This is a genomic window from Vibrio sp. SCSIO 43155 (genome assembly GCF_023716605.1).
GTDB classification, from domain to species: Bacteria; Pseudomonadota; Gammaproteobacteria; order Enterobacterales; family Vibrionaceae; genus Vibrio; species Vibrio harveyi.
Genome location: NZ_CP071852.1, coordinates 920,049 through 977,719 on the forward strand (window position 1 = coordinate 920,049; position 57,671 = coordinate 977,719).

Here is a 57,671-nt window from a genome sequence, read left to right on the forward strand (position 1 = left end):
TTTGAAAGGGCTTTGTTCATGGCATCTTCTGCACCTAGTCCCTCTGGGTGTGGTGCAGAGATATGGTGTGCGTCAGAGCTGTCTCCTGCGCCTAACAACGCCACTTTGGCGGGCGTGTGGCTCAATAGCATGATGGACGCGGCTTCTCCGATATTAATACCCGAACGATCTGCATCGAATGGTAAGCAGTGTTTGTCTGACAGGGCTTCTAGACCACTAAAGCCATTTAAGGTCAGGCGACATATGGTGTCGACACCACCAACAATCACGGCATCGACTAGCCCCGATTTTAAAAGACGTTGAGCGGTGATAAATACGCGTCCACTGGAAGAGCAAGCTGTCGATACGGCGTAATGAGGACCTGCCAGTCCAAAATACGCGGCGACAAAGTCACTGCAATGACCAAGCTCTTGCTTACGGTAATGGTAATCGTCTGGGAACGCACCATCTGAGAGCTTTTCTGCAAAGGCAATTTCACCATCTGCAATGCCGGAGGTGCTGGTCCCGATCACCACGGCAATGCGGTCTGAGCCATATTGGCTAATGGCTTCGCGGACTTTGGGTTCGATCTGCAAAATGGCAGAGAGTGCGAGTCGGTTGTTTCTAGAGTCAAACGAATGCAACGCCTGCGGAAGCGTTGGTAATGGTTCTAAGACGCGTCCAATAACGGTTTCTCGATCGTTATTCAGAATGGTTTTATCCATGACCATGTTCGATGGCTTAGAACCCGATAGACATTGATGAATGCTTGCATCATCGTTACCCATCGCGGAATGAAAGCCGCAGGCCTGAATATACAAAGGTTGAGGAGAGCGAGTAGACATAGTGTTGTATTAGGATCGTTCTTAATTTAATTGATACTGCAGTGTTTGAATAGAAATCGAAAACGGATGCTGAAGGTGATTAAAGCTAATCTTACCTTTCAGTTTGTCGTGATTCTCATAGCGGATGTCTATGATCTTTTCACCGTCGCTATTAAACACGGCTCTAGAATATTCATCATCAATCATTCGCCACCTTACCTTATTTAGCGGCGCTTCCCAAGCAGAACTCGGCCACAGCGTGATCATTAGGTTGAATAGTACTTGCTCCGGTTCTGGCAACGTGCCATCGAGACCGGTTAAAATTTCTGCATTTATCTGCTCACCATTGTAGTTGAGGGATAAAATTCGGGTACCCCAAGAGGAAAAGCCGGCTAGTGTTACATCGTTGCTGTTCACTTGTAATTGCACTGGCAGTTGTTCTTGTTTCTCTTTTCCTTCTGCGGTCCAAGTCGCAGTAATCAACTGGCTTGCTGTGAGGTGATAACCGAGATCGTTCGGGGCAGGGAGCGCGACAGAGACGCCTTTTTCTATTTCGACGCTAGGCGTTGATTGTTTGGGTACTAAGCTGCAAGCACTGAGCAAAGTTACAAAAATCATTGTGATGAAAATACGCACGGCCGTGGAAGTGCTCATTGTGATTTTTCCTTAGTCATAATAGCAATCGGCGAGAGTAGCCAAGCGATGAAAATGCCACTTAAAACGGTCACACCAAAGCTATGAATCGCATGGGTTTGACTGAGAGAGAGTAACCCAAAAGACAATACCGTTGTGATGGCAGAGAGCGTAATCGCGAGAAGAGTGCTCAAACTGCGTGCTTTCTCAGCAAAAAATAGGGTGTAGTCGATACCTATTCCCAAGATCAGGATCAAGCCTAACAAGTTAAATAAGTTGAGTGTCGAGCCAGCAGCAACCGCGGCAGCGAGACCTCCAATACAAGCAATTGCTGAAGGGAGTAAAATACGCCAACCGTGGTGAAAGCCGTAGCGTTTGACTAGAACGGCAAAAATAATCGCGGCAGCAGCAAATAACAGCTCCATGATTTTAATGCGGTACTCGCCAAATAATGTCGAGATCTCTTCGGCTTTGTTTAAGTAACTGATATCTGGTTGAGACTGCGCAAATGCTATTACAATTTCTGGGTCGTTCAACTTGTTTAACGTGATGACCGCTGCCGATTGGCCTTCGATTTCTCCCAAGTAGAGGAAGCGAATTGGTTCGGACACCGGATTGTTTAGATAGTCTGGCAAACTGACTGGCACAAGGGTGTTTGTCAGTTTTGGCTTGTGTGCCAGTTGTAAGCCTGATGCTAAAGCAGAAGCTTGCGTTTGGTACAGATTCGCTATCAGAGCAAAATCACTTTGTTGGCGTTCGGTTGAGCCCAGATACTTACTCAAACTTTGATAGCCTTCAATGATGTTGGTTTGTTGCCATTGCTGTAGCGTAGGGTCAAGTTGCTCTAGTCGTTGAAGTAGAGATTGATCCGTGTCGGCGGTGACCACAAGCATTTGCTGAGAAGCCTGCATTCCACTGACTTTTGTAATCAAAGCTTCTTGCTGCTTTAGCGTTTCTGGCATGGCTTGCAATTGGCGAATGTCATCGTCGTACTTCAACTGAGTGAGAAAATAGCCACTGATGATAAGACAGATAAGCGGCAGCCCAACTTTCACACTAAGACGCTGCCACGCAGATAACCATGCAGACAACAACCGATGACCCGGTACTGTCATCGCATTGCGAGAAGGTTTCACTGCGAGAATCGGGTACCAAGCTACTACAGTTGCGTAAGCGGCAATCAGTCCGATAGAGGAGAAGAGAGCAAGTTGCTGCAAGCCAGGGAAGGGCGCAATCAACATGCCTAAATAGCCAATCAAACTGGTGATAAGACCTAAAGTGATGGCAGCAAAAATATGTTTGAGACCTTTTCGGCTGTCCCACTGGCTGCCTTCAGATAAACGTTCAGTCAGATAATGGAAAGCGTAGTCTATTGAAACACCAATTAAGCTTGCACCGAAGACCAAACTGAATAGATGGACTTTGCCAAATACCCAAGTGGTGACGCTAAGAGCAATCAGCAAGCCAACCGAAATGGATAACAGCGCTAAAGAGAGTGGCATTAAACTGCGGAACACAACCAAGAACAACACGACGATGCCCAATAAAGAGAACACGCCAATAGTGCTGATTTCTGATTTCGCACTCTGAGTGCCAAAGTCTGCGTAAAACAGTACGCCGGTATGCGCGGTTTTAGCACCAAACTGTGCGGCGATGGATTGCTCTAGCTGTTCGATTTTTGGGACGACACTTTGAGTCGAGAGAGCGTATGGAGAACCACTGAGTGTCGCAGTGATTAAGAGGTATTGTTGACCATCTTTTTCGACAGACAAGTAGCCATTATCGAGTCTAAACGCTGATGTTTGCTGCGTGACTTGGCTTAAGTAATCACGAAACAGTAAGAACGGATCGTTTTGTAGCTCTTGACCTGTTACGCCCGAAAACGGGTTGTAAAGGGATTGAACCACATATTGCACTTGAGCTTGTGGGTCTTGGCTTAGTCGCTCTCGTTGTGCTTGAGTCAGTTGCTGGAAACGATGATTGAAGTAGTAGCTTGCCCAAGCTTGTTGAGCGTCAGGTGATATTTTCCCGACGACGTTGGTAAACTGTTGGGTTTCTCTTAACCCTTTTTCAAATGCGCCAGCGGCTTTTAGCAATTGTGTTTTGTCGGCAGCGGTCAGTACAAAGATGACTTGATCACTCATACTGGTGGAGACTGCTTCAAACGCTTGCTCTGCGATTGGATTTTGCTGATTTTCAGGCAGCAGTTTTAGGATGTTGGTTTCAATCGGCGAGTGTTCGCTCCCCACCCATTGTTTTAATAGCAGAGCGCTTGCGATCACAACTAAGCTTAACCAAAGCCAAGCCAATGCGTATGAACCTAGACGGAATTTAGAAATCAAATTGAGCCTTTTCTGCATCCGTTAATTCCTTTGGCAAAGACGCTTGTTGAGTAAACTCAATCTCTGTTTTGTCTCCGCGCAGTTCTTCTAGCATTAATTGGTCAATATGAGTGTTACCAGAGAGCGTGATGGCTTTAAACACCGCGTTAAGTGGCGCTCGTTTTGGAGTGAGAACCAATTGCCATTGACCACTATCTTGAGCAGAAAAGTCCAGTGTAAACTGTTCTTTCAATGCAGCGGTATCACCATGGAAAACTGATAGAAATACATGGCTAAAATAGAATGCCATTGGGTTTTCTTGTGCGGTGATGGTTTTTGGCGCTTGGTTAGCAAAGGTCTGGCGTAACTTGTCTTGAGTTAAAACCAAGTTTACGGCAAATGGGATCTGCTGTTGCCAAAGTAAACCGTGCGATTTGCTGAGAGTAAAAATGCCTGTTGAAGTAAGCGGTTGATTAAACATCTCTAGGTGACGGCTTTGTTTAAAATCGCCGCGGACTACTTCGTTTTGTGACAACTGTGCCTGCAACGAGTCGAGATCCACCACTTTTGCCCAGCTCGGAGTCGAGAATGATACGAGCAGAGCCATAGACACAAATAAAGAGAACAAGGATTTGCGCATTAAGATAAGCTCCCACACTTATGCCACTGCTCTACTTTATCTAGAAAAGCGGCAGGAGAAACAAAGCACATTTCTTGTTTTTCGATAGAAACTGCCACTTGTGTGGTATGAGCTTTACACATGCGCTGATCGGTTTTGGCATCATAAATCACGTAGTCTACGCGCAAGCGGTTTTCCCACTCAGTGAGCGTCGCGGTAATGCGAATTTCATGGTTGAATGGGATTGCCTTTACATACTTCACGCGGGTGTCGATGATTGGCCACATGTAGCCCGACGCTTGCATATCACGGTAGCTGTACTCAATCTTCTCCATTAGCACTCGGCGTGCTTCTTCGAAGTAACGAAAGAAGTTACCGTGATAGATGACGCCCATCGGATCAGCATCCTGAAATGAGGTGACCATTGTCACCTCAGTTTCTAGCGGGTAAAGGACTTGTTCTTGCATTACGCCTCCGCGTACAACAACCAGTGACGTTGTTGGATTTTAGCTATGAAGTTACGTAGATCGTGCTCTAGTGGACGGTCTTCGACAACAAACTCGAACTCTTCCAGTACCGCATCGCGAATCATCTTCAAGTTACTGCTCATGTGGTGTTCGTCTAGCTCATTATGGCGGCGACGAATCTCTACCGCTTGAACACTCGCCAGCAAAGATGCCGCTGCGACTTGTTCTGTCAGCTCAAGAACGCGCATACAGTCGCGAGCTGCAATCGTACCCATGCTCACTTTGTCTTGGTTGTGACACTCTGTTGAGCGTGAGAACACGCTTGCAGGCATGGTGTGTTTTAGCGCTTCTGCTGTCCAAGCTGAAATACCAATTTGCACCGCTTTAAAGCCATGGTTGATTGGCTTACGTTCGCCTTCCGCACCCGTCAGGTTGAATGGCAGACCATTGTTGAACTTGTAGTCCATTAACTGAGCCATCTGACGATCCAGTAGATCCGCTAGGTTCGCGATGTTTGTTTTCAGTGTGTCCATCGCCATTGCAATATGACCGCCGTAGAAGTGTCCACCATGCAGTACGCGTTCGTTGTCGCCATCGATGATTGGGTTGTCGTTTGCGCTGTTAAGCTCGTTCTCGATCAATTGACGCAACCAAGGAAGAGAATCTTGAACCATGCCGATCACGTGTGGAGCACAACGCAGAGAGTAACGATCCTGCAGGCGGTCACTGTTGCGTGGTGGGCGTTCCGCTTTAAGGTCGTTACGTAGCCATGCCGCAACTTGTTGTTGACCCGGATGAGGTTTCACTGCGAAGAGGGCTTCATCAAAGTGGAAATCATTGCCCTGCATACCTACCGATACCATCGCCGTGATCTTAGTGCACAACTGAGCAAGGTATTCTGCGCGTTTGTAAGCAATACACGCCAGAGCAGTCATCACGGATGTGCCATTCATCAGCGCCAAACCTTCTTTTGGTTTGAGCGTAATTGGAGTAATGCCAAGTTCAGTAAATACATCAAGAGTTGGGCGTACTTCACCTTTGTAAAGCACATCGCGCTCACCAATAAGCGCCGCAGCAAGGTAAGACAGTGGTGTTAAGTCGCCACTAGCGCCAACTGAGCCTTCCTGTGGGATGCGTGGTGCAATGTCGTGGTTGATCAGGTTGACGATTTGGTTCAATAGATCATGCGAAACACCAGAAACCCCTTGTGATAGAGAACATAGGCGAGTTGCCAGCACGGCTCTTGCTTGCTCATGAGACAAGATCTCGCCTAAACCACAACCATGAAAGCGAGTGAGGTGAAGGGGTAATTCATCGACCAATGCTGGTGGGATTGCAACAGTGCAAGAGTCGCCATACCCAGTGGTTACGCCGTAAATTACGCCTTCTTCTTTAAGTAATTTTTCTAGGAATGCCACGCCGCGATCAATCTTCGATGTGAATTCCGGTGACGCATTCATGTTTGCTTTTGCACCGTGTGCAATCGCGACGACATCTTCAATCGAAAGGCGTTCTGCACCAAAGGTGATGCTTTGATTATTGTTCATTGTCATGTTGCTGATTACTTAAAGTCCAGAAATTAAAAAAGTTGTACCACTGCAATGGAGCTTGCAGTGTGTGATGTTCTAATCGTTGCGCATATTGCTGCACCACGTTGTCCAGCGCTTCTTGGCGACTCTTACGTGGTAAGACGATTTGATCACTAAAATGTTCAAAATATACGTTAAAGTGCGGCGTTTCGGCGTTATCGTCTCGTAGACCAAACAGCAGATAAACTGGAGCTTTCAACACTGAAGCCAACATAAATGGTCCCTGTGGGAAGGGAGCTGGCTTGCCTAAAAAGTCCGCCCAAACGACGCGGCTTTCAACGCTGGTGGAAGTGCGATCGCCAACAATCACCACCCATTCGCCTTGCTCTATTTTTTGTTGAAGCAAAATGGCGGTATCGGGTCCCATCGAACTCACTTGGATAAGGTTAAGCTCGGAGCTTGGGTTGACGGCCTTCATCACGGCATTAAATTGCTCGGCGTGCTCGGTGAACACCAATGCATTGATTTTCACGTGTGAATGTCGGCGACCAAGCGCTCTACACAATTCGATGTTACCAAGGTGGGAACCAAGAATGACCACGCCTTGTTGTTTTTCAGCCATCTCTTCGAAGTGGTGTTGACCATGAATGGTAAGATTGTCCACACTGAAATCACCTTGCCAAGCTGCCAACTTATCAAGCATGGTTCGCCCAAATGACAGCAGGTGCTGATAGCTGTCCAAAGGTTGAGGTAGGGTGATGTTCTGTTGTTTCGCGTGTTGTTGCAATTGATCTAAGTAGATCTCAGAAGCTTGTCGAGCAGACTTACCTGTTAGGTGGTAGTAACGCATTACGAGCTTCAAAATGAGGTCAAAAACTTTGCGCCCAAATACTCGATAAACGGCTAATAGGGTTTTGATCCCCAACACGGTGCCTTGTTCTTTTCGCTTTGACCAATGAGCGTCGCGAGATGTTGCTTGCTTGGATTCGTTTGCACGCTTGTGCTTACGAGCCAGCAATGAAGGGATGCGAGGCAACATGCCAAAGAACAAACGTGTGTGCATCCAACTGATTTTTACGTTGTCCCAAAGTGCATCAAAATGAGAAATGCCACCTTCAGGGTAAATCACGCGTGTTGGTACGAAATCAATATCGGTGCCTTCCCAATACATACGAACTAAGATCTCAATGTCGAAGTCCATGCGCTTACCAATGTCGTACTTGTGGAGCACGTCCACAGTTTGGGTAAGAGGGTAAGCTCGAAAGCCACACATGCTGTCTTTGATAGAAAGCGATAGCGTCTCAATCCACACCCAAACATGGGTCGCGTATCGTCCGTAGAGACGTGATTTAGGTACGCTTTCGTCGTAAACCGGTTGTCCAGAAATTAGTCTGTTTGGGTTAGCCTGCGAAGCCTGCAATAACGTTGGCACAGCCTCAAGGTCGTGTTGCCCATCGGCATCTATCTGAATTGCATGAGAGAACCCTTGTAGCAGCGCTTGCTTAATACCAGCCATTACTGCGCCACCTTTACCTTGGTTTTCTGAAAGGCGAATCAAGGTGATTTTCTCTTCATTTGCTAAAGCATCTAGAGCACGTTTTGTCTCTTCATTACTGCCGTCATCAACGACTAAAACTGGCAGGGAAAAAACAGACAACGACTCAACTACAGCCGCAATCGTGCTGCCATGGTTGTAGCATGGAATAAGAAAACAAGGGTGGTATTGGTTCTCGTTGCTTGCGCTTGTCACGTTAATTCCCTAGCTTCATTTTGCCTGAAGAGTGAACCACGGTTTGCTCGCCCGAGATCGACGTATACTTAAATGCCAGTTTTTCACGCTCTGCATCCCAGGAAAGCGTGAGGCTAACGCACATGTCCGGTAGGATAGGTTCTTGGAATTTGATGACTTCCATGCCTTTGAACAGTGTTGGTGTGTTCAAGTATTCGACCGCATAAAACAGCGCCCAATCGATTTGTGTTACGCCTGGCAACAATGGGAAATGGGTAAAGTGACCTTGGAAATCCAAGATGTCGGCATCGACACGCATTTTAATCGTCGCGATGTGATTGTCGATATCAACCTGTTTGAGCGTTGGTTTTCTTTTGTCCATGATGAGTTCTTTTATTCTTGGAACAGTTTTTCTATTTCAGCGATCTGGCGCTTGCCTTGGCTATTGAGCGGAATCTCGTCTAAAACGCGGAATTTTCTTGGAATAGCAATCGGCTCTAACCAGTTACGCAAGGCTTTTCTTAGCGCTAACCAGAACTTACCTTTCCCGAGTTCTTGCAGTGTTTGATCGCCTTCGTTGGTCAAGACTATCACTGCAAATAGAGACAGCCGCCCGGCATCTTCCATTGGGATGACGGCGCTTTCTTTTACCCACGGCAATTGCTCTAAACGCTTCTCGACTTCAACCAACGAAACGCGCTTTTCTTCAACTTTTACTATTCTGTCGGTGCGACCGCGTAGTTCGAAGGAAATACTATCATGGAAATAGCATTCATCTGCAGTTTGATACCACGCGTTTTCATCAATGTGGGGGGAGCGAAGCTTTAAACAGTTTTCATGATTTAGAGCGGCTTCTACACCGGGGAATAGAGTCCAAGGTTGGGTAGCAGATAATTGCTGTCGATAAGCGATACCACCCGTTTCGGTACTGCCGAAGACCTCTAATGGGTAATCACCAAACAATTGCTGGCTGTGATTGGCAGCATCATTAGCTAAAGGACCTCCAGAAGAAAAAACGCAGCGTAACGCCGATGGTTGATGCTCTTCTGTCAGGCGTTTAAGTAATGCAGGGCTACTGATCAATGTTGTCTCAGTAGAGGCAAAATGCACAATCTGCTCTGGAAATTCTAAGTTATGAGCGGCAAAAGGGCGCCCAGAGCACAATGGCCAGAGAACGCGAAATAGCAATCCGTAGATATGTTGGTGAGATACTGTGCTCTCGATATGAGAACCTTCCAGTTTGTCTCCCCATAAGCCGTCAAGAATGGCGACTTCCACATCCAGTTGTTTGAGTGTTTTTCTGATCGCTTTTGGTTTACCGCTTGAACCTGAGGTAAACAGCGTGACGTTGATATTCGCAAGTGGCAAGGCTTGCCATTCACAAATGAGAGAATCGAAACTTGTATTCACGTGCAAAGCTGAGAGCCCTGTCGGAATCATCACTTCAGTGTCGTGCAATACAAGATCGAAGTGCTCGTCGAGCTCTTTTAAAGCTTCAGGTTGGTAATTGCCGGGAAGGACGATGGATTTTCCAGCATGGCAACAAGCAAAGAAACTGAGCGCAAAAAGGTAGCTGTTGCCAAAACAGAGCGCGATTCGTTGGGCATCAAGCGCTTCTAACGTTGCTCGCAAACTGGCGACGTTATGCTGAAAAGACTCCCACGTCATGGTTTGGTTTCTGTCATACGCAATCGTGGATTGTGCCTCTCTATTGGCTGTCATTAAGGTCGCAATAGAGGAGAAGTTTAACGAACTTGTGTTCATACGATTTAATGTTCCTTTCGTACAAATTGACGCACTATCCATTCACCAGCGAACAAGCTACCAGCGAGTAAATAACTGATTAAGCCGTTGTACAGCGTCCAGATTTCGATAGGTTGAAAACAGGTATACAGTGCTACCGATGCATTCAAGATAAAGAATCCACACCACACGATCGTAACTTTTCGTGTGTAGATCACGCCACTTTGAGGAAGTTCAGGCTCTTGAAGGCGGGCCAGTCTCTCGATGATGGTTTGCGGTTGCTTCAAGCTCAGTGAGAACACGCCAAGCATGCAAAGGTTGACGACAACAGGGTAGAACTTTAGCCACCCGTGCTGCTTAAAAACAACACCTAAGGTGACTAAGACAATACCCACAACGCCCGTGGTGATCGCAAGGAACTTAAACTCTTTGAGTGGTGTTTTGTTTGCAGCGAGTAACCGCAAAAGCAACGCTGCAACCAATAAGCCACCAACCAGATTTAAACCAAATCGGTCGATACCGAAGTAAACCGCGAAGGGGTAGGCAAATAATACAATTGCAGACAAAACCGTCAGCAATTGGCGCATTAACTTTCCTTGAGAAGTTCAGTTACTGCATTAACCACGTCATCGACAGTACGAACTGTGCTGAATTCTGCTGGTTTGATCTTTTTGCCAGTGACATTTTGTAGGTGTACAACAAGGTCTACGGCATCAATGCTGTCTAGGTCTAGATCGGTGTAAAGATGGGCTTCTGGCTGAATGTCTTCAGCTTCAATTTCGAATAGCTCCACAAGCGCATCTTTAACTTGTTCAAATACTTGATCTTTATTTACGTCTGTCATGAATATACCTAAAAACTATTCATTATCTTGAGAAGAGGTTTGAGAAGAAATGTACTTCGCAAGGTTAGCTACAGAAGCGAAGTGCTCACGAGTGTTCGAATCGTCTGCATCAATGACAATGTTGTATTGCTTTTTAATTGCTAATCCAAGTTCAAGAGCATCGATAGAATCCAAGCCAAGACCATCACCAAAAAGTGGCGCTTCTGTTTCAATATCGTCGACGGTTAAATCTTCTAGGTTTAGAGCGTCAATAATAAGTTGCTTGATATCGTTGTGTAATTGTTCCACTGGGACCTGCTTATAATTACGAATTTTCTGGAAATATAGTTTCAGCCAAATGCTGTTGTAAGCGACGAGCCGCTATCGTTGGGGACGTAGTTTGCTTTATAAAAGGCTCAATCTCAACTTTATCCTTAACTTCAACCTTGAAAAATGGTTTTGTCTTTGGAACTTGATACCATTTTTTCTCTTTTGTTAGGAAGCTTGGCGTGACCGTAATATGTACGACACGCAAATCTCGCTCGGTTCTAACCGCTATTTGCGCAGCGCCTCTTTGTAATTTCGATTTTACACCTGGAGTGGTTCTTGTGCCTTCAGGAAAAATAAGCAAAACGTTACCATCGTCAAATCTTTCTTCACACATTGCTAATAAATCATCAGGTGCTTCGTTGGGTATATAACCTGCAGCCTTAACAATGTGCTTCATAAATGGGTTTGCCCAAATTGCGGATTTAACTAAACAGTCGCAGCGCTTTAATTGGGATGCGATCAAAACGTAATCAATTAAACTTGGGTGGTTCGCAACTATGAGACAGTTTTTATCTTGTTGAAGAATGTCGGCACCAATGATTTGGTAATCAATTGCGCCGCAAAGCTTCATCAAATTACAAAAAGTGTTGAAAGAATATTGAATCGCCCCTTGAACTTTATATTCTCTCTGTTTTATATCCGATGTAGTCAGGTGAATAAGTGGAATGACGATAAAGCTGAGTGCCAAGCCACCTAAACCAAAAACCGAGAAACAAAATCCTGTCGCGAATACTCGCCAATATTGATTCAACATTCTCATTGACGACGCCATTCCCATGATTGTTGAGGCGAATGAATCGTCCAATTGTTTGCTGATGATAAAAAGTGCTGAATAAAGCTAAGCCCTTGCGGAAAGGCATCTTCGTCTGTTTTCTCGGTTGTTGCTTGTACACTAAAAGTATCGCCATGAGAAAGCACCAGACCTAAACCATATCCATGGTAAGCGTGCGTTTCAAACTCAGAATATGACTCTGGGAGTGGCTCATCAAAATCGACAACCAGAACTTTCTTGTCAGGGTTGTCATACAGGAATAGCCACGCTTCGATTAACGCGCTTTGGAAGGTATTTTCAGCAGCTGCGATAGAGGTGAGAGGGATCGGCTGTTTAGTTGCGATGGTCGCAAGCCCCGCTGCGGTATTATGCACAGACTGAGAGAATGCCATTGGCGAAGCTTCTTCACCCTTGAGGATGTCTTCTACCAACGCCACACTGCGATGAAGTTCACCATGACGGCTAGAGAAAACAAGGTAGTCAACATCGTGCTGCTTGAGCAACTCAATCGCCGTTTGAACCGCTAACTTACTCAGTTGGCTCATACGTCTGCGCATCATAGGTGGGATATCAGATACGTTCAGTTTGCCTTCTTCTGGCCACTGACCGGTAGAGGTCCATTGTTTCCACTCATCGACTTGACTAAGCCCTTGAGAGTTAGCTGACCAAGCGTCGATATTAAACGAAATTTTGATCTTGGAGTTTGGCATATTTGATTAAATTGCTTTATTTTACCGCTCGATACAATTTAAGCTTCAGCAGAAACCATAATAAAGGAAATTATCATGTCACGTTTAAAGCTGTTTATATCAGTGCTATTAACTTTGCTTCTTGTCGGTTGTGGTCGAGTGCAACCTGTATTGAATGTGGAGGATACTCCAGTTGCTTATGATCTTCAAAATAAACAAGTAAAAGCGGCGATTGTTCAATCAGCAACTAATCGCGGTTGGACGATTGAAGAAACAAGCCCAGGTGTATTAATTGCAAAAATCAACGTTCGTAGTCACTTTGCGGAAGTAAAAATTCCATATAGCAACAAATATTATTCAATTATTTATCTCAACTCAGTAAATCTAAAAGCAAGTGATGGCAAAATCCATCGTAATTACAACCGTTGGGTGAACAACTTAAATGTTGATATTCAACGCGCGCTTGCACTTTTAGGCGCAGAGTCCCAGTAATAATTATATTAATTGAAGTTAGGTTTTTTCGTGTTAAATCAAAATATTGATCCTTTCAACGCTTTTGAAGCTAAAACAGAAGCTCAAAAATTATCTTTTGCCCCTATTGTTTTCCACACTGCGAGAACATTAAGAGAACTTGGTATCTTAGCCGCGCTCGACAGTGCAGGCTCAAAGGGTATGAACGCTGTAGAAATTGCAGAAAAAACGGGTGTGTCTGAATACGGCGTGAAAGTATTGTTGGATATGGCCATTAGTGCGCACATTGTTTTGTGGGAAAAACCTAACTATTCCTTGGCTAACCTAGGCTTTTACTTACTTTATGATGGCATGACGCAAGCAAACATGGATTTCACTGCCGATGTTTGTTACGCCGCTATGATGCACCTAACGGATGCGATCAAAGAAGGCAAGCCGTCAGGTCTTAAAGAACTTGGTGATTGGGAAACCATTTACCAAGGGTTATCAACATTGCCAGAACAAGCGAAACAAAGCTGGTTCAACTTTGACCACTTTTACTCTGATCGCTCTTTCCCACTATTACTTAAAGAAGTATTTGCTAATAAACCAAGTCACATTGTGGACATTGGTGGCAATACTGGTAAGTGGGCAATGCAGTGCTGTAACCACGATCAAGATGTGAACATTACAATTGTTGATCTTCCTCAGCAGCTAGAAGTTGCGATGGCAAATACCAAGGAAAATCAACTGAGTGAGCGCATCACTCCATTCCCAGCCAACATGCTGGATAAAGCTCAAGTGTTACCTGAGCACGCTGATATCTGGTGGATGAGTCAATTCCTTGATTGCTTCTCACCAATCGAAATTCTCAATATTCTTAAGAAAGTGAAAGCGCAGCTTCGAGAAGGCGATACGGTGTATATCTTAGAACTGTTCTGGGATGCACAAAAATACGCGGGTGCTTCTTATAGCTTGAACGCGACCTCGCTTTACTTTACCTGTTTAGCAAACGGCAACAGTCGTTTCTACCGCAGCGATGATTTTCTGGAAATTGTTGAAGCGGCAGGCTTAGTCGTGACAGAAAGAACCGACAACATTGGTCTCGGTCATACGTTATTAAAACTACAAGCAAACTAGAAAGCAGAATGATAAAAGAACAAAAGCAAGTCGTCGTCGTTGGTGCAGGGCCGTCAGGTTCTACCGTTTCCGCATTGCTCAATATGCGCGGAATTAATGTCGTTGTGATTGAGAAAGCGTTGTTCCCACGTTTTTCGATCGGTGAAAGCCTTCTTCCTGCCTGCATGGAAGTGGTAGAGCAAGCCGGTATGTTGGAAGCGGTGAACCAATATGGATTCCAGTACAAAGATGGTGCTGCGTTTCGTCGCAATGGCGTTTATACCCAATTTGATTTCACCGACAAATTCACTGCAGGACCGGGTACCACTTACCAAGTTCAACGCGGTAACTTCGATAAAGTACTGGCAGACAGTGCAGTGGAGCAAGGTGTTGAAATTCGTTACCAACACGAACTGACAAGCATCGACTTTGAAGGTGCCAAGTCGATTCTTAATGTGCTTGACGCTGACAAACAAGCTTACCAAATTGAAGCCGATTACGTGCTAGACGCTAGTGGTTTTGGTCGCGTTCTTCCTCGTTTGCTCGCGCTAGAAGAGCCTTCATGCCTGCCACCAAGAAAAGCAATTTTTACGCACATTGAAGACAACATTACTGCAGAAGGGATTGAATACGATCGCAACAAGATCCTGATCTCTGTGCATCCTGAAAATCATGATGTGTGGTATTGGTTGATCCCGTTCTCAAATGGTACTTGCTCATTTGGTGTGGTTGGCGAACCGACGTTCTTTGAAAACTATCCCGAGGATAAGATTGCCGCTCTTAAGCAGTTAGCAAGTGAAGAACCAGGGCTTGCGCAGCTCCTTAACCAAGCTCAGTACCCAAATCCTGCTGGTGAACTGGGTGGCTATTCAGCGAACGTAAAACACTTAGCGACACCACACTACGCGTTGCTTGGTAATGCTGGTGAGTTTCTTGATCCTGTCTTCTCTTCAGGCGTGACTATTGCCATGAAGTCAGCACAATTTGCAGCAGACTGCATTGAACGCCAGCTAAATGGTGAAACGGTCGATTGGCAATCTGATTATGCTGATCGCCTAATGGTGGGCGTCAATACTTTCCGTACTTACGTGGAAGGTTGGTATAACGGCATGTTGCAAGATGTTATCTTCTACCAAAACCCCAATCCACGTATCAAACAGATGATCAGTGCGATTCTTGCGGGTTACGCATGGGATGAAGCCAACCCATACGTAAAACAGAGTGAGCAGCGCTTAGCGACCCTAGCTGAGCTAGTGAGAGATGAGGGGATGTAATCCTCCCACTCTTTTTAATACCGAAGCCCCGCAAAAAATCGCGGGGCTTTTTCGTCGGTTGAACCTAAATTTTTAAACACTCATGATGGTGTCTGTCTTCGTTTAACCTTATGATTTAATGAGTTTAATAACAGCAGCCCAACCATGTCTTCGACTTTTCATTTTTATAATCAGAATGCTGGCTCATTAGCAGAGCAATATGATTCAACAACTTTTGAGCAAGTGCATACAAGTTGGCAGGCTTTTTGGCCTCTTGTTGGTGATCGTGTGTTGGATGTTGGCGCAGGCTCCGGAAGAGATGCTAAATGGATGGCCAAAAAAGGCTGCGAGGTTATTGCGCTGGAACCTGCAACGTCGCTGTTAAAACTAGGAAAAGCTGAAACTGATGATTCTGTCGTTTGGTTGGAAGATTCTTTGCCAGCGCTTGAGAAAACCACCAACTTGGGGCTTCGCTTTGATCTTGTGTTAGTGAGCGCGGTTTGGATGCATCTTGCTACTTCTCATCGTGAACGTGCTTTCCGTAAGCTCTCTAATCTGCTTGCGCCCAATGGTCGATTGGTCATAAGCCTTCGCCATGGAGAGTTCACTGATGGGCGCAAAGCTTATCCTGTTTCTGTTCAAGAGTTAGAGCAGTTGGCAAAGAACAATGCGCTTATCGTTAGACAAGTTTCTGACAGTAAAGATCAGCTCAAGAGGGATGATGTTTATTGGCAAACCGTTGTGATTTTAAAGTGAAAGAAGAACAAGCCGTGTCACTTCAATATTATGTAGATAAATTCCGTAGCCTGAATATGAATAGCTCTAATGGGAAAAAGAGCCCTCATAAAGTGTGCATGTTGCTCACGGTTATGGAGCTCATTCAGGCGGGACATATCTCTTCCAACAAAATAGAGTTTAATTAGGTCCTCAAAGAGCGTTTCACTTATCACTTAGCAAACTTTGCTACTGGGAATGATAGGGATACACCGGAAAATCCTTACTTTTTTCTGAGAAGTGAGGGATTTTGGCACTTGTCTTACAATGATGGTTTTCAAGCGGAATCTACCAAACGATACTCGTCAAAAGCGATTGCTTATGCTTATCTTGATGATGAGCTTTATGATTATATGAGTAGCTATATCGTTTCAAATGAATTGAAAGATGCTCTTGTTTCAAACCTTTCAGATTTAGCGTCTTTGTTTTATCGCTGGTTGATTGACCTAGGTAAGTCAGAGAAAACAGCGAAAAACTATTTGGGCGCAGTTCGTGGTTCAATATCGAACTGGCTTATGGATGCTGGACAGATTCAAGAACCAATTACAGATGTGAAATCATACGGTGAATTTAAGAACTATAAGCTCAAAGCCCAAAGTTTACCTGAGTTTAAAATTCGAGATATCAAGGGGAAAGGGATGTACAGTGCTGCGCTTTCTCACTACGAAAACTTTTTTGTCGACTTATCTCAGATAGATGTTAATGCAGATATTCGACAAGTAATGAACGATAAGCAGCTCAGCTCGACGGAAAAGACTATTTTAGTTAATACAAGAATGGGGCAGGGGCACTTCAGGTCAAAATTAATTGATATGTGGGGTGGTTGTGCCGTTACGGGTTTTAAGAACACGCAGTTGCTATTGGCATCTCATATTAAGCCTTGGCGTGAATCGGATAACGAAGAGCGATTAGATAGATTTAACGGGCTGTTGTTAATTCCAAATATCGATAAGGCATTCGATCTTGGATTCATATCATTCAATGATAGTGGGAAGGTTTTGATTTCAAGTTATCTAGAGAAACCCGAGGTTCTTGGATTACAAGAAGACATGTCCTTTCAGGTGCATCATAGACATAAGCGTTACTTAGGTCACCATAGAGGGGTAATATTTAAGGGTTTATAAATTGAACACGAATGAAGATGAAATCAGCATTTATGTCCTTTCTTCGTTCGCTCTCAGAAAGCCAAAAGGATCCATCTCACACTTTTGCTTGTTATTACTGATAACGATGTTAAATAAGTGAGAAATGGATTACAGTTTGGAGCATGTTTTCCAAATGTGGTTTTATCGTGAAAACGGTTTCTAAGTTATTGTATAAGTTGACAAAAATTAAGCAGCTTAAACACAAGAAAGATAAGGTTTTTCCCCTTTCTGATGCGTACACTCAAAAGAATCAGAAAATTCTAAAAATCCTCTCTCCATCTTCATTTTTCTACAAGAAAGGTCATGTTTCTGTGCCCTTTTCGACGCCTTCTGTAGATGTTCTTGCTTGGGGGAGTCGCGTATCTCCTGAGTTTAAAAGTAAAGTGAATGATATTTCCCGAGATCTCAACATCGATCCAAATCATCTGATGGCTTGCATGGCTTTTGAAACAGCAGAGACATTCAGCCCCAGCATTAAAAACGGCTCGGGGAGTGGGGCGACGGGTTTGATTCAATTTATGCCATCAACCGCGGAAGCACTTGGTACGAGCACAAAGAAGCTTGCTCAAATGAGTGCGTTAGAGCAACTCGATTATGTGAAAGCGTATTTTATGCCTTACCGAAACCGCCTGTCTTCTCTTGAGGATGTGTATATGGCGATCCTGTATCCTGCGGCTATTGGTAAACCCGCTGCTCATGTATTATTCAAACAAGGATCAATTGCTTATCGCCAGAATGCAGGGATCGACCGCAATAACGCTGGGAAAATCACACTAGGCGATGTGTCATATAAAGTGAGACGTAAGCTAGAAAAGGGACTGCATCCTAAGTTCTTAGGCTAGCTCATTCTCTTAAATCTGGAGCAACTAGAAAGTTGCTCCGCCGTCCACTCTTAAATCGTGCATGGTAATGTGACCCGCTTTCTCACTCAGTAAAAATTCAATCGCATTGGTTATGTCTTTGGTTTCTGCAATCTTGTTCAAAGGAATACCAATCCGGTGTGACGCTAAGTTACCCTGAATCGTTTCTCGTTCTCCATAGGACTCATTCCACATTTGTTCTTGCATCGGTGTTCTGGTTGAGCCTGGGCTAACAATGTTACAGCGAATGCCGTATGCCGCGAGTTCTAACCCCAAACATTGCATCCACATATGAAGTCCCGCTTTAGACGAACAATACGCCGACATGTTGACTCTTGGGGTGTCTGCTGCGTTCGAACCTACCGCAACAATCGCGCCTTTTTTGTTATTTTGAACCAGCAATTTCGCCAGTTGTTGTGTCAGTAGCATGGTCCCCTTTAGGTTCACGTCTAACGTTTTAATGAGCGCTTCAGGAGGGAGTTCCAGAACAGAACCAAGATGTAGCGCACCGGCGCATGTAATCACGTAGTCAGGAATGAGCTTGTCTTGAGCAAGATAATGACACGCATACTGAACGGCTGTGGTGTTGGCTAAGTCAAAGGGAAGTAGCAACGTTCGAGCTTGCTGTTTTTTTGGCAAAGATTGTTTGAATTCCTCTAGCAGAGCTTGCGTCATATCGCAGGCAATCACAGTAGCCCCTTGTTCCAATAAGCTTTTGGCACAGGCAAGTCCAATACCTTGCCCTGCACCAGTCACTAGGCACAGTTTACTTTTGAATTCTGTGTTGTTTTCACTCATAACCCTCTCCCTTCGTGCTGCAAATATCACATCCAAACTAGATAGATGATAATGATTTTTGTTATCGTTGTCATAATATTAACAAGGAGGTAATGAAATTGACGAACAAACTAGGTTGGAAAATCAAACCTTGGTTGCTCACGTTAGGGCTTGTCGGGTTGGCTGGATGTGAGTATTTACCACACTACGCAGAGGTAGATCTGTCCGAGCAAAAAATCGAACAAGTGGTCGAGCAAGCTAAATCAGCAGACGCTGCGATTCTTAATGCGTTTAAGCAACACAACTTTGTGGGTATTGGCGATTATCATTGGAATGATGCTTTCTTGCGCTATGCAACAGAGCTGGTTTCGACTCCTGCATTTTCAGATCAAGTCACGCATATTGTGGTGGAGTTTGGCAATGCAAAGTACCAACCTGTACTGGATAACTACTTAGCTGGTGGGGACGTGAGTGATGAACAGCTTCGCTCAATTTTGCGAGGTTCGATCTACTTTATGGCTTGGATGCCAGATGCTTATGCCGATTTCTTCAAAGCGATAAAAGTGCGAAATCAAACGCTACCTAAAGGGAAAAAAATCCATGTGCATTTAGCCGAAGCACCGTTTGATTGGAGCACTGTGAGTAATGAAAAGGTATGGCAGCAAGCTGCTAAAAACAAGACGGATCATTTTTATCAAGTTGCTGCTGAGCGTATACAAAACAATCAGAAAGCACTGTTGATTTTTGGGGCTTTCCATTTGGTGAATGCGCCGCGGGATTACGTTGCAAAAACACAAGCCAGTGCTTGGCCATTGGCGACACGATTAGAGCAAGCGTTTCCCAATAGTACCTACTTGATTTGGCCAATGACGGAACCAGAAGTGGTAAAGACGTTTCATGACGTAAAAGCTCCGGCGCTTCTTGAGGTCGCAAAAAGTCCGATTGCTGATCTGAGGTTTATCGATTTATTACCAAAAGCCCGTTATAAGCTTGCTGCGATGGACGACATGGACGCCCAAGTCGGTGGTTTGTTTGATGCTTTTCTTTATCTGGGTGATAACCAACGAACAACGGTATTCCCTCGTGATGTGATGGAAGATCGGGAGTGGGTAAATGAGATGCAAAGACGCGTCGATATTATCGGTGGGAAGACGCAAGACCGCTTCAATGAGATTCGCTCATTAAGTGATAAGAAATACGGCTTTGTTGATAACAACTGATGCGCTGTTAATTGGAATAAAGATTGAGAAAGGGCTGACGGCTGAGGGCGTCAGCCCTTTCTTTTTGGCTATGGATCCAAATCAAAAATTGTTAACGATGCATACGAACCAAGGCAACTCGCTCTGAATCCTCCACCTTGAAGTTACTTAGATTTGAAGTTACTTAGATATAAATATGGTGAATTGTTTATTTGAGATTCTATTTGTTTAAGAATATTAATTTATAAAACTATAAGTTATGCGAATGATAATTATTATCAAAAATGATTGAATAATTGTAACTAGATGTGTAGTCTTACTCTTCAAATGAGAAGGAATCTCATTTGGGACGCTATGTTTAATACAGTTTGAGAGATGATTATGCTTCGTAACTCCATGGGAAGCAGTACTATGCTCACAGAGTTTCTCAACGCCCATACGGATGACGCTTCGTTCTTCTTTAGCTCACCGACGGTGACGTTGCTTACGCAAGGCATTGCTGCAGAATTTTCCCAACAAGTTAAATTCTCAGAGTTAGATACTCACATTAGCAAATTACTAGAATCGGCGAAGGAAGAGGGGAATGACAACCCTATTGCCGTTGGTGTAATACCGTTTTCTGAACATAATCCCGTGCACTTTATCGTCCCTGAGCGTTTGATCACGACGTCGCCGATCAGACCGGATAAAGTATTAGATATCGATGGTTGCAACGACTGTCATCCTTCTTCTATTCAACCTATCCCGACGCCTACTGAATACATGCATAGTGTTGAGCTTGCCACTCATCGTTGCAGCCAAGAAAACATCGCTCTTGATAAAGTGGTGTTGTCACGCACGATGCAAGTGGATACACAAGATGAAATCGATCGAGCTCGCTTCCTCAAAACCTTACTCAAGCAAAATCCTGGTGGTTATACCTTTTCTACTCGTATCGGCGGTGGTCATTCTGACGCTTATTTGATGGGGTCCAGCCCTGAATTACTGGTATCCCGCAAAGGTCCTCATGTGTGCTCAAACCCTCTGGCAGGTTCTCGTCGACGTTGTGAAAATGCATCAATGAATCAGCAGCAAGGCGAGCTCATGATGGAGAGTAGCAAAGATCTTCATGAGCATGCGGTGGTGGTCGATGCGGTAGAAAAAGCGCTTCAACCTTGGTGTCATAACCTTTATGTGCCTATGGTGCCGTCGGTTATTGAAACCAAAGCCATGTTGCACCTTTCGACTCGTATTGAAGGGACGGTTTCCGATGCCAATACCAGCGTTCTGAAATTGGCGAGTGCGCTTCACCCAACACCTGCCGTGTGTGGCTATCCTACGGCTCAAGCTTACGATTTCATCAGTCAAGTGGAGCCCTTTGATAGGGGCTATTTCACGGGTCTTGTTGGTTGGGTAGATGCTCGTGGTAATGGCGAATGGGTTGTTGTTATCCGCTGCGCTGAAGTTGAGAAGAAGCGTATTCGAGTTTATGCCGGAGCTGGGATCGTCTCCGGATCTGAGTCACAAAGTGAGCTTGAAGAAACAGGAAATAAAATGCGCACTGTATTGAACGCGCTGGGTATTGAAATTCGTGAGAATATGGAGGTGGTTCAATGACTTGCTTAAGCATGAATGCCCCTGGCTTTACACCTTGGTCAGAAGGTTTAGCAAAGCAATACCGCCAAGCGGGTTTTTGGACAGAGCAAACCATTCCAGAGATGCTTGAGGCAAGCGTCTCTATTTCTCCTAACCATGTTGCTCTAGTTGACGGGGAGCGACAGTGGACGTATCAATCGTTACTTGAGCATGTTGATAAGTTAGCTGCTGGTTTCCAATCGACTCTGAATCTTAAATCTGGCGACAAGGTCGTTTTGCATTTGCCTAACATAGGCGAGTTTTACATTAGCTTTTTTGCACTGCTTAAAATTGGCGTTCAACCCGTGCTTGCGTTACCCGCTCATCGTTATTCGGAGATTCGATACTTTTGTCATTTTACACAGGCAAAAGCGTTAATCACTGCTCCTCAACTCGGCGTCGATACGGCTGATATTGCGCTGCAAGTAGCGTCTGAATTACCAAGCTTAAAGAACATCGTTTGGGCGGGTGACATGAGCGCCATGCCGATTGGTAGCGTAGCCCTTAGAGCGCTCTTGCTAGACAATGTTGAACCTCAAGTTCATCGCGGTGAAGATTTTGCCTTTTTCCAATTATCGGGTGGTACGACTGGCACACCTAAGCTTATTCCTCGCACACATTACGACTATCTATACAGTGTGCGAGCGAGCAATGAGGTTTGCCAATTCTCGCCAAATACGCGTTACCTTTGTGTTTTACCGGCCGCCCACAATTTCCCATTGAGTTCTCCCGGTGCGTTGGGCTGTTTTATGGCGGGTGGCACCGTTGTACTTGCTCCAGACGCAAGCCCTCAAACTGCCTTTTCTTTGATTGAAAAGTACCGAATTACCGTAGCCGCTTTAGTGCCACCGTTGGCACTATTGTGGCTCGATGAAGCCGCAAGAACTCGACATGACCTTACTTCATTAGAAGTGCTGCAAGTTGGGGGGGCTCGTTTTAGTGAGGAAGCGGCAAAGCGTATCAAACCTGAACTTGGTTGTACCTTACAGCAAGTATTTGGCATGGCTGAAGGGCTAGTTAACTACACCCGTCTAGATGATCCTGAGTCCGTGATTGTCACGACGCAAGGTCGCCCAATGTCACCTGCTGATGAACTGTTGATACTCGATGAAATGGGTAACCCTGTCCCGCAAGGTACGGAAGGTATTTTGTTCGTGCGTGGACCTTATACCATTCAAGGTTACTACCGGGCTCCAGAGCACAATCAGCGTTCATTCACCGAGCAAGGCTACTACCGTACTGGCGATGTGGTACTGCTGACTGAAGAGGGCAATTTGAAAGTTGTTGGTCGCGACAAAGATCAGATTAACCGAGGGGGTGAAAAAATCGCAGCAGAAGAGGTCGAGAACCATTTGCTGGCGCACGATTGTGTCCATGATGCTGCTGTTATTGCCATCCCAGATGATTACCTTGGGGAGCGCAGTTGTGCTGCCTTAGTTTGCCCGCAGCAAGCCCCGAAACCGATCGAGATAAAGCGTTTCTTACGAGGGCGTGGGCTGGCTGATTTTAAGATCCCAGATATGGTCGTTTTTGTTGATGTATTACCCAAAACGCCAGTAGGTAAAGTGAATAAAAATAAATTACTCGAACTCGTTTAACCAAGGTCGAAACACCAAGGTTGATTTGGTGTGCTTGGCATTTTGATTACTTTGGAGATAAGCCCAATGGCCATTCCATCTATCTCTGGTTACTCACTAACGAAAGTGAAGCCAGAAAATCGCGTTAACTGGTCAGTAGAACCACATCGTGCCGTGTTGTTAATCCACGATATGCAGCAGTACTTTCTCAATTTCTACGATGCAGACAGCGAGCTGATTCAAACGTTGACTCGCAACATTCAAGAGATCAAACAAGCATGTATTGATGCCGGCATTCCAGTGGTTTATACCGCGCAGCCCGGTGACCAACGCCAAGAAGATCGCGCTTTATTGACCGATTTTTGGGGCCCCGGTTTAAAAGCGGATGACAACATTACTCGAATCTCCCCAGCACTTGCGCCAACGGAGCAGGACACCGTTTACACCAAATGGCGTTACAGTGCGTTTCAACGTACGCCACTTAAATCCATGATGGATGAAACGGGGCGTGATCAGCTAATTATCGTGGGTATTTATGCTCACATCGGTTGTTTACAAACCGCGGCAGAAGCGTTCATGACAGACATTAAAGCTTTCATGGTTTCCGATGCCGTTGCTGACTTCTCAGCGAGCGATCATGACATGGCGCTCAACTATGTGGCGGGTCGATGCGGTTATGTCTTGGACAAGCAGCAATTGCTCGAACAAGTGGCAAGTGCGAACGAACTCGCAGCTGGTGATTTTGTGATTCCTCAGTCGCAACCGCAACTTACTCAACAGTTAGCGGCGCTGTTAGAGGTACCAGCCGATGAGATGACGCCAGAGGATAGTTTGCTTGATTTTGGTTTGGATTCGGTACGCATGATGTCGCTGGTCGGAGATTGGCAACAGGCGGGCCTTGATGTGAGTTTTATGGAATTAGCAGCGAAACCGAGTTTGCAGGATTGGTGGAGACTGATCGAGAAGAAGCTGACCTAACAGCCAAAGCGGAAGAATGACAAAGGAATGAACATGTACGATTTACCTTATACGGCAGAGCAGTTGTTGCCGCTTACGGATGCCCAAGCTGGGATTTGGTTTGCTCAGTTACGTGACCCTAAAAACCCAATTTATAAGACTGGCGAATACCTGGTTATTGAAGGCGAGGTGGATGAGCCTTGTTTTGTTGAAGCAGTCAAAACGGCAATTGATGAAGTCGACTCGTTGCACGCTAAGTTTGTTACCACCACCGAAGGACCGCGAATGGTGATAGATAGACAAACCTGGCAAGTCGAACGTATCGACTTTTCACAACACGTTAAACCGCTTGATGCCGCTGTGACTTGGATGAAAGATCAGTTAAAGCAACCTGTCGATTTGGAACAAGGTCCTTTATTCATCATGGCATTGCTTAAGCTCTCCGATGATCAATACGTTTGGTTCCTTTCACTGCATCACATTGCGATAGACGGTTACAGCATGTCGCTGGTCGCGGGGCGGGTGGCGCATGTTTATGGTCAGTTGGTTAAAGGAGAGCACTTTGAGAAGCTTGAATTTGCAGACCAACAGGCTCTTTTGAAAGAAGATGACGACTATAAAGCTTCTGAGAAATACCAAAAAGATCGCGCATTTTATTTACAGCGTTATGCCGACCATTCTGACACTGTAAACCTTGCGGGTAAGCCGACAGTGACTTCAGACCATTTCCTTCGTCTAAAAGGTGCAATGGCAGCCTCTGACTTTCAGAGAATGGAGTCGTTAGCTAAACAGTGCAGAACACACTGGTATAGCGTACTTATCGCATCTATCGCGGCTTATGTACACCGTATGACACGCTCCAATGAAGTGGTGATTGGTGTGCCTCTGATGGGGCGTTTGGGCTCGGTAGCCATTCAAACTCCGGCGATGCGCGTCAATATTCTTCCCGTACGAGTCAGTTTTGAATCAGGACTGGATATCAAAACGTTGGTGAAGCAAGTTAACCAAGAATTTGCATCGGTTCGCCGTCATCAAAGCTATCGCTATGAAGAGCTTCATCGCGAGCTAAATTTGGTAAAAGATCATCGTAATCTATTTGGTCCATTGGTGAATATTATGCCGTTTGAGTACGAGCATAAATTCGGTGACCTCACTTCAAAAGCACACAACTTATCAGCCGGACCGGTCGATGACATTTCTTTCTATTGCTATGAATTAGCTGGGCAATTACACATCGATATGGATGTGAATCCAGAGCTGTATTCAGAGAAAGAGATTCATGAGCATCAACAACGCTTGTTCCATTTTATGAGTGACTTTTTTACAAGCGCAGAAGCTCAAGATTCTTCTCATTGCCAAGTGAGTGATGTCAGTATTTTACTGGCTGGTGAGCGAGAGAAGGTTGTCGAGACATGGAACGATACCGCTCGCGAAGTGCCGGAAACGACGCTGTCCGCCATCATGGCTCGCCAACGTATTTTGACACCACACGCTCCGGCTTTGATCTTTGAAGGTCAGACGTTGAGTTACGAGCAACTGGCTCGCAAAGTGTATTCACTCACCAACTGGTTAACAGCGCAAGGCGTTGAGCTTGGTGACCGCATTGCTGTGTGTGTCCCAAGAAGCGAAGAGCTGATTGTAGTACAGCAAGCCATTTTAGCGGCTGGCGCGGTTTATGTGCCTGTGGATCCTGACTACCCCGAGGGGCGTATCCACTACATGCTCGAATCTTCTTCACCGAAATTTGTTTTCTCAACCAAGACGCTTCAAGACAAACTGCCGCAAGAGGTGGATGTAAAGCTAGTGGATGATGAGACGCTGCCTACGATATACAAAGTAGTAGAACCGTTGCCTCCTCAAGTTAAGCCAGAACCTCATTCACCAGCTTATATGATTTATACCTCGGGCTCGACCGGGAAACCAAAAGGCGTCGTCGTTACGCATGATGCGATTGTCAATCGACTCATGTGGATGCACGACCAATATCCAATTGATGCGAAAGACCGGGTATTACAAAAAACGCCAGCAGGGTTCGATGTTTCAGTATGGGAGTTCTTCTGGCCAATGATGGTCGGATCGTGCCTTGTTATTGCGAAACCAGACGGACACAAAGACCCAATATACCTACAAGATTTGATTCATAAAGAGCAGATCACCACCTTGCATTTTGTGCCTTCAATGCTGCAAATTTTCGTACAACAAGCGGATGCCAGATTGTGCCAAAGTCTACGCCAAGTCTTTTGTAGCGGGGAGGCGTTGCCAATGGAGCTAGTCAATCACTATTACCAAGAGTTTGATGCACCATTGCATAATTTGTACGGTCCGACAGAAGCTGCGGTGGACGTAACTTACTGGCCGAGTGAGGCGAATACGCAAGGGAATTCGATTCCTATAGGTCGTCCTGTATGGAACACGCAAATCTATATTCTTGATGACGAACTTAATCCTGTACCTCCTGGTGTGGTGGGTAACTTATACATTGCAGGTCGACAGTTGGCGATGGGCTACTATGGTCAGCCAGAACTGACTCAAGAGCGCTTTATTGACAATCCCTTTGGCCCACAAGGTAGCCGAATGTACTTGTCTGGTGATTTGGCGCGCTGGCGCGAAGATGGTGCGATTGAATACTGTGGGCGAAGCGATTTTCAGGTCAAGATTCGTGGTTTCCGAATCGAGTTAGAAGAGATTGAAAATGCCTTAGCAAACCACCCAAGTGTTGCGCAAGTTGCCGTGTTAGCTCAGGAATATACTGAGAATGATAAACGCCTTGTTGCTTATGTGTCGGCAGAGGATCTTGAGCAGGGAATTGATACTAATGCACTGCAAAAGTACCTTGCTGAGCCATTACCGGATTACATGGTACCAAGCTATTTTGTTGAGCTTGAAAGCTTCCCTTTAACACCGAATGGTAAATTGGATCGTGATGCGCTACCCAAGCCAGATTTGTCTGCTCAAGTGAGCACAAAAGGACCAAGTAACCTTGTTGAAGAGCGTTTATGCAAACTATTTTGCCGCTTACTTGATTTACCGGCGGTTGGTGTGGATGACAACTTCTTTGAATTAGGCGGACACTCGTTGCTTGCTGCTCAGTTGATTGCGCATGTGAAAGAGATCATGGGAATTGAGCTATCGCTTGCGGCGGTGTTTGAGTCTCCGACGGTTTCCGGTATTGCCGCCAAGTTAAATGGCAGTGAAAGCGATGAAGCGCTCAATATCTTACTGCCTCTGCGAAAACGAGAGGGCAAGCCAGCTATTTTCTGTGTCCATCCTGCTGGTGGCTTGAGTTGGTGCTATGCGGCTTTGACTCCGATTATTCCATCCAATGTGCCTCTTTACGGCGTACAAGCGAAAAACCTCGGTGACCCTTCTTCTCCGCTGCCTAAATCAATGACCGAAATGGCTGAGGATTACGTGGCGGCGATTCGAGAAGAACAACCCTTTGGTCCATATCACCTACTAGGCTGGTCTATTGGCGGCATGATTGCGCATTTAATGGCGGGTATCTTACAGCAGCAAGGTCAAGAAGTTGGCTTAGTCACCTTGTTGGACTCTTACCCAACGGAGCAATGGCAAAGTATGCACCCGCCTGGCGAAGAGAAAGCGCTTGGCGCGTTAATTCGTATGGCTGGGGTAGAGTTTGATGAATCGTTGCATTCTAGCCTAACGCGACCTGAAGTGATCGACATCTTACAAGATGCAGGATCATCAATGGCGCACCTGAGTGCTGAAACCATTACGGCAATGGTGGAAGTGGTCATTAACAACAACCATCGCGTACGCGATAGCGTCAATTATCAGTATCAAGGGGATGTGTTGTTTTTCAATGCGGAGAAGCCACCAGAAGAGGCATTTCTTGATCGCAATGGATGGTTCAAATACATGGATGGCGAGCTCAAAGTGATCGATGTCGCGTGTATTCATCGTGAAATGATGCGCCCAGATATGCTGCGCTTGATTGGTTCACATATGGTTGAAGAACTGAGAGAGAGATTTGATGTTTGATACCTCAACCAAAGCAAAAACTAAGGATTTGTTGGAGGGGGCGGTTTCCCCTCTGGCTTTTCTCAAAAGCAAACTTAACGCTGGCAGTGTAGTTGCCATCGGTGAAGCTCATTGGTTTAGCGAACTGTTCGAGAAGATAACGGAAGCCTTACTTGCACCTGAATTGGATGGCTCGTTTTCTCATTTGTTCATTGAATTTGGGAATGCCAAACATCAAGCATTACTCAATAACTACTTATCGGGAGAGACGGTTACTCAAGCTGAATTAGCGGCGGTGTGGTTGGACTCAGTCGCATTTCCCGCTTGGTTGCATCCTTGCTACGGTGCTTTCTTTGAGCGAGTTCGTGCTGTAAATAGCACGCGTAAGGTGCCGATCAAGATAGTGTTGACCGAACCATCGTTCAGCTGGGAAGACATCCAACATTCGAAAGAGTTAGCAAAGCTCAGTGCACAACGTGATCAAGCTTTGGCTGAAGGAGTAGAAAAACAAACGTCGAAATGTGGGCTTGGTGTGGTGGTGTTAGTTGGCGCGAGACACATTCTAAAGTGCTCGCCAACGCTGGGCTTTATGGCAAAACACAGCACCTTCGGTGAGCTAGCGAAACACAAGTTTGGTGAGCAGTATGTATCAGTTTGGCCACACATCTTATCTAGCGAACTGAATGCCCCTGAACATGGCATTTACCCGACGGATCAGCCTTTACTAAAACAGCGCTCGTTTCTTGAACTGATCCCGAAAAAGCCTCCCGTGAATCCATATGCTTTTACCTGCTTAGATGAATTGGTTGATGCTTATTGGTACTTGGGGCCGCAGACAAGGCAACTCGATACAGTAGGTATTTCAATCCCACAAATGTGGAAGTGGCGTTTAGAGCAGCGCTTACCGCTGGTTAATGAACGACAGCAAATGGTGATCAAAAAGGTCATCGAATAGAAATGAATGACGACTTCATGAGGAGAAATAGCACAGTGAGAAAACAAACTGCTTGTTGAAGCAGTAGTAGCCATGAAATGGAAGGTCGGGCAATTTGGCGGTTAAAGAGGTTTGGTTATTTCCAATCAGCTCGAAGCGAAATTGTCCTGAGTTTTTACTCTCAGGCAGCAGCGTGATTTGTGCTTCTAGAAAATCGAAATACACCTGAACAAAGGGGAAGCAGCATTTAAACAAGCTCTCTTTGATGCTGAATATCAGAGCATCAGGTAGGTGGCTAGACGATTTGATTAAGTTCTGTTCGTCACCTGTGTAGATGCTTGTAAAAAGGTGTGAGGCGAGGGGGACATTGCGTTCTACGTCGATCCCTAAGCTTGCGATGTCACTTTTTAATGCACAACCCGCGAGGCAAATACCATCAGTGTGACTGATGCTGCCACTGATTGGCTGAGGGAATAAAGGCTCTCTGGATTTTCCCGTCAAAATGAGCGGGGAGTTCCCGTTATCTTGGCTTAAGGAGAGCATTTGTATGGCGGCACGAGCCGCGTTGCGTCCTGCTCTGAATTCTCGCTGGCGTTTAGCTATCGACTTATGAATTTGTTGCTCTTCCTCGGGAAAGCCCAATTTGGAATACATCTCCGGTGTGGCTTTTACGATGTGAACCCTTGGACTGACACTTTCTAATTGAAGACAGAAAGGGTCGAGAATGTTACCCAGCTCGGTGCTTTTCAATGTGTTGCAGTTCAAAAATATAGCCCAGCTCAAATCTAAATGTAAATACGAGTAGTAATGATTGTCATTTATACATTCGTTTATTAGAGTTTGCGAGCTCAATTTATTTATAAAATAGATATAAGGATATGCAGTGAATAGTTTAGTTAAAAAGCCCACATTTATGCCGACAGTGCTTGCCGGTGCACTTTTGACGGCACTCAGTGGTCATGCAGTTGCTAACGATAAAGATGATGTTGTGGAAATGGAACGCATGGTCGTGACAGCGTCTTTAACACAGCATTCAGAGTTGACTGCACCGGCATCAGTGTCGGTGATTACCGCTGACGATCTCGCTAAGATGCCGGTAAAAGACATTTCAGAAGCGGTGCGTAGTGCTACCGGGGTGAGTGTGTTGAGTAGTACAGCTTACGGTCGTAACACCATTCGTATTCGTGGTCTGGATTCTAAGCACACCTTGGTTTTGATTAACGGTCGTCGTATTAACTCTCAAGATGCTTTGATTCGTGGTAACGATTTTGACTTATCAAGCATCCCACTGACTGCGGTTCAGAGAATTGAAGTGGTTCGCGGTCCGGTTTCTTCCCTGTATGGGTCTGAAGCGATGGGTGGTGTGGTCAACGTTATCTTGAAGTCGCCAACCAAAGAGACATCAGGTTCTGTTGGTTTGGAATACGAAAGCATTCTTGAAGGCGACGGTGGTGATGGTGTTAAAGGTCATGCTTACGCTAGTGGTGAACTCGCACAAAACCTTGAAGGCAGCATCATTGTTGAAAGCTCTTCAAGAGATCCGTGGCGTACCGATACTAACCCGACCTTTGATGCATTAGAAAAGAAAGACACCACCAATGTATTTGGTGAGATGGCTTGGCAGCTTACTGATGAACAGCGTTTGATCGCCGATGTGATTTACACCAACGATGAGCGTGAAGCGGATTGGGTCCATCCTCGTTCGGGTGCGCAAACAAATTCTCAAGACTCAACGCGTTGGAACTACGGACTGACGCATGAAGGTGCATGGGAATCTGTGGATACACAAGTACGTTTGTATGGCGAAAATATGAAGCTTGATGATGCAAGTACGGCATACACCAATGGCGCTGCTGATGTTGAGCTACAAAACAACACGCTTGATTTTAAAGTTTCTGGTTTGTGGCGTGATTCACATGAGTGGGTGTTTGGTGGCGAATACCGTACTTCTGAATTGGAAAACAGCCGAGATGTACCATCAGGCGACATCGATAACTATCAAGGCGCGGTTTTTGTTCAGGGTGAGTTCGATCTCGATAAATTGGCGCTGACACTTGGTGGTCGTCAAGACTTCCATGAAGTGTATGGTAGTCACTTCAGTCCAAGAGCATATGCAGTTTATAGCTTCACCGATGAATTTGTGTTCAAAGGTGGTGCGGGTGGTGGTTTCCGTGCGCCGGGTATGATGGAAAGCAGCGATCAAGTGCGTGTAATCAGTTGTGGTAACCGTTGTTGGTTAACGGGTAACGATGATCTAAAACCTGAAGAATCAGAAAGCTACGAAGCCGGTTTTGCTTATGAGTCCACGTCTATGGGTGTTGGTTTGATGTACTACTACACGGACTTTAAGAACAAGATTGAACGCGACCTAACCAAGCCAGTTGGTGCGGTTGGTAAAATGCCTATCTTCACTTACCAAAACATCGGTAAAGCAGAGATCAAAGGTATCGAGCTTGAAGGTTGGTATGATATTACTGACAGCATCAACCTAAAGGGTAACTACACCTACACGGACGCGAAAGACAAGAGCACGGGTGATACGCTAATGAAGACGCCAGAGCATCTTGCAAATCTTGATTTGAACTGGGAAGTGTTTGATGCATTCACTACGTTTGCGCGAGTAAACTACGTTGGTGAACAGGTGATCACAAACCTAAGCCGTGAGAACAAAACAGTAGATGGCTACACGCTTGTCGGTCTTGGTGTTGCTTATGACTTCCAACAGCTCAATCTTAAAGCTGGCTTGAACAACATCTTTGATGTCGAGCTTGATGATGAAGACGACTACTACGGTTATTCAGAGAAAGGTCGCAGTGCATACGTAAGTGCAACTTACCTATTCTAAAGCGAATACTGGTTTGATCTAACAAGCAGCCTCCTAGCCGGAAGCTGCTTTTTTATTCCGCTTTAATCGCTTTTCATTTCGCTGAGCGACTCGGTGACTTTGACTTGGACAATGCGATTATTCTTCACGTGTAGTATCTCAAATTGCCATTGTTGATATTCGACGGTTTCTCCTTGAGTCGGCACGCGCCCAATTAACCACGTCAAAAAACCATTCAATGTTTGGAATCCTTCTATTTCTTCGCCTTCAATATGGTTCAACGTTAGTTTGTACTTCAACTCGTTAAGTGGGATCAGCGCATCCATGATCCAACTGCCATCTTTCTGTTTCTTTGCCCAGAGTTGCTGTGGTGCCATGCCCAATTCACCAGCGATGGATTTAAGCAGATCGTAGTGAGTTACTAGTCCTTGCACATCGCCATATTCGTCGACGATAAACACCATCTCGGTACTGGTTTGTTGCATGTAATTGAGCAGTGGTAGACCTTTCATTGATTCGGGTACGAAGCGCGACCGTTTCAACAGCTTGGCTAAGCGAGAAATGGATAGCTCATCGTATTCATCTAATAACGCCTTAGAGGAAACGGTGCCGATAATGTTATCTAACCCTCCTTTGCAGACGGGCCAAACAGAATGCTGAGTTTGACGTAGATTCCTCAAAATCGCATCGAGAGGTAAATCTAAATCGAGATAATGGATATCGCATCTCGGTGTCATGAGTGAAAGTGCTAGTCGGTCATTAAGGTGGAGCAAGTTACGGATCATCAATTGTTCTTGAGGCTCAATAGCACCACATTCGGAACCTTCGCTAACGACAGCAAAGATGTCCTCTTCTGTGACGATTTCGCCTGCGTTGTTTTGGCGTAGAAGCTTAAGCAGTGTGTCGGTCGAAACGGTCAGTAGCATGACAAATGGCGTGGTCAATTTTGCTAGCCAGTGGATTGGGTAGGCAACGATGACAGCGATGCGTTCGGCATTGTTTTGTGCAAAACGCTTTGGCACGAGCTCACCAATCACGATGGCGAAGTAAGTGATCATGACCACCACGATTGCCGTTGCAAGGATATTTGCTATCTCACGCTCTAAACCTTGTGCGACGAGCCAATGCCCGAATGGAACTGAGAGGGTTGCTTCACCAAAAATACCGCTGAGGATGCCAATGACGGTGATGCCGATTTGTATAGTAGAGAGAAATTGAGTGGGGTTATTCTTAAGCTCTAAAGCAAGACGAGCGGAAGAGCTGTGTTCGGCTGACTTTTTCAGTCGACCGCTTTTGGCAGTCACTAATGCAATCTCAGACATGGCGAACACACCATTGAGCGCGATTAATCCAACCAGTAATAAAATATCCATGAAGTTTTCCAGTGATGCACACCCTAGCAGCATAACGAGGTTCAAATACAAGAAACGTGAAGTGGCGAATAAATCATCACGCTGTAACAATTGAATGACTTATTAAAAGGATAGAATTTCTTTGTCGCCACGAGTAGATTTCAGTAAGCCTCTGCTGGAGACAGATAGATTCTGTTACTTAGTTCGGATTCTGATACACTACGCGCCCATTTCTTCGTTGAGACGTTTGTATGCCATTTTCTAAGCTTGGTTTAAGTGCTTCTATCACAGATACTGTGAAGGCGCTGGGTTACGAAAAACCGACTTCTATCCAACAAAAAGCCATTCCTATTGTTCTGCGTGGTAGCAACCTAATTGCCGCAGCACAAACGGGTACAGGTAAAACTGCCAGCTTTGTATTACCAATCTTAGAAAAACTGAGCCACGGCGAAACGCAACGTAAAAAGCGTGCACGTGCGATCATCCTAACGCCAACGCGCGAATTGGCTCTTCAGGTTCATCAGAGCATTGAAGCGTATGGCAAAAATCTACCATTGCGTTCTATGGCGATGTTCGGTGGTGTGGATTACGCACCGCAAAAACAAGCGTTGATTGAAGGCGTAGACATTGTCGTAAGTACTCCAGGTCGTTTGATTGATCTTTACGGTCAGCGTGCTATTCACTTTGATGAAGTGGAAATGCTGGTCCTAGATGAAGCTGACAAAATGTTGGATATGGGCTTTATTGATTCGATTGATAAGATCATCGATTGCATGCCAGAAGATATTCAAAGCTTGCTGTTCTCCGCGACCTTATCTAACCCAGTTCGTGATTTGGCAAAGAATGCAATTGTTGATCCTGAAGAAATCACCATTGCAAAGCACAGCGCGTCTAAGTCAAACATTAAGCAATGGATCACCACCGTTGATAAAGACATGAAATCTTCACTACTGAGCCACATGTTGAATGAGAACGACTGGTCGCAAGTGTTGGTGTTCATCGAGACAAAACATGGCGCAGCGAAACTGGTTACTCAATTAGAGAAGCGTGGCATTGTGGCTGAAGCTTTCCACAGTGGTCGTAACCAACGTGTTCGCCAAGAACTGATTGAGAAGTTCAAAGCCGGTGAAATCCAATACTTAGTGGCAACGGGTGTGGCGGCACGTGGTATCGATATTGATAACTTGCCTGTCGTGATTAACTACGATCTACCTTACCCAGCCGATGAATATGTACACCGCATTGGTCGTACTGGTCGTGCTGGTGCAGAGGGCGAGGCGATTTCACTGGTATCGAAAGACGATTTCAAAAACCTGTGCATGATCGAAAGCCGCCTTGGTCATTTGCTAGAGCGTGTAGAAATTGAAGGTTTTGCACCGAGAAAACCTGTGCCAATTTCGATTCTGAACTATGTTCCGAAGAACAAGCGTAAGCCGCAAGATCAACGTCCACGTCGCGAAAATGGTGATAAACGTAACGCTAAATAACGTTTGATAGCTCTTTTCTACATGATAAGCCGCACCTCGATGCGGCTTATTTTTTACTTTTTTCTTTTCTCTCTGGCTTTTTGTTCAACGTGGTCTCAGTTTTCTTTCTTTATTTGATAGCGAAAACCATGCACAGATGAAGTGTGAAGCATGTGGTTATTCTTTTGATTTAATTGCTAATAATTAGGAAAACTCGTTCAATGTGTCTTACGCTTTGGTTAGATCTTGCGCGAAGGTTTGAGTTAGGGTTTTGTCAATTTTTTGTCGTCATGTTTGCAGATGGTGAGGAATAGGCGCAGACTTTCGCGCCTGCTATTCAACGCATAAATGAGGCACGAATGAAAACTGGTGATAAGCAATTTGCTGTAATTGGTCTAGGTCGTTTCGGCTTGGCCGTTTGTAAAGAACTGCAGGATTCAGGTTCACAAGTTTTGGCGGTAGACATTAACGAAGACCGAGTGAAAGAAGCGGCGGGATTTGTTAGCCAAGCCATCGTAGCGAACTGTACTCATGAAGAGACAGTCGCAGAACTCAAGCTTGATGATTATGACATGGTCATGATTGCTATTGGTGCAGACGTCAATGCCAGCATCCTCGCAACACTTATCGCAAAAGAAGCGGGTGTGAAATCGGTTTGGGTAAAAGCGAATGATCGCTTCCAAGCGCGTGTACTACAAAAAATTGGTGCAGACCACGTCATCATGCCAGAGCGTGATATGGGTATTCGTGTAGCGCGTAAGATGCTGGATAAACGTGTGTTGGAGTTTCATCCACTAGGCAGTGGCTTAGCCATGACAGAGTTTGTGATTGGCTCTCGTTGGATGGGCAAAACACTTGGCGATTTAGCCTTATGTAAGGTGGAAGGTGTACAAGTGCTTGGCTTTAAACGCGGTCCAGAAATCACCAAAGCACCGGATCTCAATTCAACGCTGGAGATCGGCGATCTCATCATTGTTGTGGGACCCCAAGACAAACTTGCGAGCAAGTTGAAATCACTATGAAGCAATTTCATCAGAGAGGCGTGTTTTACGCCCCAGATGGCAAACGAGATAAAGCGAAAGGTGGCGAACCGCGCATTATATTGCTGAGCTTTCTCGGTGTGTTATTGCCTTCTGCTGTTTTGCTGACCCTGCCGGTTTTTTCTGTAACCGGGCTTTCTATCACTGACGCTTTGTTCACTGCGACTTCGGCTATCAGTGTAACGGGGCTTGGTGTCGTAGATACCGGGCAGCACTTTACCTTGGCGGGTAAAGTGCTATTGATGTTCTTAATGCAAATTGGTGGGCTAGGGCAGATGACGCTGTCTGCGGTGCTGCTGTATATGTTTGGTGTTCGTTTGAGTTTGCGTCAACAAGCACTTGCGAAAGATGCATTAGGGCAAGATCGCCAAGTCAACTTACGTAAATTGGTCAAGAAAATCGTTGTCTTTGCTCTGATTGCTGAGACCATTGGATTTATCTTCCTATCTTTCCGCTGGGTGCCAGAAATGGGCTGGCAAACAGGCATGTTTTATGCGCTGTTTCATTCTATTTCAGCATTCAATAACGCAGGATTTGCGTTGTTCTCCGATAGTATGATGAGCTTTGTTAACGACCCGGTGGTGATTTTCACCCTAGCGGGTTTGTTTATCTTCGGTGGCTTGGGCTTCACCGTGATCGGTGATTTATGGCTGCATTGGCGTAAAGGCTTTCACTTTTTGCATCTGCACACCAAAATCATGTTGATCGCGACACCTGCATTGCTTGGTGTCGGTACTATTTTGTTTTGGCTACTGGAAAGACATAACCCAAATACCATGGCGTCTTTGCCTGTTGCGGGGCAATGGCTAGCGGCTTTCTTCCAATCGGCAAGTGCACGTACCGCTGGGTTTAACAGCGTAGATTTGGCTCAGTTTACCCAACCTGCTTTGTTAGTGATGATCGTACTGATGTTGATTGGTGCGGGCTCAACCTCTACAGGTGGTGGTATTAAAGTGTCGACTTTTGCAGTGGCATTTATGGCAACATGGGCGTTCTTGCGCCAGAAAAAGCATGTTGTGATCTTTAAACGCACGGTGAATTGGCAAACCGTAACCAAGTCATTAGCGATTATCGTGGTAAGTGGCGCTATCCTCACCACTGCGATGTTTTTGTTGATGATTACTGAGAAAGCCGCGTTTGATAAGGTAATGTTTGAAACCATTTCTGCCTTTGCGACGGTAGGTTTGACGGCTGGATTGACAGCAGAACTGTCGGAACCAGGTAAGTACATCATGATCGTTGTGATGATCATCGGTCGTATTGGTCCATTGACACTAGCCTACATGCTGGCGCGACCAGAACCGACATTAATTAAATACCCAGAAGATAACGTTTTAACAGGTTAATTGCATTTTAATCTTTTAATATTAATAGCTTACGCGAGAGTTTTGATTATTCGGCTCTCGCGTTTTTTATAAAATTAGTGAGCGAATGCAAATAATTTCGATCTACTCCTGTCACAGCATTTCATTCCTTCTCGATTTCTGTACTATTTCATAGCTCCACTATATATAACTTGTTGTAATCATTTGCATATGAGATGCATGGCTTACACATCGAACTCATGGAGCCGTAGTTTGAAGTTAAAGACTCTCGCACTCACCATGTTGACCGCGCTGATTTCTGGTCACAGCATGGCAACCACACCCCCATCTCCTATTTGGCAACCCGTGACTCTCAGTGATGGGACGGTCAGTGAAATTCTGGTTCGCGGTACCGCTAGTTTCTACTGGCATGAAGATAAGCAAGGAAATGCGTTAATCAAAGACGGTGACACTTGGTTTTTTGCTGAGATCAAGCGAGAAGCGGATCAGCCGCTACTTGTCTCGACTGGAGTAGAAAAAACACAATCTGCAATCGCTCCACAAGTATCGAAAAACCGCCCTGATGTACTATTAAAACCTTCTCTTTCTTCTCTGAGAACACTAGAACCCCAAGCTCGTGCAAACTTGATGCGCCAAGCTCAGCAAGGATACCGAGCAATGAGTTCATCGAGTGTGGTTCAACAGCCTTTGCTGGTGGTTGAGGTGTCGTTTAATAACCAGACTATGGTTAACGATTTTCAACAGTTGGTGTTTGGCGAAAATCGTCAAAGCGTGGTGGATTATTATGACAAGAACTCACATGGGAAGTATCGCGTCGTACCAGCGAAGGAAAGCTATGGCACTGCGGATGATGGCGTTATTAGTGTCACGGTGAACCAAAACCATCCTAACTGTAGCACCAAAACCAGCGGTGATGCTTGTAATACCAAGCTTAAGGCGGTTTTTTCTGAGGCGTACCAAAAGCTAGACCAATACATCAACTTAGCTCAATACGACACCGACAGCAGCGGTCGTGTCGAACCAACAGAGCTCTCGGTTATGTTTGTTTTTGCTGGTGGGGACTTGGCGGCAAACCAGCTAGATCGTCCTTCTATATGGCCGCACAAATACTCACATGATACGGTGTCAATCGACGGAACTACCATCAGAGACTACTGTGTGTTTGCTGACTTTCAGCAGACGCATCAATCCACATTGGGGGTGATCGTCCATGAACTTGGCCACCTGATGCTTGGGTTACCGGATTTGTACTCTTACAACAGCGATGCATCTATTGGTCAGTGGGGCGTGATGGGTGGTGGTTCTTGGGCGAAGAAAGAAGGCGACCGTTATGCTGGAGATACACCGGTCAACATGAGTGCTTGGAGTAAGCATGCTGCGGGCTTTGTACTGCCGGACATTGCGCAATCCAGCGATGAATCTGCTTCGGTTGAAAATGGGCAAGTGAAGCTCGTTTATCTTGATCCTTATCTTAAAGAGTTCGGTCCTCGTATCTACCTTGAGAATAGACGGTTTGAAGGGTACGACCGAGCATTGGTATCAGAAGGGGTGTTGGCAACGTCGGTGAATATCTTAAATCGATTCAACGATGTCGGTGATATGCAGGTGCAGATCATGCAAGCTGACGGACGCAAACAATTGGAAGCCGGTTTTCCTAGCGACGATCGAGATCTTTATCCAAATGGTGGCACGAGCATTTCTGACGATTCCAACCCTAGTTTGACCGGCATAGCAGGCTTCAACACGGGTGTTCGTATCTCAAATATCTCAAGTGAATCAAACTCGGCAACGTTTTCACTAACCATGCCAAGTGAGCCAAACAAGTCGGCGTGGCAAAACTCGTTTCATCGAGGATATGTTTACCCAAGCTCTGATGACGCTTTGGCTGTCTCTTTGGATCTTAAAGTGGCTTCAGAATTGGATGGCTTGCAACTTTATGTGACACCTAATGACAATGCTGGGGTGATGAACTACAAGGTATGGCGTTTCCCACATCCTGGATTTGAATCGTTCAGTTTGCAGTTCGATCAAAATGAGGCGCAGCTTCTGCAGGAAGGCTCACTTCGTAGCAGCACTCGTATTCTGTTTGAACAGCCAAGTCGCATAGCGGCAGGTAAGCATTTGCTTGTGGTTGAAATTGAGAACGGGCGTTTTGAATCTAACTATAACTTTAGAAGCACCTTAGCGACGGAACAAGAAGCAGTGCCAACGATTTGGGCAGGAGATCGTGAACGTATTTACTCTTCAGGTTTAATGCGTCAAAACTTCTCTTACATTCCTTTTGGCGCGCTGTTTGATATTGATTCAAGCAATATCGTAGAGGCTAAAACGGACACGGTGACGACGGACAAAAACGTGCCTGTAACGCTTGCGCTTATGTCGAATGACTTTATTGCCCCTGGCTATCAATTCAATGTGGAATACACTCAACAACCTACGCATGGCACATTGAGCGGCACCCAATACACACCTAAAGAAAACTTCGTGGGTAATGACAGTTTCCAATATCGTCTTGTTTCTTCAGATGGCGCACTGAAATCGCTGCCAGTGGCGGTGCAAGTGCGTGTGAATGGTCAAAATGAAGCGCCAACAGCCAATGCCGAAGTTGATTCCAGTAGCATGACAGCGAACGGGCAAGGCAGCTTGTCAGCTTCTTCAAGCTCTGACCCTGATGGTGATGCACTTAACTATAGATGGCAGCAAACGACGGGTACTAAAGCCATTATTTCAGATGCGAATAGTGTGAACGCGAAGTTTACTGTGGCGCAAGGAACGAAGGCGGGCGAGACGCTTACCTTCCAAGTGACGGTCACGGACCCTAGCGGTTTGTCTGCAACCGCGACGGTTAGTGTTGATGTTGAGAACACGCCGCCGGTTACTAATCAAGATAGCGCCAGTGTTGAGTCTGGAAAGAGCATTATGATCAACGTGCTCGCCAATGATTCAGATTTCAATGAAGATCGCTTAGTGTTGCAGAGCGTGAGTAATCCATCCGGCGTGGGAACGGCAAGTGTGGTGGATGGAAAGATCCAATACCAAGCACCTCAAGATCAAGTGACGAATGTTCAACTGGAATACACCGTGTCGGATGGGAATGGTGGCTTGGCGACTGGCTCAGTGAATGTGTCAGTGGTGGCTTCGGTAAGCAGCTTAAGTTTTGACAATTCGGATAGTGGCGGTGGTGCTTTGTCTTACTGGGCACTATTGTTATTAGGGCTGTTTGGCTGGCGTCGTCGCGAGCAATAAGCGTCTCTTGTTCATTCATTAAAGCCACTCAGCCGAGTGGCTTTTTTATTTCTTTAGTTGTCTCGTCCCGTAGTACAGTGACGCGTTGTGAAGTTATCTCACGTTGGTCTGTCGTTATCGGTATTTCGTAAATACCCATGAATAATTCGTGGCTGAAGAGAAACCTGTTCAGCGCTTATACTCACGTTTAGGAAGTCGTTTTATTAAGGAACTACTATGTCCATCTGGGAAGGTGTTAATTTCACCCATCGCTTCAGTGACCTGTCATCTGCGTTTTTCACTTATGTCACGCCACAGCCTTTAGATAACACACGTTGGGTTGTTTGGAACGGAGAATTAGCGAAGCAATTTGGCTTACCAGAAAGCGCGAATGAAGAGTTGTTGAATGTGTTTGCAGGGCAAAACGAATTTGCATCATTTGCTCCTTTGGCAATGAAGTACGCAGGGCATCAATTTGGCGTGTACAACCCGGATTTAGGTGACGGTCGCGGGTTGTTACTGGCTGAGATGCAACACCAAAATGGCACTTGGTTTGATATTCACCTCAAAGGAGCAGGGCTCACGCCGTACTCACGGATGGGGGATGGTCGGGCAGTATTGCGCTCTACGATCCGCGAATATCTGTGCAGTGAAGCCATGGCTGGGTTAGGCATTCCTACGACCAGAGCGCTTGGCATGATGGACAGCGATACGCCTGTTTACCGTGAGAAGATGGAATATGGCGCGCTACTGATTCGAATTACTGAAACGCACATTCGCTTCGGTCACTTTGAGCATTTTTTCTACACCAACCAACTTAGTGAGCAAAAGTACCTCGCTGATAAAGTCATCGAGTGGTATTTCCCAGATTGTTTAGAAGTGGAGAAACCATATGCTGCCATGTTCGAGAACATCGTGGAGAAAACCTCAGTGATGATTGCGTACTGGCAAGCCTATGGTTTTGCCCACGGTGTGATGAATACCGACAACATGTCGATACTTGGGCAAACTTTTGATTATGGACCGTTTGGCTTCCTCGACGACTACGATCCTAATTACATCTGCAACCATTCGGACTACCAAGGGCGTTATGCCTTTGAACAGCAACCACGTATCGCTCTTTGGAACCTTTCGGCTTTAGCACATTCTTTGTCAGCGCTTGTGCAGCGGGAAGATCTGGAGACCGCACTAGGAAAGTTTGAAATGCGCCTTAGCCAGAAGTTCAGTGAATTGATGCGCGCCAAGCTCGGTCTTTTGACCAAAATAGAAGAAGACGGACGCTTGTTCGAAGCCATGTTTGAACTGTTGAACCAAAACAAAACGGACTACACGCGATTCTTCCGTGAGTTGTCTAACTTAGACGTTAACTCGTCCCAAGCTGTGATTGATTTGTTTATTGATCGAGAAGCTGCAAGTGCATGGGTAGACTTATATCTTGCCCGCTGTGAGTTGGAAGTGGACGAGCGCGGTGAGTGCGTATCAGCAGAAACTCGCTGTGAAAAGATGCGTCGAGCGAATCCAAAATACATCTTGCGTAACTACCTAGCTCAACTTGCCATTGATAAAGCAGAGGAAGGAGACTTCAGTGAAGTAAGCCGTCTGGCTGAACTGCTCAAGCGTCCTTATGACGAGCAGCCAGAGTTGGATGACTACGCCAAACTGCCTCCAGAGTGGGGGAAAAAGATGGAAATTAGCTGCTCTTCTTAAATGTGTCATTCTCCACCCATCATGCAGATTAGCATGGGTGGATTTAACCCCTTTTTGCACTGGCTAACTTTTGAATTTAATTTAACTTACTGATTTTAAGTTGATAATTGAGTTGGTCTACAACTTGCTCCTTGTTGAACATCTGTACCCATCACCCTCTGCCCGTTTGGTATTCATGGAAAGGATGGGATGTGATTCAACAAGGAGAATAATAATGTTTAAGCCTCTAACCCTTTTGTCTGTATCTGCTCTAGCCATCACCAGCTTTAATGCTGCTGCAAACTGTGACCCTGGTGAAACCGTGATCAAGTTCAGTCACGTAACGAACACAGATAAACACCCTAAAGGCATTGCTGCCTCGCTACTGGAAAAGCGTGTAAATGAAGAGATGAACGGCAAAGTTTGCATGCAGGTCTTTCCTAACTCGACGCTTTACGACGACAACAAGGTGCTTGAAGCTCTGCTTAATGGTGATGTTCAACTCGCTGCCCCTTCTCTTTCTAAGTTTGAGAAATTCACCAAGAAGTACCGTATCTTCGACCTTCCTTTCCTTTTTGAGGATGTGGCGGCTGTCGACCGTTTCCAAAACTCGGAATCCGGTGAAAAGCTAAAAAATGCAATGAAGCGTCGTGGCTTGCAAGGTCTGGCATTTTGGCATAACGGTATGAAGCAAATGTCTGCCAACAAGCCATTGATGTTGCCTAGCGATGCAGAAGGTTTGAAGTTCCGTGTGCAAGCTTCCGACGTATTGGTGGCTCAGTTCGAACAGCTTGGTGCAAACCCTCAAAAAATGTCATTTAAAGAAGTGTATGGCGGTCTTCAAACCAAAGTTATCGATGGTCAGGAAAACACATGGTCGAACATTTACGGTAAGAAGTTCTTCGAAGTACAAGATGGCATTACTGAAACTAACCACGGCATCCTAGATTACTTAGTTGTGACATCGAACGATTTCTGGAAAAAGTTACCAGACGATCAGCGCGAACAGCTTAATACCATTATTCAAGAAGTGACGGCTCAGCGTAATGCCGAGTCAACCAAGGTGAACCTTGCAAATAAGAACAACATCATTGAAGCCGGTGGTGTGGTTCGTACTTTAACGCCTGAGCAGCGTCAAGAGTGGGTGACGGCACTGCAACCTGTGTGGAAGAAATTCGAGAAAGACATTGGTTCAGATCTTATCGATGCCGCTCTTGCTTCCAACCAATAATCAAACAGCCCAAGTTCTTTGGGCTCATAAGTAAAAAGCACTAAGCACTACGATTGGTCCTCGCGTACTCCAATATCGAGGAGGGGGACCCTTTTATCCCAATAATGACGTGATGTAATTATGGAACAGACTTTTTTTTCCAAGGCAGGACGAGTCACCGATGCGATTGAAGAAACGCTGATTGCGTTCTTTCTTGGTGCAATGACGTTGCTGACTTTTGCCAATGTTATTTTCCGCTATGTCTTTAACGACAACATCCTTTGGGCACTTGAGTTGACGGTATTCATGTTCGCATGGATGGTTTTGGTCGGTGCCTCCTACGGTGTGAAGAAGCACTTTCATATCGGTGTTGATGTCATCATTAACATGGTCCCTGAAGGCAAACGTAAGATCCTCGCACTGCTTGCTGCTGTGTGTTGTTTGGCATTTTCCATTCTACTGTTAATCGGCTCTTGGAATTACTGGTATCCGTTTGTCACTGAGCGTGCATGGTATGAAACCGACGATATTCCTATGCCTGAGATGTTTCAGTTTCTAGCGGACTGGCTCAACGAAGGGGAACGCTATGAGAAGCTTCCTCGTTTTATTCCTTACTTTGCTTTACCTCTTGGTATGGCACTTCTGACTTTTCGTTTTGTACAAATCACATGGCAGATCGCGACGGGTAAGTTAGACCGTTTGATTGCAGGTCATGAAGCAGAAGAAGAGTTGGAAGCACTTAAAGAAGAACTGAGCGAAGCCGCTGATGCGATTCCAAACGGCTCTTCGTCATCAGATCGCAAGGAGCAATAAATCATGGATATTCTGTTGTTATTCTTGATGGTCATTGGCTTCATGTTGATTGGTGTGCCAATTGCTGTCTCACTGGGTCTGTCCAGTATTCTTTTCTTATTGATGCACTCAGATGCTTCTCTTGCATCGGTAGCACAAACCTTATTTAACGCGTTTGCTGGCCACTACACCTTGTTAGCGATACCTTTCTTTATTTTGGCCTCTAGCTTTATGTCTACGGGTGGCGTTGCCAAGCGCATTATCCGCTTCGCGATTGCCATTGTAGGTTGGTTCCGCGGTGGGTTAGCGATGGCATCAGTTGTAGCTTGCATGATGTTTGCTGCACTTTCTGGCTCGTCCCCTGCGACGGTGGTTGCGATCGGTAGTATCGTTATCGCTGGTATGATCAAAAACGGTTACTCCAAAGAGTTTGCTGCTGGCGTGATCTGTAATGCGGGTACGCTGGGTATTTTGATTCCTCCTTCGATTGTGATGGTGGTGTACGCCGCTGCAACTGATGTGTCGGTTGGACGTATGTTCCTTGGTGGTGTGATTCCAGGCTTACTTGCGGGAGTGATGTTGATGATCGCCATTTACATTGCCGCACGGATCAAGAACTTGCCCAAACAGCCTTTCGTGGGTTGGAAAGAAACCTTTGATGCCGCCAAAGATGCGAGCTGGGGTCTGTTGTTGGTGGTGATCATTTTGGGTGGTATCTACGGCGGTATCTTTACCCCAACAGAAGCGGCGGCAGTGGCGGCGGTGTATTCCTTCTTCATTGCCAACTTCGTTTACAAAGATATGGGTCCCTTTGCTGATAAGCAAAATAGTAAACCAGCCTTAGTTAAAGTGTTTCAGACTTTCGTTCATAAAGACACCAAACACACCTTGTATGAAGCAGGCAAGCTGACCATCATGTTACTGTTTATCATTGCCAACGCTTTGATTCTTAAGCATGTGCTGACAGAAGAACGCATACCGCAAATGATCACTGAATCTATGCTGTCGGCGGGGCTAGGTCCTATTACTTTCTTGATTGTCGTGAACGTGCTGCTGTTGATTGGTGGTCAGTTTATGGAACCTTCTGGCTTGTTGATCATTGTGGCACCGCTAGTGTTCCCAATAGCGATCGCTCTGGGCATCGATCCGATTCACCTTGGCATCATGATGGTCGTTAACATGGAAATTGGCATGATTACGCCACCTGTTGGACTTAACTTGTTTGTGACTGCTGGGGTCGCCAAAATGTCGATGATGAATGTAGTTAAAGCGGCGCTACCGTGGGTGGCGGTGATGTTCTTATTCCTCATTATCGTGACGTACGTTCCTTGGGTGTCAACTTGGTTGCCAACGACGCTGATGGGACCGGAAATCATTACTAAGTAGCGGTGAGCAAGTGAACGGTAAGAGCCGAAACAGTTAAAACAAAAGAGGTGTGACGATTCACACCTCTTCGTTTATTGACTTATAGGAAGGTCTACGAGGGTCGGGATTGACTCTGCGCTCGTAACCAAGCCACTTCTTTCTATTTTTGCGCCGATCTTCACCGGATCGCCTTTCTTCCTGATAATGCCCGTCGACCATCACGGTATCTGTGATAACGGGTATCCTGATTTTCTCTGTCATATCCATATGAACCATTAAACTCTCGTTAGTAAAAAGTATGATTCAAGTTGGATATAACAACAAACCGCAAACGGCGTTTTATTTATATAGATCTTTATCTATCTGATAGCGTTGCATTTTGTCGTACAGGGTTTTTCGAGGCACATTCAATTGTTCCATCGTTTGCTTGATACTCCCGCTGTTCTCCAGTAGAGCACTCTCTATGGCTGCTTTTTCAAACTCTGCCACTTGTTCAGAAAGGCTCGATGGGGAAGTAGGTGTGCACGAAGCGTCGCCTAGCTGTATCAGTTTCCCAAGTAAAACAAATCGTTCTGCCGCGTTACGTAACTCACGCACATTACCCGGCCAATCATGTGCCATTAACTGAGCCAAATCTTGTGAGGAGAGGCTAGGAGAGGTTTTCCCATAGCGTGATGCGGCAACCAGTAAAAAGTGGTGGAATAGTGCGGGAATATCTTCCTTACGCTCGCGCATCGGCGGTAAATCCAGTGTTACCACATTGAGGCGATAATAGAGGTCTTGGCGAAATGTGCCTTGTTCAGAGGCTTGCTTTAAGTCCACCTTTGTTGCTGCAATCACTCGAATATCCAATGGCAATAACTCATTGGAACCAACCCGCTCAATCACTCTTTCTTGCAAAACGCGCAGTAAACGGATTTGTGCTTGAACTGGCATAGATTCGATTTCATCCAAAAATAACGTGCCACCCTGTGCAAATTCAAACTTACCGATGCGACGACTTTCTGCTCCGGTAAACGCCCCTTTTTCGTGACCATAAAGCTCGCTTTCGATGAGGTTCTCAGGTACTGCCCCACAGTTTACCGCGACAAAGTTTTGGTTCCGACGAGAGCTTTGTTCGTGCAGAGAGCGAGCTATCAGTTCTTTACCTGTCCCCGTTTCTCCAAACAGCAATATATCCGCATCGGTGTCAGCAATGTGAGTGATGGTTTCACGTAGCAGTTGGATACTTTCGGTTTCTCCAATAATACGTGGTCCCAAGGTTTGACTGGCTTTCAGGGATTGACGCAGTTTCTCATTTTCATTCGTCAGTTTGCGTTTCTCAATTGCGCGTTTGACGGTTTCTACCAGATGCTCAGGTGCAAATGGTTTTTCAATAAAGTCATAGGCTCCTTGATGAAGAGCTTGAACTGCCATTGAAATGTCGCCGTGTCCTGTGATCATGATGACGGGTAAATTTGGGTCGCGCTGGGTTATTGTGGTCAGTAAATCCATACCAGAAATGCCCGGCAAACAGATGTCGGTGACGACCACTCCCGAGCCTTCTCCTTGTTGCATCGCGATCAAAGCCGACTCTGCATCCGGAAAAAACTTGGCTTCTATGTCTGCCAGTTCAAAGGTTTGCTCGATCGCCAGTCTGAGATCGGCTTCGTCATCAATAAAAAACACCTGACACATAGTTCAATCCTTTTGTTATGTGGTGTGTGATGAAATAAGAGGTAAGCAAATGGAGAATCGAGCTCCGTCTTGCTCTCGATTCTGGGCGCTTAATTTGCCATTCATACCAGCTAAAATTTGTTGCGATATCGAGAGCCCTAAACCTAAGCCATTTTGCTTGGTGGTTAAAAAGGGTTCGCATAGCTGTGAAAAGGTGAACTCTCCGAGCCCCGTGCCATTATCATCGACATAAATCCATACGAGTTCGGCTTTTATATCTTTTTCGATAGACAAATGGACTTGCTTGTTTTCTTGCCCTTTGGTCGCTTCTATAGCGTTGGTCAATAAGTTCACCAGCACTTGTTCGAGTTGAATTGTGTTGATCTGTACTTCTACGTCTTGTTCTATGAGTTTGGTATTTAATGTCACTCGGGCTGATTTGAATGCCGGCTTCATCAGTTCTTTTGCGGAGGCAATAACGGGCAGAAGGTGAGTTTGCGCCAGCTCGTTCCCACTGGTCTTCTTAGCAAAAGAGCGCAGCTGCTGACTGATGTTCGCCATTCTGTCGGTCAGGGCGGATATACGCGTTAAGTTTTCTTCCGTCCGTTCATATTTCTCTTTGTGCAAGAAAAGCTTACCGTTTTCAGCGAAACTACGAATGGCGGCGAGGGGATTATTGAGTTCATGACTGATGCTTGCCGACATTTGTCCCAGCACAGCAAGTTTTGCGGCTTGCACCAGCTCGTCTTGGGTAACGCGTAAGGTTTGCTCTGTCTCGATACGTTGTGCTATCTCTGCTTGCAATTCAGCGGTGCGAGCCATTACCTGATATTCCAATTTCTGATTTGCTTCTTGCTGAATGCGTTCGATTTGTCGATGGCGCTGCTGGCGATGATAAATGAGCTGCCCAACGAGAAAGAGCACAGTAAAAACAAGCGTGAGAACAAGCAAATAGCCCATGGTGAACCAGATGACAGATTGCTTAGGAGAAAGCACTCGAATAGTGAGTTTGAGGTTTTCTAAAGGTAAGGATGAAACCACTAGTGTCCCCTTGTTATAGGGGTAGCCTTGCTTCGCTTCGGTATGCGCTAAGCTCATGTCACCGACGAATCCAAGTGAGTCGATTGTGGTGTTCAAATATTGCCTACTTGCCCACACCTCTGCTGCAGTTGGCTCTTCGAGAGGCTGCAGGCTTTTGAACAACCAGTCATTGCGACTGCTCATAAATACAATACCGTTCGGGTCACTTGCTACGAAAACACTGTTGGGTTGTTGCCAGTTGTCCTCTATCTTACTCAGATCCATTTTAACCACGACGACGCCGAGCACCCCCCCAGCATAGACAATAGGGTAAGAGTAGTAATAACCACGCTTACCCGATGTTGAACCCAGCGCGTAATATTGGCTGCGTTGCCCTGTAATCGCTTGTTTAAAATAGGGACGAAAGGCGAAGTTGCGTCCGACGAAAGAACGTTCTTTACGCCAGTTGCTTGCAGCGATCGTTGTTCCCCATTTGTCTATTAAATAGGTGTCAGCCGCTTCAATGACGCCATTGACCGATTCTAAGTATCGATTGGTGATTTCAAGTTGTGCGCTGTTTTCTGGGTTAAGCAGCACTTCGACCAAAGGTTCATCCTTAGAAAGCAGGTGTGGGATGTGAGCATATTTATCTAACTTATTTTGAATATGGCTAGAAAAGCGCTCCAACTGTGATTGATGCTTGTCGAGTAATGACTGGTAGCTATGGCTCCAAACCCAGTGACCACCGATGAACGCGCAGAGGAAATAGAAGGCGAAAAAAATCAGTATAATACGGTTTCTCTGCGACATCCCACGCTCCTTGACACCTTCCCTTTGTCACGTAAGAAAATGTTAATAGTTTGTAGAGATGAATAGGGATTTAGTTTCCAACTCTGTGGAGTAAAACAAGAGCAAGATCTCTTTTTAGGCTTTTCAATAAAAAAAGCTGTCGATTCTCTTGAAAAAGTCGCTATTGTCCCCATTCTAGATATGCTGACAGCGATGAAGCGGTGTTCAAATCGCATTTTTCGCTAATTTTGGGGTCAGTATTCGAGAATTTAGCGCAGACAATGTCCACATAGTGGCTATTGGCTCGACAGGGTAGCGACAGATCGCTAGAATGTCGCGTCTAAAAATTCTGTCCTGAGGCTAATAGGAGATACCTTTGGTGATGACACCGAAGATATCACTGATTAGTCCGATGTTGATTTTCAGCATCGATACTCGATTTTAAATTAGGTGTTCGGACAGGACACTACACAAGGATGAAGCGTGAACTCCGGAGAGTCTCGCTCATACGCTCGGACAAACCGAGCCACTTTAGAGGTTTATAAATAATGCAAGTTACTGTTGAAACGCTAGAAGGCCTAGAGCGCCGTCTAAACATTACTGTTCCAGCTGCAAACATCGAAGACGCTGTAACAGCTGAACTACGCAACATCGCTAAAAACCGTCGTTTCGATGGTTTCCGTAAGGGTAAAGTGCCTCTAAAAATGGTTGCTAAGATGTACGGCAAAGCAGTACGTCAAGACGTTCTTGGTGAAGTTATGCAACGCCACTTCATCGAAGCGATCGTAAAAGAGAAAATCAACCCAGCTGGCGCTCCAACTTTCGCTCCAGTTGAAAACAACGAAGGCGCAGACCTAGTTTTCACTGCAACTTTCGAAGTTTACCCAGAAGTTGAGCTTAAAGGTCTAGACAGCATCACTGTTGAAAAACCAACAACAGAAGTTAAAGATGCAGACGTAGAAGAGATGATCGAAACTCTACGTAAGCAACAAGCTACTTGGGCAGAAGTTGAAGAAGCTGCAGAAGCTGGTAAGCGTGTAAGCATCGATTTCGTTGGCTCTATCGACGGTGAAGAGTTCGAAGGCGGTAAAGCTGAGAACTTCCCACTAGAAATGGGCGCAGGTCGCATGATCCCAGGTTTCGAAGATGGTATCGAAGGTAAAACTAAAGGTATGGAATTCGAAATCGACGTAAACTTCCCAGAAGATTACCACGCTGAAAACCTAAAAGGTAAAGCAGCTAAGTTCGCAATCAAAGTGAACAAAGTTGAAGCTCGTGAACTACCAGAACTAAACGACGAGTTCGTTTCTAAGTTCGGTGTTGCTGAAGGTGGCGTTGAAGCACTTAAAGCTGAAGTTCGTAAGAACATGGAGCGCGAACTTAAGCAAGCTGTTAAGAACCGCATCAAAGAGCAAGCTATCGACGGTCTAGTTGAGCAAAACGAAATCGACGTACCAGCTGCACTTATCGACCAAGAAATCCAAGTTCTACGTCAACAAGCTGCACAACGCTTCGGTGGTAACCCAGAAGCAGCTGCACAGCTTCCACGTGAACTATTCGAAGAGCAAGCTAAACGTCGCGTAGTTGTAGGTCTTCTACTAGGCGAAGTAATCAAGTCTGAAGAGCTAAAAGCTGACGACGAGAAAGTGAAAGCGCTAATCGAAGAAATGGCAACTGCTTACGAAGATCCATCAGAAGTTATTGCTTACTACGAGCAAAACGAGCAAATGATGAACAACATGCGTAACGTTGCTCTAGAAGAGCAAGCTATCGACGCGATCATCGCTAAAGCACAGGTTACTGAGAAAGAAGTAAGCTTCAACGAGCTACTTAACCAACAACCTGCTGCTTAATAAGCAATATCTTGCGTAGAAGGTTGACTTAACGTCGACTATTCTGCTAACAATGGTCCGTATGATACACATCATCCGGGCCATTTATTTTAGGGACATAAGAATATGAGCTACCAAGAAAAAAACGCAATGTCGCCAATTATTGACGCGCTAGTGCCAATGGTGGTTGAACAAACTTCCCGCGGCGAACGCTCTTACGACATTTACTCACGCTTGCTTAAAGAGCGCGTGATCTTTTTAACTGGTCAAGTGGAAGACCACATGGCAAACCTTGTCGTGGCTCAGCTACTTTTCCTAGAATCTGAAAATCCAGATAAAGATATTTTCCTATACATCAACTCGCCAGGCGGCAGCGTGACTGCAGGTATGTCTATCTACGACACAATGCAGTTCATCAAACCAAATGTAAGCACAGTATGTATGGGTCAAGCTTGCTCTATGGGTGCGTTCCTGCTTGCAGGTGGTGCGCCAGGTAAGCGTTACGTTCTGCCTAATTCACGTGTGATGATCCACCAACCACTAGGTGGCTTCCAAGGTCAAGCTTCTGATATCCAAATTCATGCTCAGGAAATCCTGACTATCAAGCAGAAGCTAAACAACCTATTAGCAGAACATACTGGCCAGCCTCTTGAAGTGATTGAGCGCGATACTGATCGTGATAACTTCATGTCGGCAGATCAGGCAGTAGAATACGGTATTGTGGATGCAGTGTTGAGCCATCGCGGCGAGTAATTTAGCCAGCGCATTTTGGCTAAATTTGATATACACTCATTCATAAAGAGTAAAGGCTAAGAGGTTAGCGAATGACAGATAAAAGCAAAGAAAGCGGCAGCGGCAAATTGCTGTACTGCTCTTTCTGTGGCAAAAGTCAGCACGAAGTTCGCAAGCTAATCGCAGGTCCGTCAGTTTACATTTGCGACGAGTGTGTCGACTTATGTAACGATATCATTCGCGAAGAAATCAAGGATGTTCTCCCTAAGAAAGAATCTGAAGCGTTACCAACGCCAAAACAGATCCGTGAACACCTTGATGACTATGTGATCGGACAAGATTACGCGAAAAAAGTGCTCGCAGTTGCGGTATATAACCACTACAAGCGTTTACGCAATGGTGATACAACGAGCGAAGGTGTGGAACTTGGTAAAAGTAACATCCTTCTAATTGGTCCTACTGGTAGTGGTAAAACACTGCTTGCTGAGACACTAGCTCGATTCCTGGATGTGCCATTTACAATGGCTGACGCTACCACACTAACCGAAGCTGGTTATGTTGGTGAAGACGTTGAAAACATCATCCAGAAGCTTCTGCAAAAATGTGATTACGATGTAGCGAAAGCTGAACGCGGCATTGTATACATTGACGAAATTGACAAGATTTCTCGTAAAGCTGAAAACCCATCAATTACGCGTGACGTATCTGGTGAAGGTGTTCAGCAGGCGCTACTAAAACTTATCGAAGGCACGGTTGCATCGGTTCCACCACAAGGTGGTCGTAAGCATCCACAGCAAGAATTCCTACAAGTGGACACGTCTAAGATCCTGTTCATCTGTGGCGGTGCATTTGCTGGTCTAGATAAAGTGATTGAACAACGTGTAGCAACAGGCACAGGTATTGGTTTTGGCGCAGAAGTGCGCTCGAAGAACGAAACCAAAACCGTTGGTGAACTATTTACTCAGGTAGAACCTGAGGATCTAGTGAAGTACGGTTTGATCCCTGAGTTCATTGGTCGTCTGCCTGTAACAACAACACTGACAGAGCTTGATGAAGAAGCGCTAATTCAGATCCTATGTGAACCGAAGAACGCGTTGACCAAGCAATATGCAGCATTGTTCGAACTAGAAGACGCAGAACTTGAGTTCCGTGAAGACGCGTTGCGTGCTATCGCTAAAAAAGCGATGGAGCGTAAGACGGGTGCTCGTGGTCTACGTTCAATCTTAGAAAGCGTTCTGTTAGAAACCATGTATGAACTGCCATCAGCGACTGACGTAAGTAAAGTCGTGATTGATGAATCAGTAATTAACGGTGAATCAGAACCATTGCTCATCTACAGCAATGCCGATAATCAGGCTGCTGGAGCAGAATAAATTCAGCCATAAATAAAAAGGAGGTAAGTAATTACCTCCTTTTTTTATTTCTTTTATTGAATCCAAATAATTAGCCCCCATATACTGCCTTAAGTAATACGTTAAACGTGAAAGCGGAAGAGAGAATTATATGAACTTGGAACGTTCCGAGCGTATCGAGATCCCGGTATTACCTCTACGTGACGTAGTGGTATACCCACACATGGTTATTCCATTGTTTGTTGGTCGTGAGAAATCGATTAGCTGTCTAGAAACAGCGATGGAAACAAACAAACAAGTTCTGCTTGTGGCACAAAAGCAAGCTGACACTGACGAGCCGACGGTTGAAGACCTATTCGAAGTAGGTACAGTTGCAACCATTCTTCAACTTCTTAAGCTACCTGATGGCACAGTAAAAGTGCTCGTTGAAGGTCAGCAGCGCGCTAAAATCAACCATTTCAAAGAGAGCGAATTCTTCCTTGCTGAAGCGGAATTTGTGGTAACACCTGAGTTGGATGAGCGTGAGCAAGAAGTGATTGTTCGCAGTGCGATTAACCAATTTGAAGGCTTCATCAAACTAAACAAAAAAATCCCACCAGAAGTACTGACTTCTCTAAGCGGTATTGATGAAGCTGCGCGTCTAGCAGATACCATTGCTGCGCACATGCCTCTTAAGCTGGTGGACAAACAACAAGTACTTGAAATTATTGATGTAACTGAACGTCTAGAATTCCTAATGGGTCAGATGGAATCAGAAATCGATCTTCTTCAAGTAGAAAAGCGCATCCGCGGTCGCGTTAAGAAGCAGATGGAAAAGTCTCAGCGTGAGTACTACCTGAATGAGCAAATGAAAGCGATTCAGAAAGAACTTGGTGAGATGGAAGATGCGCCTGACGAGTTTGAAACGCTGAAGCAAAAGATTGAAGAATCGAAAATGCCTCAGGATGCACGTGAAAAGACAGAACAAGAGCTGCAAAAGCTTAAGATGATGTCTCCAATGTCGGCAGAAGCGACAGTTGTTCGCAGCTACATCGATTGGATGGTAAGCGTGCCTTGGAACAAGCGTTCTAAAGTGAAGAAGAACTTGGCGAAAGCAGAAGAGATTCTAAACGAAGACCATTACGGTCTAGAGCGTGTGAAAGAGCGTATTCTTGAGTACTTAGCGGTGCAGAACCGTATCAACAAGCTGAAAGGTCCAATCCTTTGTCTTGTAGGTCCTCCTGGTGTTGGTAAAACGTCTCTAGGTCGCTCAATTGCAGCGGCAACGGGTCGTAAATACACGCGTATGGCATTGGGTGGTGTACGTGATGAAGCGGAAATCCGTGGTCACCGTCGTACTTACATCGGCTCTCTGCCGGGTAAGCTAATTCAGAAAATGTCGAAAGTTGGTGTGAAAAACCCGCTGTTCCTTCTGGATGAAATCGACAAAATGTCTTCAGATATGCGTGGTGACCCATCATCAGCACTATTAGAAGTTCTAGACCCAGAGCAAAACAATGCGTTTAACGATCACTACCTAGAGGTAGATTACGATCTTTCTGACGTTATGTTCGTTGCTACATCGAACTCGATGGACATTCCTGGACCGCTATTGGATCGTATGGAAGTGATTCGTCTTTCTGGCTACACAGAAGACGAGAAACTAAACATTGCAAAACGCCACCTTGTTGATAAGCAAGTTAAGCGTAATGGTCTGAAACCAAACGAGATTACCATCGAAGATTCTGCAATCATCGGTATCATTCGTTACTACACGCGTGAAGCGGGTGTACGTAGCCTAGAGCGTGAAATTTCTAAGATCTGTCGTAAAGCAGTGAAGAACATCCTGCTTGATTCAAGCTTGAAGTCAGTGACAGTTACGATGGATAACCTGAAAGAATACCTAGGTGTTCAACGTCATGACTTTGGTAAGGCAGATGACAGCAACCGTATTGGTCAAGTAACTGGTCTCGCTTGGACTCAAGTGGGCGGCGATCTACTGACTATCGAAACGGAAGCGATGCCAGGTAAAGGTAAGTTGACGCAGACAGGTTCTCTTGGCGACGTAATGAAAGAGTCTATCCAAGCGGCGATGACGGTTGTACGTTCACGTGCTGAGAAGTTGGGTATTAACTCAGACTTCTACGAGAAACGTGATATTCACGTACACGTACCAGAGGGTGCGACACCAAAAGACGGTCCAAGTGCGGGTATCGCAATGTGTACTGCGCTAGTTTCTAGCTTGACAGGTAACCCTGTGAAAGCAGAAGTGGGTATGACGGGTGAAATCACTCTACGTGGTGAAGTTCTACCTATCGGCGGTCTAAAAGAGAAGTTACTTGCGGCACACCGTGGCGGCATCAAAACGGTACTGATTCCGAAAGACAATGAGCGTGATTTGGAAGAGATTCCAGAAAATGTTATCGCGGATCTGAAGGTTATCCCGGTACAGTGGATCGACGAAGTTCTTAAAGTTGCACTTGAGCGAGACCCGACGGGCGTTGAGTTTCAGTCTCAAAAATAGTGATGTGTAGCAAAAATAAGTAAAACTTTACGCTGATAGGCTTAAAAAGGCTTGTCAGCGTTTTTTTTGGACGCTAAGTTAAGTTCGATAGCTTCCAGCCCTTGAAGGATAAGGGTTGAAGCATATTTTTTTAATTATGGAACGAAAGTCATCACAAAAATAATCACAGATGACACAAAGGGGAAATCACAGTGAATAAAACTCAACTAGTAGAACAAATCGCAGAAAACGCAGACATCTCTAAAGCATCAGCTGGTCGCGCTCTAGACGCATTCATCGAAGCAGTTAGTGGTACGCTTCAGTCTGGTGACCAAGTTGCTCTTGTTGGCTTCGGTACATTCAGCGTACGTACTCGTGCAGCACGCACAGGTCGTAACCCAAAAACTGGTGAAGAAATCCAAATCGCAGAAGCTAAAGTACCTTCTTTCAAAGCTGGTAAAGCTCTAAAAGACGCTTGTAACTAATTTTTTGTGTCGAAGACACAAGAGCTGGTTCAGCTAACGGTCATTGCATAACTTTTGTCCAAATAGTCAGATTTGAACAAAATTTTACAAACTAAGAGCCGAACTTTCTTAAATTATGCGCATCCTACTGATGCGCATTTCTTTTTCTGATATTATCGCGACATTACATTTTCTATTAGAAGCAGTCGGCTTCAATTGTGGAGAGCAGTTAAATTATGATGGATCGACTACGCGAAGGCGTGAACAGCATCGCGGTCAAAATTATCCTTGGACTTATCATCCTTTCTTTCGTTTTTGCTGGTGTAGGTAGCTACATTGTTGGCGGTAACAACAACGCGGCAGCGAAAGTAGGGAACACCGAGATTGCTCGTGGTGAGTTTGAGATGGCATACCAAAATGAGCGTAACCGCATGCAAGCTCAATTGGGTGATTACTTCTCTCAAATGCTGGCTGACCCTGCATACGTTGAATCGTTCCGCAAATCTGTTCTAGACCGCATGATCAACGATGTGCTACTTGACCAACAAGCTGAAGCTCTAGGTCTACGCATTAGCGATGCACAAGTTCGCAGCATGATTCTAGACATGCCTCAGTTCCAATCTAACGGTAAATTCGACCAAGAGATCTACCAAGCGTCTCTACGTCGCGCAGGCTTCTCTCCAGACTCATTCGCAGAGTACATGCGCCGTGAATTGGTTCGTGAGCAACTGCTGAACGCACTGCAAACAAGTGAATTCACGCTACCTGGCGAAGTTCAGACAGAAGGCAAGCTGTTCACTCAAACTCGTGACGTTCGCACAATCACTATCGATTTGGCTGAGTTTGCTAAGAAAGTAGATCTTACTGATGAAGAAATTCAAGAGTACTACAAAGCAAACCCAGATAACTTCACTCGTCCTGAGCAAGTTAAAGTTGCTTACATCGAGCTTTCTGCTGAAGAGCTTAAGAAGCAAATCCAAGTTTCTGACGCAGAAGTTAAGAAATACTACGACGAGCACCTAGATAAGTACTCAACAGAAGAGCAACGTCGCGTAGCACACATCCTAGTTGAAGGTGATGATGAAGCGAAAGCGCAAGCAATTCTTGACGAGCTAAACGCAGGTGCTGATTTTGCTACACTAGCAAAAGAAAAATCGGAAGACTTTGGTAGCGCTGAAAATGGCGGTGACCTAGGCTGGATCGAACGTGATGTAATGGACCCATCTTTTGAAGAAGCGGCATTTGCACTTAAGAACCCAGGTGATATGACTGGTCTAGTGAAGTCAGATTTCGGTTACCACATCATTAAGCTTGAAGAGCTAAAAGGTGCAGTGGCGAAACCATTCTCTGAAGTTGCAGCTGAAATTAAACAAGAAATGGTAGACCAGAAAGCGGTAGATCAGTTCTATGAACTACAAAACGAACTTGAAAAAGTAGCGTTTGAATACCCAGATTCGCTAGATGACGCTTCTAAAGCGGTTGGTCAAAAAGTGAAGACGACAGACTTCATTTCTCAAGTTGATGCGCCAGAAGCTCTTAAGAACCAAGCTGTGATGCAGGCAATTATGAGCCCAGAAGTGAAAGAAGATGGTCTGAACTCTGAAGCAATCGAAGTGGCGCCTGAGCACATCATTGTTGTTCGTGTCGAAGATGCTCGTGACGAAACAGTTCTTCCACTAGCTGAAGTGAAAGATCAAGTGGTTGCAGAACTGTCTCGCGTTAAAGGCGAGCAAGGTGCGATCGAACTCGGTACGAAAGTTGTTGCTGCTCTGAAAGAAGGCAACACGGCTATTCTTGCTGAAAATGGTTTGGCGTTTGGTGAGCAAGAGTCTGTTGATCGTCGCTCTCCACTAGCAGCAACAGTATTTGCAATGGCGAAACCTGTTGATGGCAAACCAGTGTTTGGTCAATCTAAAGATCTAGAAGGCAACATTGTTGTTGTTGAGCTTGATGCTGTTCAT

The 57,671-nt window shown here is 45.5% G+C and carries 45 protein-coding genes and 2 pseudogenes (2 of these 47 cut by a window edge); 27 read left to right on the forward strand and 20 right to left on the reverse strand.

What is annotated here, in order from left to right; genetic code table 11:
- The 14 genes in view from J4N44_RS04320 to J4N44_RS04385 are tightly spaced (at most 21 nt apart) and all read right to left on the reverse strand, a layout consistent with a single transcriptional unit that may run on beyond the window.
- Positions 1-824, reverse strand: partial view of a beta-ketoacyl-[acyl-carrier-protein] synthase family protein gene (locus J4N44_RS04320; RefSeq protein WP_252044871.1) — the 5' portion only. 364 nt of this gene lie to the left of the window's left edge; 824 of the gene's 1,188 nt are visible here — the first part of the coding sequence; it begins with the start codon at positions 822-824; its stop codon lies beyond the left edge, outside the window.
- 21 nt (positions 825-845) lie between these two features.
- Positions 846-1,457, reverse strand: a complete 612-nt coding sequence (locus J4N44_RS04325; protein ID WP_252044872.1) for a DUF3261 domain-containing protein — start codon at positions 1,455-1,457, stop codon at positions 846-848.
- A complete protein-coding gene (locus J4N44_RS04330) occupies positions 1,454-3,796 on the reverse strand; it encodes an MMPL family transporter (RefSeq protein WP_252044873.1) in 2,343 nt (780 codons plus the stop codon). Before J4N44_RS04330 ends, J4N44_RS04325 begins: the two co-directional genes overlap by 4 nt.
- Positions 3,768-4,397, reverse strand: a complete 630-nt coding sequence (locus J4N44_RS04335) for a LolA family protein (RefSeq protein ID WP_017818969.1) — start codon at positions 4,395-4,397, stop codon at positions 3,768-3,770. The genes J4N44_RS04330 and J4N44_RS04335 overlap by 29 nt, the downstream gene beginning before the upstream one ends.
- Entirely contained in the window at positions 4,397-4,843 is a 447-nt protein-coding gene (locus tag J4N44_RS04340; protein ID WP_005446478.1) for an acyl-CoA thioesterase, read from the reverse strand. Before J4N44_RS04340 ends, J4N44_RS04335 begins: the two co-directional genes overlap by 1 nt.
- A complete protein-coding gene (locus J4N44_RS04345; RefSeq protein WP_017188379.1) occupies positions 4,843-6,396 on the reverse strand; it encodes an HAL/PAL/TAL family ammonia-lyase in 1,554 nt (517 codons plus the stop codon). Before J4N44_RS04345 ends, J4N44_RS04340 begins: the two co-directional genes overlap by 1 nt.
- Positions 6,380-8,122, reverse strand: coding sequence for a glycosyltransferase family 2 protein (locus J4N44_RS04350; protein ID WP_017818971.1), 1,743 nt, complete (start codon positions 8,120-8,122; stop codon positions 6,380-6,382). Before J4N44_RS04350 ends, J4N44_RS04345 begins: the two co-directional genes overlap by 17 nt.
- A 1-nt stretch (position 8,123) precedes the next feature.
- Positions 8,124-8,483, reverse strand: coding sequence for an ApeI family dehydratase (locus J4N44_RS04355; RefSeq protein ID WP_009700649.1), 360 nt, complete (start codon positions 8,481-8,483; stop codon positions 8,124-8,126).
- An 11-nt stretch (positions 8,484-8,494) separates the two neighbouring features.
- A complete protein-coding gene (locus J4N44_RS04360) occupies positions 8,495-9,865 on the reverse strand; it encodes an AMP-binding protein (RefSeq protein WP_045490497.1) in 1,371 nt (456 codons plus the stop codon).
- A 5-nt stretch (positions 9,866-9,870) separates the two neighbouring features.
- Positions 9,871-10,431: a COG4648 family protein gene (locus J4N44_RS04365; protein WP_009700647.1), complete on the reverse strand. Its 561-nt coding sequence runs from the start codon at positions 10,429-10,431 to the stop codon at positions 9,871-9,873.
- The gene (locus tag J4N44_RS04370; RefSeq protein WP_005446488.1) at positions 10,431-10,688 is read right to left on the reverse strand and encodes an acyl carrier protein; all 258 of its coding nucleotides are present in this window, start codon (positions 10,686-10,688) and stop codon (positions 10,431-10,433) included. Before J4N44_RS04370 ends, J4N44_RS04365 begins: the two co-directional genes overlap by 1 nt.
- A gap of 15 nt (positions 10,689-10,703) precedes the next feature.
- Positions 10,704-10,976 carry a phosphopantetheine-binding protein gene (locus tag J4N44_RS04375; RefSeq protein ID WP_009696047.1) on the reverse strand — a complete coding sequence of 91 codons (273 nt, stop codon included), beginning with the start codon at positions 10,974-10,976 and terminating at the stop codon, positions 10,704-10,706.
- A 16-nt stretch (positions 10,977-10,992) separates the two neighbouring features.
- Positions 10,993-11,757: a lysophospholipid acyltransferase family protein gene (locus tag J4N44_RS04380; RefSeq protein ID WP_005446490.1), complete on the reverse strand. Its 765-nt coding sequence runs from the start codon at positions 11,755-11,757 to the stop codon at positions 10,993-10,995.
- Entirely contained in the window at positions 11,754-12,479 is a 726-nt protein-coding gene (locus J4N44_RS04385; RefSeq protein WP_252044874.1) for a beta-ketoacyl synthase chain length factor, read from the reverse strand. Before J4N44_RS04385 ends, J4N44_RS04380 begins: the two co-directional genes overlap by 4 nt.
- A 75-nt stretch (positions 12,480-12,554) precedes the next feature.
- On the opposite strand from J4N44_RS04385, the gene J4N44_RS04390 reads away from it, so the two are divergent.
- The 6 genes and pseudogenes from J4N44_RS04390 to J4N44_RS04415 all read left to right on the forward strand — a co-directional run bounded on the left by J4N44_RS04390 (position 12,555) and on the right by J4N44_RS04415 (position 18,041).
- Positions 12,555-12,950, forward strand: a complete 396-nt coding sequence (locus tag J4N44_RS04390; RefSeq protein WP_005446495.1) for a hypothetical protein — start codon at positions 12,555-12,557, stop codon at positions 12,948-12,950.
- Positions 12,951-12,980: 30 nt separating this feature from the next.
- On the forward strand, positions 12,981-14,048 hold the full coding sequence (locus J4N44_RS04395) for a methyltransferase (protein ID WP_252044875.1): 1,068 nt from the start codon (positions 12,981-12,983) through the stop codon (positions 14,046-14,048).
- A gap of 8 nt (positions 14,049-14,056) precedes the next feature.
- Positions 14,057-15,301 carry an NAD(P)/FAD-dependent oxidoreductase gene (locus J4N44_RS04400; protein WP_050902971.1) on the forward strand — a complete coding sequence of 415 codons (1,245 nt, stop codon included), beginning with the start codon at positions 14,057-14,059 and terminating at the stop codon, positions 15,299-15,301.
- Between the two features lie 144 nt (positions 15,302-15,445).
- Positions 15,446-16,027: pseudogene (locus J4N44_RS04405) on the forward strand (class I SAM-dependent methyltransferase); the annotation flags it as partial.
- A 23-nt stretch (positions 16,028-16,050) separates the two neighbouring features.
- Positions 16,051-17,178 (forward strand): annotated as a pseudogene (locus J4N44_RS04410) (HNH endonuclease).
- Between the two features lie 143 nt (positions 17,179-17,321).
- Positions 17,322-18,041, forward strand: coding sequence for a transglycosylase SLT domain-containing protein (locus tag J4N44_RS04415; RefSeq protein WP_252044876.1), 720 nt, complete (start codon positions 17,322-17,324; stop codon positions 18,039-18,041).
- A gap of 24 nt (positions 18,042-18,065) precedes the next feature.
- On the opposite strand, the gene J4N44_RS04420 is transcribed toward J4N44_RS04415, so the two are convergent.
- The gene (locus J4N44_RS04420) at positions 18,066-18,857 is read right to left on the reverse strand and encodes a 2,3-dihydro-2,3-dihydroxybenzoate dehydrogenase (RefSeq protein WP_050932155.1); all 792 of its coding nucleotides are present in this window, start codon (positions 18,855-18,857) and stop codon (positions 18,066-18,068) included.
- A 92-nt stretch (positions 18,858-18,949) separates the two neighbouring features.
- Here J4N44_RS04420 and J4N44_RS04425 point away from each other — a divergent pair, with 92 nt between their 5' ends.
- The 6 genes from J4N44_RS04425 to J4N44_RS04450 all read left to right on the forward strand — a co-directional run bounded on the left by J4N44_RS04425 (position 18,950) and on the right by J4N44_RS04450 (position 29,119).
- A complete protein-coding gene (locus J4N44_RS04425; RefSeq protein WP_252044877.1) occupies positions 18,950-20,056 on the forward strand; it encodes a hypothetical protein in 1,107 nt (368 codons plus the stop codon).
- A gap of 354 nt (positions 20,057-20,410) precedes the next feature.
- Positions 20,411-21,631, forward strand: a complete 1,221-nt coding sequence (locus tag J4N44_RS04430) for an isochorismate synthase (RefSeq protein WP_252044878.1) — start codon at positions 20,411-20,413, stop codon at positions 21,629-21,631.
- Positions 21,628-23,247, forward strand: a complete 1,620-nt coding sequence (locus J4N44_RS04435) for a (2,3-dihydroxybenzoyl)adenylate synthase (protein WP_252044879.1) — start codon at positions 21,628-21,630, stop codon at positions 23,245-23,247. Before J4N44_RS04430 ends, J4N44_RS04435 begins: the two co-directional genes overlap by 4 nt.
- Positions 23,248-23,313: 66 nt before the next feature.
- Positions 23,314-24,204, forward strand: coding sequence for an isochorismatase (locus J4N44_RS04440; protein ID WP_029788635.1), 891 nt, complete (start codon positions 23,314-23,316; stop codon positions 24,202-24,204).
- 33 nt (positions 24,205-24,237) lie between these two features.
- Complete coding sequence (locus tag J4N44_RS04445; RefSeq protein ID WP_252044880.1) at positions 24,238-28,185, forward strand: enterobactin synthase subunit F; 3,948 nt, start codon at positions 24,238-24,240, stop codon at positions 28,183-28,185.
- The gene (locus tag J4N44_RS04450) at positions 28,178-29,119 is read left to right on the forward strand and encodes a hypothetical protein (protein WP_061065704.1); all 942 of its coding nucleotides are present in this window, start codon (positions 28,178-28,180) and stop codon (positions 29,117-29,119) included. The genes J4N44_RS04445 and J4N44_RS04450 overlap by 8 nt, the downstream gene beginning before the upstream one ends.
- A 15-nt stretch (positions 29,120-29,134) precedes the next feature.
- Here the strand turns inward: J4N44_RS04450 and J4N44_RS04455 are convergent, their stop codons facing one another.
- Positions 29,135-30,007, reverse strand: coding sequence for a 4'-phosphopantetheinyl transferase family protein (locus tag J4N44_RS04455; RefSeq protein WP_199479017.1), 873 nt, complete (start codon positions 30,005-30,007; stop codon positions 29,135-29,137).
- On the opposite strand from J4N44_RS04455, the gene J4N44_RS04460 reads away from it, so the two are divergent.
- Positions 29,982-31,943 (forward strand): TonB-dependent receptor domain-containing protein, encoded by a 1,962-nt coding sequence (locus J4N44_RS04460; protein WP_020480883.1) that lies wholly within the window; start codon positions 29,982-29,984, stop codon positions 31,941-31,943. The genes J4N44_RS04455 and J4N44_RS04460 overlap by 26 nt on opposite strands.
- A 62-nt stretch (positions 31,944-32,005) precedes the next feature.
- Here J4N44_RS04460 and J4N44_RS04465 read toward each other — a convergent pair whose 3' ends face one another.
- Complete coding sequence (locus J4N44_RS04465) at positions 32,006-33,328, reverse strand: hemolysin family protein (RefSeq protein ID WP_188015332.1); 1,323 nt, start codon at positions 33,326-33,328, stop codon at positions 32,006-32,008.
- 197 nt (positions 33,329-33,525) lie between these two features.
- Here J4N44_RS04465 and J4N44_RS04470 point away from each other — a divergent pair, with 197 nt between their 5' ends.
- The 8 genes from J4N44_RS04470 (at position 33,526) to J4N44_RS04505 (ending at position 45,404) form a co-directional block, all read left to right on the forward strand.
- Positions 33,526-34,761, forward strand: a complete 1,236-nt coding sequence (locus tag J4N44_RS04470) for a DEAD/DEAH box helicase (protein WP_252044881.1) — start codon at positions 33,526-33,528, stop codon at positions 34,759-34,761.
- A 338-nt stretch (positions 34,762-35,099) separates the two neighbouring features.
- Positions 35,100-35,762 (forward strand): potassium channel family protein, encoded by a 663-nt coding sequence (locus tag J4N44_RS04475; RefSeq protein ID WP_005446558.1) that lies wholly within the window; start codon positions 35,100-35,102, stop codon positions 35,760-35,762.
- Positions 35,759-37,126: a TrkH family potassium uptake protein gene (locus J4N44_RS04480; protein ID WP_005446560.1), complete on the forward strand. Its 1,368-nt coding sequence runs from the start codon at positions 35,759-35,761 to the stop codon at positions 37,124-37,126. The genes J4N44_RS04475 and J4N44_RS04480 overlap by 4 nt, the downstream gene beginning before the upstream one ends.
- 231 nt (positions 37,127-37,357) lie before the next feature.
- Positions 37,358-40,351 carry a M6 family metalloprotease domain-containing protein gene (locus J4N44_RS04485; RefSeq protein ID WP_252044882.1) on the forward strand — a complete coding sequence of 998 codons (2,994 nt, stop codon included), beginning with the start codon at positions 37,358-37,360 and terminating at the stop codon, positions 40,349-40,351.
- A gap of 216 nt (positions 40,352-40,567) precedes the next feature.
- Positions 40,568-42,037, forward strand: a complete 1,470-nt coding sequence (locus J4N44_RS04490) for a protein adenylyltransferase SelO (RefSeq protein WP_252044883.1) — start codon at positions 40,568-40,570, stop codon at positions 42,035-42,037.
- A 214-nt stretch (positions 42,038-42,251) separates the two neighbouring features.
- Complete coding sequence (locus J4N44_RS04495; protein WP_009699389.1) at positions 42,252-43,247, forward strand: TRAP transporter substrate-binding protein; 996 nt, start codon at positions 42,252-42,254, stop codon at positions 43,245-43,247.
- Between the two features lie 120 nt (positions 43,248-43,367).
- Positions 43,368-44,039 (forward strand): TRAP transporter small permease, encoded by a 672-nt coding sequence (locus tag J4N44_RS04500; protein WP_005446565.1) that lies wholly within the window; start codon positions 43,368-43,370, stop codon positions 44,037-44,039.
- Positions 44,040-44,042: 3 nt separating this feature from the next.
- Complete coding sequence (locus tag J4N44_RS04505; RefSeq protein WP_038898576.1) at positions 44,043-45,404, forward strand: TRAP transporter large permease; 1,362 nt, start codon at positions 44,043-44,045, stop codon at positions 45,402-45,404.
- 57 nt (positions 45,405-45,461) lie between these two features.
- On the opposite strand, the gene J4N44_RS04510 is transcribed toward J4N44_RS04505, so the two are convergent.
- The 3 genes from J4N44_RS04510 to J4N44_RS04520 form a co-directional block, all read right to left on the reverse strand.
- Positions 45,462-45,644, reverse strand: a complete 183-nt coding sequence (locus J4N44_RS04510) for a hypothetical protein (protein WP_026000132.1) — start codon at positions 45,642-45,644, stop codon at positions 45,462-45,464.
- A gap of 78 nt (positions 45,645-45,722) precedes the next feature.
- A complete protein-coding gene (locus J4N44_RS04515) occupies positions 45,723-47,060 on the reverse strand; it encodes a sigma-54-dependent transcriptional regulator (protein ID WP_252044884.1) in 1,338 nt (445 codons plus the stop codon).
- Positions 47,061-47,075: 15 nt separating this feature from the next.
- A complete protein-coding gene (locus tag J4N44_RS04520; RefSeq protein WP_252044885.1) occupies positions 47,076-48,869 on the reverse strand; it encodes a sensor histidine kinase in 1,794 nt (597 codons plus the stop codon).
- A gap of 527 nt (positions 48,870-49,396) precedes the next feature.
- Here J4N44_RS04520 and tig point away from each other — a divergent pair.
- From tig to ppiD, 6 genes are all read left to right on the forward strand, one after another.
- On the forward strand, positions 49,397-50,701 hold the full coding sequence (gene tig / locus J4N44_RS04525) for a trigger factor (RefSeq protein WP_009698344.1): 1,305 nt from the start codon (positions 49,397-49,399) through the stop codon (positions 50,699-50,701).
- 105 nt (positions 50,702-50,806) lie between these two features.
- Positions 50,807-51,433 carry an ATP-dependent Clp endopeptidase proteolytic subunit ClpP gene (gene clpP / locus J4N44_RS04530; RefSeq protein WP_005430931.1) on the forward strand — a complete coding sequence of 209 codons (627 nt, stop codon included), beginning with the start codon at positions 50,807-50,809 and terminating at the stop codon, positions 51,431-51,433.
- Between the two features lie 71 nt (positions 51,434-51,504).
- Positions 51,505-52,785: an ATP-dependent protease ATP-binding subunit ClpX gene (gene clpX / locus J4N44_RS04535; RefSeq protein ID WP_005430932.1), complete on the forward strand. Its 1,281-nt coding sequence runs from the start codon at positions 51,505-51,507 to the stop codon at positions 52,783-52,785.
- 130 nt (positions 52,786-52,915) lie between these two features.
- Entirely contained in the window at positions 52,916-55,267 is a 2,352-nt protein-coding gene (gene lon, locus J4N44_RS04540) for an endopeptidase La (protein WP_005446574.1), read from the forward strand.
- 191 nt (positions 55,268-55,458) lie between these two features.
- Entirely contained in the window at positions 55,459-55,731 is a 273-nt protein-coding gene (hbs, locus tag J4N44_RS04545; RefSeq protein ID WP_005430934.1) for a non-specific DNA-binding protein Hbs, read from the forward strand.
- Positions 55,732-55,946: 215 nt separating this feature from the next.
- Positions 55,947-57,671, forward strand: partial view of a peptidylprolyl isomerase gene (ppiD, locus tag J4N44_RS04550; RefSeq protein ID WP_252044886.1) — the 5' portion only. 135 nt of this gene lie beyond the right edge of the window; the window shows 1,725 of its 1,860 coding nt (coding positions 1-1,725); it begins with the start codon at positions 55,947-55,949; the stop codon falls past the right edge of the window.

What these genes read in the sequence shown, in the direction of transcription:
- J4N44_RS04480 (WP_005446560.1), top strand. Translation starts at nt 35,759, where the DNA reads ATGAAGCAATTTCATCAGAGAGGCGTGTTTTACGCCCCAGATGGCAAA.
- J4N44_RS04345 (WP_017188379.1), bottom strand. Translation starts at nt 6,396, where the DNA reads ATGACAATGAACAATAATCAAAGCATCACCTTTGGTGCAGAACGCCTT.
- J4N44_RS04445 (WP_252044880.1), top strand. Translation starts at nt 24,238, where the DNA reads ATGTACGATTTACCTTATACGGCAGAGCAGTTGTTGCCGCTTACGGAT.
- J4N44_RS04440 (WP_029788635.1), top strand. Translation starts at nt 23,314, where the DNA reads ATGGCCATTCCATCTATCTCTGGTTACTCACTAACGAAAGTGAAGCCA.
- J4N44_RS04360 (WP_045490497.1), bottom strand. Translation starts at nt 9,865, where the DNA reads ATGAACACAAGTTCGTTAAACTTCTCCTCTATTGCGACCTTAATGACA.
- clpX (WP_005430932.1), top strand. Translation starts at nt 51,505, where the DNA reads ATGACAGATAAAAGCAAAGAAAGCGGCAGCGGCAAATTGCTGTACTGC.
- J4N44_RS04470 (WP_252044881.1), top strand. Translation starts at nt 33,526, where the DNA reads ATGCCATTTTCTAAGCTTGGTTTAAGTGCTTCTATCACAGATACTGTG.
- J4N44_RS04510 (WP_026000132.1), bottom strand. Translation starts at nt 45,644, where the DNA reads ATGACAGAGAAAATCAGGATACCCGTTATCACAGATACCGTGATGGTC.
- tig (WP_009698344.1), top strand. Translation starts at nt 49,397, where the DNA reads ATGCAAGTTACTGTTGAAACGCTAGAAGGCCTAGAGCGCCGTCTAAAC.
- J4N44_RS04500 (WP_005446565.1), top strand. Translation starts at nt 43,368, where the DNA reads ATGGAACAGACTTTTTTTTCCAAGGCAGGACGAGTCACCGATGCGATT.
- J4N44_RS04330 (WP_252044873.1), bottom strand. Translation starts at nt 3,796, where the DNA reads ATGCAGAAAAGGCTCAATTTGATTTCTAAATTCCGTCTAGGTTCATAC.
- J4N44_RS04335 (WP_017818969.1), bottom strand. Translation starts at nt 4,397, where the DNA reads ATGCGCAAATCCTTGTTCTCTTTATTTGTGTCTATGGCTCTGCTCGTA.
- J4N44_RS04465 (WP_188015332.1), bottom strand. Translation starts at nt 33,328, where the DNA reads ATGCTGCTAGGGTGTGCATCACTGGAAAACTTCATGGATATTTTATTA.
- J4N44_RS04420 (WP_050932155.1), bottom strand. Translation starts at nt 18,857, where the DNA reads ATGAGTGAAAACAACACAGAATTCAAAAGTAAACTGTGCCTAGTGACT.
- J4N44_RS04385 (WP_252044874.1), bottom strand. Translation starts at nt 12,479, where the DNA reads ATGCCAAACTCCAAGATCAAAATTTCGTTTAATATCGACGCTTGGTCA.
- clpP (WP_005430931.1), top strand. Translation starts at nt 50,807, where the DNA reads ATGAGCTACCAAGAAAAAAACGCAATGTCGCCAATTATTGACGCGCTA.
- J4N44_RS04505 (WP_038898576.1), top strand. Translation starts at nt 44,043, where the DNA reads ATGGATATTCTGTTGTTATTCTTGATGGTCATTGGCTTCATGTTGATT.
- J4N44_RS04520 (WP_252044885.1), bottom strand. Translation starts at nt 48,869, where the DNA reads ATGTCGCAGAGAAACCGTATTATACTGATTTTTTTCGCCTTCTATTTC.
- J4N44_RS04340 (WP_005446478.1), bottom strand. Translation starts at nt 4,843, where the DNA reads ATGCAAGAACAAGTCCTTTACCCGCTAGAAACTGAGGTGACAATGGTC.
- J4N44_RS04365 (WP_009700647.1), bottom strand. Translation starts at nt 10,431, where the DNA reads ATGCGCCAATTGCTGACGGTTTTGTCTGCAATTGTATTATTTGCCTAC.
- J4N44_RS04390 (WP_005446495.1), top strand. Translation starts at nt 12,555, where the DNA reads ATGTCACGTTTAAAGCTGTTTATATCAGTGCTATTAACTTTGCTTCTT.
- J4N44_RS04380 (WP_005446490.1), bottom strand. Translation starts at nt 11,757, where the DNA reads ATGAGAATGTTGAATCAATATTGGCGAGTATTCGCGACAGGATTTTGT.
- J4N44_RS04370 (WP_005446488.1), bottom strand. Translation starts at nt 10,688, where the DNA reads ATGACAGACGTAAATAAAGATCAAGTATTTGAACAAGTTAAAGATGCG.
- J4N44_RS04495 (WP_009699389.1), top strand. Translation starts at nt 42,252, where the DNA reads ATGTTTAAGCCTCTAACCCTTTTGTCTGTATCTGCTCTAGCCATCACC.
- J4N44_RS04430 (WP_252044878.1), top strand. Translation starts at nt 20,411, where the DNA reads ATGATTATGCTTCGTAACTCCATGGGAAGCAGTACTATGCTCACAGAG.
- J4N44_RS04355 (WP_009700649.1), bottom strand. Translation starts at nt 8,483, where the DNA reads ATGGACAAAAGAAAACCAACGCTCAAACAGGTTGATATCGACAATCAC.
- J4N44_RS04325 (WP_252044872.1), bottom strand. Translation starts at nt 1,457, where the DNA reads ATGAGCACTTCCACGGCCGTGCGTATTTTCATCACAATGATTTTTGTA.
- lon (WP_005446574.1), top strand. Translation starts at nt 52,916, where the DNA reads ATGAACTTGGAACGTTCCGAGCGTATCGAGATCCCGGTATTACCTCTA.
- J4N44_RS04400 (WP_050902971.1), top strand. Translation starts at nt 14,057, where the DNA reads ATGATAAAAGAACAAAAGCAAGTCGTCGTCGTTGGTGCAGGGCCGTCA.
- J4N44_RS04475 (WP_005446558.1), top strand. Translation starts at nt 35,100, where the DNA reads ATGAAAACTGGTGATAAGCAATTTGCTGTAATTGGTCTAGGTCGTTTC.
- J4N44_RS04515 (WP_252044884.1), bottom strand. Translation starts at nt 47,060, where the DNA reads ATGTGTCAGGTGTTTTTTATTGATGACGAAGCCGATCTCAGACTGGCG.
- J4N44_RS04415 (WP_252044876.1), top strand. Translation starts at nt 17,322, where the DNA reads ATGTTTTCCAAATGTGGTTTTATCGTGAAAACGGTTTCTAAGTTATTG.
- J4N44_RS04425 (WP_252044877.1), top strand. Translation starts at nt 18,950, where the DNA reads ATGAAATTGACGAACAAACTAGGTTGGAAAATCAAACCTTGGTTGCTC.
- J4N44_RS04450 (WP_061065704.1), top strand. Translation starts at nt 28,178, where the DNA reads ATGTTTGATACCTCAACCAAAGCAAAAACTAAGGATTTGTTGGAGGGG.
- J4N44_RS04435 (WP_252044879.1), top strand. Translation starts at nt 21,628, where the DNA reads ATGACTTGCTTAAGCATGAATGCCCCTGGCTTTACACCTTGGTCAGAA.
- J4N44_RS04490 (WP_252044883.1), top strand. Translation starts at nt 40,568, where the DNA reads ATGTCCATCTGGGAAGGTGTTAATTTCACCCATCGCTTCAGTGACCTG.